Genomic DNA, 57671 nt, shown 5'->3' with positions numbered 1-57671 from the left:
AGCGTGGAGAGGGCGAGCGCGTAGCGGTCTGCGCGGGCGGAGCCCCGGTACGTCTGGACCGCCAGTCGGCACATGTCCAGGGCGAGTTCGAGCAGTTGGGGATCGCCGGTCCGGGCGTAGGCCAGCCGCAGCCCGTCCGCGGAGGTGAGGGGATCGCCGGGATCGATGGTGACGGCGGGCCGGGGGCGCGCGGGATCCGCGCCGGACGCCGAAGGCGCGGGTCCGACGGGTCCGGGCGCGGTCGGCGGACGCTTCGGCGGCTCCTGGCTCACGGGCGTCACGGGCGGTGCCCGCAGCGGCGGAGGAGCCGGATGCGCCGCGCCGTCCTGCCCGGCGGGGGAGGCGTCCCCATCGACGGCCGGCGGGCCGCCCCGCTCCGCGGCCGCCTCCAGCAGCCCGCGCGCCTCGTCCGCGCGCCCCAGAGCGAGCAGGGTTCTGACGAGGCCGCCCAGCGCGTCCGGATCGCCCCCGGTCAGATACGCCCGCTCGAACCAGACCACCGCCTCCCCGAGCTCACCGCGCTCGTGGAGCGCCCGGGCGAGCCGGTGCGCCGCGTCCGGGTCGCCGGTCCCGGCCGCCTCGCGCAGCCAGCGCTCGGCCTCGGCGGCCGGCCGCCGCTCCTGCTCGGCGAGGAGGACGCCCAGCGCCCGCATGGCGTCCGTCGAGCCGTAGCGCGCCGCGCGCTCGTACAGGGGCCGCGCCGCACGGGGGTCGCCGAGCACCCGGTGGTGTACGCCCGCGACGGTGCACAGCACCTCCGGATCGTCCGTGCGGGCGGCCCGTGTCAGCCACTGCCGCGCCCCGTCGGCGTCCCCGCGCCGGGCCAGCCGCAGACCGATGGCGGCCAGGGCGCGCGGATCGTCCGGGCCCGAGCGGCCGGGGCCGGGACGGTACGCGGGACCGCCGTCCTGGCGGCCGCCGGCGGAGCCGCCGACCGAACGCGCCCAGGAGCTGTCCCCGGCGTCCCTCCCGCCGTCCGCCCGCTCCTCGTCCCACGGATGGCGGGAAGGACAGAAAGGCTGATGTCCCGCCATGCGTGGCACCCCCCTAAGCGTGCGGTTCTCCCCAGGATGAGTGTGGCAGGGAACATGTCACACGGGGTGCGAAACGAGCCTGCGGGGACAGGGTCCTGAGCGATGCCCTGGACCTGCCGTGAAGGGTGCCCCCGGACCCGTCCCGGCTCCCGCGGACCCTCAACCGGAGAAGCCGGGGCGGGCCGGTCCCGGTGCCCCGGGCAGCGTGGCACGGCTCCCTCGCGCCCCACTCGGGGATCCGCCGAGAATCCCCGCGTCCGCCCGCTTTGCCGACGTGCCCGACCGGAGGCACACTGGCAGCGGTACGTGCCGGTAATGTCACGAGATCTTCATTCGCGGCAAGGGAGCACCGATGACCGCATCCTCCGTCAGGCCGGTGTCCGAACGTGAAGCGCGCCAGGTGGCCGAGGCCGCCCGCGAACAGGTATGGCACAAGCCGAGCTTCGCCAAGGAGCTGTTCCTCGGCCGCTTCCGACTCGATCTGATCCATCCGCACCCCTCCCCCGCCCCGGACGACGTGCGGCGCGGCGAGGCGTTCCTCGTCAAGCTCCGCGAGTTCTGCGAGACGCGGATCGACGCCGCGCGCATCGAGCGGGAGTCCCGGATCCCCGACGAGACCGTCAACGGTCTCAAGGAGATCGGCGCCCTCGGCATGAAGATCGACACCAAGTACGGGGGCATGGGCCTCACGCAGGTCTACTACAACAAGGCGCTGGCCCTGGCCGGGTCCGTCAGCCCCGCCGTCGGCGCGCTGCTCTCCGCCCACCAGTCCATCGGTGTGCCGCAGCCGCTCAAACTCTTCGGCACCCAGGAGCAGAAGGACCTGTTCCTGCCGCGCTGCGCGCGCACCGACATCTCGGCGTTCCTGCTCACCGAACCGGACGTGGGCTCCGACCCGGCCCGGCTCGCCACCACCGCGGTCCCGGACGGGGACGACTACATCCTCGACGGCGTCAAGCTGTGGACGACCAACGGTGTGGTCGCCGATCTGCTCGTGGTCATGGCCCGGGTGCCGCGGTCCGAGGGGCACAAGGGCGGGATCACGGCCTTCGTCGTCGAAACGGCGGCCGAAGGCGTCACGGTCGAGAACCGCAACGCCTTCATGGGGCTGCGCGGTCTGGAGAACGGTGTGACCCGCTTCCACCGGGTCCGTGTCCCCGCCATCAGCCGCATCGGTCCCGAGGGCGCCGGGCTCAAGATCGCGCTGACCACGCTCAACACCGGCAGGCTCTCGCTGCCCGCGATGTGCGCGGGCGCCGGGAAGTGGTGTCTGAAGATCGCCCGCGAGTGGTCCGCCGCGCGTGAGCAGTGGGGCAAGCCGATCGCCCGTCACGAGGCCGTCGGCGCCAAGATCTCCTTCATCGCCGCGACCACCTTCGCGCTGGAGGCCGTGATCGACCTGGCCTCCCAGATGGCCGACGAGGACCGCAACGACATCCGGATCGAGGCGGCGCTCGCCAAGCTGTACGGCAGCGAGATGGCCTGGCTGATGACCGATGAACTGGTCCAGATCCGCGGCGGCCGCGGCTTCGAGACCGCGGCCTCGCTCGCCGCCCGCGGCGAACGGGCCGTCCCCGTAGAGCAGATGCTCCGCGATATGCGCATCAACCGGATCTTCGAGGGTTCCACGGAGATCATGCATCTGCTCATCGCCCGCGAGGCCGTCGACGCCCATCTGTCGGTGGCGGGCGACCTCATCGACCCGGACAAGTCCCTGTCGGACAAGGGGAAGGCGGCCGCCAAGGCCGGTGGGTTCTACGCGCGCTGGCTGCCCGGTCTGGTCACCGGGCCCGGCCAACTCCCCGGCGCCTATGGCGAGTTCCACCCCGAGGGGCACCGGGACCTCTCGCCCCATCTGCGCTATGTGGAGCGTTCGGCGCGCAAGTTGGCGCGCTCCACGTTCTACGCCATGTCGCGCTGGCAGGGCCGGATGGAGACCAAGCAGGGCTTCCTCGGCCGGATCGTCGACATCGGCGCGGAGCTGTTCGCCATGAGCGCCGCCTGTGTGCGGGCCGAGATGCTGCGCAGCCGCGGCGACCACGGCGTGGAGGCGTACCAGCTGGCCGACGCCTTCTGCCGGCAGGCCCGGATCCGCGCCGAGGAGCTCTTCGGACGGCTGTGGACCAACACCGACGAGCTCGACCGCAAGGTTGTCTCCGGGGTGCTCTCCGGCTCCTACACCTGGCTGGAGGAGGGCGTCCTCGACCCCAGCGGCGACGGTCCCTGGATCGCCGACGCCACCCCCGGCCCCTCCACGAAGGACAACGTCCACCGCCCCATCCGCTGACCGACCCCGGTCCGTGATCCCAGGGCCTGACAGGGCTCGTCAAGCACTGACGGCCCCTGACAGCCCCTGGCATCGAGTCGTCCCCCCGAGCGGCCACAATGGGGGGATGACGGAATCCCTGGCTGACCCGCATCTGCGCTTCCCGGCGGCGGCCGCTGCCGCCGGGGCGCTGCGCGACCTCGTGATCCTGGGCTCCACCGGATCGATCGGCACCCAGGCCATCGACGTGGTGCTGCGCAACCCCGACCGCTTCCGGGTGACCGGCCTGTCCGCCGCCGGCGGGCGGGCCGGGCTGCTGGCCGAGCAGGCCCACCGGCTGCGGGTGGCCAGGGTCGCGGTGGCCCGGCAGGAGGCGGTGCCCGAGCTGCGCGAGGCGCTGGCCGCGCACTACGGCCCCGGTGAGCCGCTGCCGGAGATCCTGGCCGGGCCCGACGCGGCCACCGAGCTGGCCCGCTCCCAGTGCCACACCGTGCTCAACGGCATCACCGGCTCCATCGGCCTGGCGCCGACCCTGGCCGCCCTGGAGGCGGGCCGGGTCCTGGCGCTGGCCAACAAGGAGTCCCTCATCGTCGGCGGGCCGCTGGTGCGCGCCGTCGCCAAGCCCGGCCAGATCGTCCCCGTCGACTCCGAGCACTCCGCCCTCTTCCAGGCGCTGCTGGGCGGTTCCCGGCAGGAGGTGCGCAAGCTGGTCGTCACCGCCTCCGGCGGCCCCTTCCGCGGCCGGACGAAGGAGGAGCTGACCTCGGTCACACCCGATCAGGCGCTGGCCCACCCCACCTGGGACATGGGCCCGGTGATCACGATCAACTCCGCGACCCTCGTCAACAAGGGGCTGGAGGTGATCGAGGCCCATCTGCTGTACGACATTCCCTTCGAACGGATTGAGGTGGTCGTCCACCCGCAGTCGTATATCCACTCGATGGTTGAATTCACCGATGGCTCCACGCTCGCCCAGGCGAGCCCGCCCGATATGCGGATGGCCCTCGCGCTCGGCATCGGCTGGCCCGAGCGGGTGCCGGACGCCGCGCCCGGCTGCGACTGGTCCAAGGCCCACACCTGGGAGTTCTTCCCGCTGGACAACGAGGCGTTCCCCTCGATCGGCCTCGCCCGGCACGTCGGCTCCCTCGGCGGTACCGCGCCCGCCGTCTTCAACGCGGCGAACGAGGAGTGCGTGGACGCCTTCCTTGACCGGAAGCTGCCCTTCAACGGAATCGTCGATACGGTCGCGGAGGTGGTGGCGGAGCACGGCACCCCCACCGCGGGAACCCAGCTCACCGTCGCGGACGTCCTCGAGGCCGAGAGCTGGGCCCGTGCCCGCGCCCGTGAACTGGCCGCCCGAGCGGCGAAGGCGACCCCGGAGGCTCGCGCATGACGACACTGATGACGGTCCTCGGCATAGTCGTATTCGCCGTCGGCCTGCTCTTCTCGATCGCCTGGCATGAGCTCGGCCATCTCTCCACGGCCAAACTCTTCGGCATCCGGGTTCCGCAGTACATGGTCGGCTTCGGGCCGACCATCTTCTCCCGCAAGAAGGGCGACACCGAGTACGGCGTGAAGGCGGTCCCGCTCGGTGGCTACATCCGCATGATCGGGATGTTCCCGCCCGGTGACGACGGCAAGATCGCCGCGCGCTCCACCTCGCCCTGGCGGGGCATGATCGAGGACGCCCGGTCGGCCGCCTTCGAGGAGCTCCAGCCCGGGGACGAGTCCCGGCTGTTCTACACGCGCAAGCCGTGGAAGCGCGTGATCGTGATGTTCGCCGGGCCGTTCATGAACCTGGTCCTCGCCGTGGTGATCTTCCTCGGGGTGATGATGACCTTCGGCGTCAACACCCAGACCACCAGCGTGGGCACCGTCTCCCAGTGTGTGGTCGCGGCCTCCGCCTCCACCGACAGCTGCCCCAAGAGCGCCAAGGACTCCCCCGCCAAGGCCGCCGGGCTCAAGCCCCGCGACAAGATCGTCGCCTTCAACGGCCATCCGACGCCCGACTGGAGCACCCTCCAGCAGGACATCCGGAAGACCACCGGACCGGCCACGATCACCGTCGAGCGGGACGGCGTCCGCAAGACCCTGCACGCCAACCTCATAAAGAACCAGGTGGCCAAGTCCGACGGGGACGGCGGCTATGTGGAGGGCCAGTACGTCACGGCCGGCTTCCTCGGCTTCACCCCGGCCAGCGGTGTGGTCCAGCAGTCCTTCGGACAGTCCGTGGACCGCATGGGCACCATGGTCCAGGACGGCATCGACTCGCTGCTCGACCTGCCCTCCAAGGTTCCCGACCTGTGGAACGCGGCCTTCGGCGACGGTGAGCGCAAGGCGGACTCCCCGATGGGCGTGGTCGGCGCGGCCCGGGTCGGCGGCGAGGTGGCCAACCTCGACATCCCGCCCTCGCAGCGGATCGCGACGATGCTGTTCCTCGTCGCGGGCTTCAACCTCTCGCTGTTCCTGTTCAACATGCTGCCGCTGCTTCCCCTGGATGGCGGACACATCGCGGGCGCGCTGTGGGAGTCCGTACGGCGGCATGTCGCGCGGCTGGTGCGGCGGCCCGACCCCGGGCCGTTCGACGTGGCCAAGATGATGCCGGTCGCCTATGTGATCGCGGGTGTCTTCATCTGCTTCACCCTGCTGGTGCTGGTGGCCGACGTGGTGAACCCGGTGAAAATCTCCTGATGACGCATGATGTCCCGAAGTTCACCTTTGGGTGGACTTCGGGTCCGGGTGTGCTCGAGCCCGCGGCCGTGTCGTAATCTCGGACGCGGAGCCCGCTGATCTCGGGCCTGTCACACACCTTGGGGTTGCTCGCCAGATGACCGCGATTTCGCTAGGCATGCCGTCCGTACCGACCAAGCTCGCCGACCGCCGGGTCAGCCGGAAGATCCAGGTGGGGTCGGTGGCTGTGGGCGGGGACGCTCCGGTGTCGGTGCAGTCGATGACGACGACGGTGACCGCGGACATCGGGGCCACTCTTCAGCAGATCGCGGAGCTGACCGCGTCGGGCTGTCAGATCGTGCGGGTGGCGTGTCCGTCGCAGGATGACGCGGAGGCGTTGCCGGTGATCGCGCGGAAGTCGCAGATTCCGGTGATCGCCGATATTCACTTCCAGCCGAAGTACGTGTTCGCGGCGATCGATGCCGGGTGTGCGGCGGTGCGGGTGAATCCGGGGAACATCCGGCAGTTCGACGACAAGGTCAAGGAGATCGCGAAGGCGGCGTCGGATGCCGGGGTGCCGATCCGGATCGGGGTGAACGCGGGGTCGCTGGACAAGCGGTTGCTGGAGAAGTACGGCAAGGCCACGCCGGAGGCGTTGGTGGAGTCGGCGTTGTGGGAGTGTTCGCTGTTCGAGGAGCACGGTTTCCGGGACATCAAGATCTCGGTGAAGCACAACGATCCGGTGGTGATGGTCAATGCCTACCGGCAGCTCGCGGCGCGGTGCGATTACCCGCTGCACCTGGGTGTGACCGAGGCGGGTCCGGCGTTCCAGGGGACGATCAAGTCCGCGGTGGCGTTCGGTGCGCTGTTGAGTGAGGGCATCGGGGACACGATCCGGGTGTCGTTGTCGGCGCCGCCGGCGGAGGAGGTCAAGGTCGGTATCCAGATCCTGGAGTCGCTGAATCTGCGGCAGCGTCGGCTGGAGATCGTCTCGTGTCCGTCCTGCGGGCGGGCGCAGGTGGATGTGTACAAGCTGGCGGACCAGGTCACCGCTGGTCTGGACGGTCTGGAGGTGCCGCTGCGCGTCGCCGTCATGGGGTGTGTGGTGAACGGTCCGGGTGAGGCGCGTGAGGCGGATCTCGGTGTGGCCTCCGGCAATGGCAAGGGCCAGATCTTCGTCAAGGGCGAGGTCATCAAGACCGTGCCCGAATCGAAGATCGTGGAGACCCTCATCGAGGAAGCCATGAAGATCGCCGAGCAGATGGAGAAGGACGGCATCGCCTCCGGCGAGCCCCAGGTCTCCATCAGCGGCTGAGTCCCGCCGGTCCCGCCGACCGCATCCGGCCGCATCGAGAGGTGTCCGGTACGGCCGGACCCGCACGGTGGCCGTCCACGCCGTAGGTGGCCCGCCCCGACCGCGGGGTACAGTGCGGAGAATCGACTCCCTCTTGGCCCGCAGGCCCGCGTCCGGCCGGCAGGCCCGCGACCGGTGAGGCAAACCGACACGTGCTGACCACGTCCACCACCAGGGTCCTCGAGCCCGGCGAGCTGAATTCCGCCCTCGCGGTCCTCGACCGCGACCCCGTGTCCAACGCCTTCGTCGCCGCCCGCGTCCAGGTGGCCGGTCTGGACCCGTGGCGGCTCGGCGGTGAGATGTGGGGCTGGTACACCGACGGACGGCTGGAGTCGCTCTGCTACGCCGGCGCCAATCTGGTCCCCATCTGCGCCACCTCCGAGGCCGTCCGCGGCTTCGCCGAGCGTGCCCGCCGGGCCGGACGCCGCTGCTCCTCCATCGTCGGCCCCGCCGACACCACCGCCGAACTGTGGTCACTGCTCGAGCCCAGCTGGGGCCCGGCCCGCGAGGTCCGCTCCCACCAGCCGCTGATGGTCACCACCTCGATGCCCGCCGACGTCCCGCCCGACCCGCTGGTGCGCCGCGTCCGCAAGGACGAGATGGACGTCATCATGCCCGCGTGCGTGGCGATGTTCACCGAGGAGGTCGGAGTCTCACCGCTCGCCGGTGACGGCGGACTGCTCTACCAGGCACGGGTCGCCGAGCTGGTCACCGCCGGGCGCTCGTTCGCCCGCGTGGAGAACGGCCGGGTGGTCTTCAAGGCCGAGATCGGCGCGGCCACCCCGCACGTCTGCCAGATCCAGGGCGTCTGGGTCGCCCCCGAGTACCGCGGCCGCGGACTCTCCGAGACCGGTATGGCCGCCGTGCTGAACTACGCCCTGCACGAGGTCGCTCCCGTGGTGAGCCTGTACGTGAACGACTTCAACACCGCCGCCCGCGCCGCCTACCGCCGCGTCGGCTTCCAGGAGGTCGGCGCCTTCATGAGTGTGCTGTTCTGATCGACGGGCCAGTAGGGTCTGGCGCATGGTGCATCTGCCCGGGGGCCGGTCCCCGGAACCCGAAGGCGTCGCCGTCGGGCCCCTCGACCTCGCCGCGCGCGTGGACGACGCCCTCGCCGTCCAGGCCGTGGCCTTCGGGCTCACGGACGAGGAGATCGGCGTACGGCGCCATATCGTGCTGCGCCACCTCACCAGCCCCGGCGCCCGCGCACTGGGCGCCACCACCCCCGCCGGACGGCTCGTGGGCTTCGTCTACGGCATGCCCAACGACCGCACGCACTGGTGGTCCACCGTCGTCCAGCCCTATCTGCGCGCCGCCGGATACGACGACTGGCTCGACGACTCCTTCGTCATCACCGAACTGCACGTCCACCCCGCGTACCAGAACCGCGGCATCGGGCGGCGGCTGATCACCGCCATCACCGACGCCGCCTTCCAGCCCCGCTCCCTGCTGTCCGCCATCGACACCGACAGCCCGGCCCGCGGTCTCTACCGGTCCCTCGGCTACACCGACCTCGCCCGCCCGGTGCTCTTCCCGAGCGCGCCGAGCCCCTACGCGGTCATGGGGGCACCCCTTCCGCTGCGCCGCTGAGGCCACGCATTTCCCGGTTGTGCACCCCTGCGGCTAACCTCCTGCACATCCCGTCCCGCACGCAGGAGAGACCCCATGGCCCACGCCGTCAACGTCCAGCGCATGTCCACGATGATGCTGAAGACGCTGCGCGAAGACCCGGCCGACGCCGAGACCGCCAGCCACAAGCTGCTCGTCCGGGCCGGATACGTCCGCCGCGCCTCGGCAGGCATCTGGACCTGGCTGCCGGTCGGCAAGAAGGTCCTGGAGAACGTCTCGCGGATCGTCCGCGAGGAGATGGACGCCATCGGCGCCCAGGAGGTCCTGCTGCCCGCACTGCTGCCCAAGGAGCCGTACGAGGCCAGCGGCCGCTGGGAGGAGTACGGCGACCTGCTGTTCCGGCTCAAGGACCGCAAGGGCGGCGACTACCTCCTCGGCCCCACCCACGAGGAGATCTTCACCCAGACGGTCAAGGACCAGTGCACCTCCTACAAGGACCTGCCGGTCACCCTCTACCAGATCCAGACCAAGTACCGGGACGAGGCCCGTCCGCGCTCCGGTGTGCTGCGCGGCCGTGAGTTCCTGATGAAGGACTCGTACTCCTTCGACACCAGCGACGAGGGCCTGGCCGAGTCCTACCGGCTGCACCGCGAGGCGTACCGCCGGATCTTCGAGCGCCTGGGCCTGGACTACCGCATCGTCTCCGCGGTCTCCGGCGCGATGGGCGGCTCGGCGTCCGAGGAGTTCCTCGCCCCGGCGGCGGCCGGGGAGGACACCTTCGTGGACTGCCCGAACTGCGACTACGCGGCCAACACCGAGGCGTACACGGTGACCGTCCCACCGGTCGAGGGCGGTACCCTCGGCCCCGTCGAGGAACTGGACACCCCCGACACGCCCACCATCGAGACCCTCGCCGCGCACCTGGGCATCCCGGCCTCCGCGACCCTGAAGAACCTCCTGATCAAGGTCGACGGCGAGATCACCGCGGTGGGCGTCCCCGGCGACCGCGAGGTGGACCTCGGCAAGCTGGGCGAGCACCTCGCCCCCGCCGAGATCGAGCTGGTCACCGCCGAGGACTTCGAGGGCCGCCCCGACCTGGTGCGTGGCTACGTCGGCCCGCAGGGCCTGGCGGGCAAGTCCTTCCGCTACATCGCCGACCCGCGCGTCGCCCCCGGCACCTCCTGGGTCACCGGCGCCAACAAGGCCGACACCCACGCCCGCAACGTCGTCTGCGGCCGTGACTTCGACGTCGACGACTACCTGGACGTCACCGTGGTCGAGCCGGGCGACCCCTGCCCGAAGTGCGGTGCGGGCATCGAGCTGGACCGGGCCATCGAGATCGGTCACATCTTCCAGCTCGGCCGCAAGTACGCCGACGCCTTCCAGCTGGACGTGCTCGGCCAGAACGGCAAGCCGGTCCGCGTCACCATGGGCTCCTACGGCATCGGCGTCTCCCGCGCGGTGGCCGCGCTCGCCGAGCAGACCTACGACGAGTCCGGCCTGTGCTGGCCGCGCGAGGTCGCCCCGGCCGACGTCCACATCGTCGCCGCGGGCAAGGCCCTCCAGACCGAGCTGGCGCTCGACATCGCGGAGAAGCTGGGCACGGCGGGTGTGCGCGTCATGGTCGACGACCGCGCGGGCGTCTCGCCGGGCGTGAAGTTCACCGACGCGGAGCTGATCGGCGTGCCGACCATCCTGGTCGTCGGCCGCGGCGCCAAGGACGGCGTGGTGGAGCTGAAGGACCGCCGCACCGGCGAGCGCGAGGAGCTCCCGCTCGACGAGGCCGTCGCCCGCCTCACCGCCTGACCCCTCGCCCCCGCGAACGACGCCCGGCCCGCCGCCCCACGCGGCGCGGCCGGGCGCCGCCGTCCCCGGGCCCGCGGCTTGACCGGCAGCCGCCGCGGGGAGCCGCCGGTGCGGTGCGGCGATGACGGGGTCGGCGTGGCGGCCCGGACGCCTGGGCTGGGGTCGCCGGGGCGGGCGCGTGCCTGGGCGCGGCGCGTCGTCGGGGTGACCGGGGCCACGTGGTGGGGGGTGTGGTCGCCGGTGGGGCTGTCGGCGGGGGGCCGCCCGTGCCGTAGGGCGATGGCGGAGTGAGCGTCGCCGGGCAACGGCACGCTGTCGGGACCGGGAACCCCGCGGTGAGGTGGGCCGCCGGGGCGGTCGTCGCGGGGCCTGCCCGGACAGCCGCGCTTCGTCGCCGGGGTGGGAGGACGCGCAGGGCGTCACGGCCCGGCGCGGCGGGGGAGAGCGTGCGGGGCGGGGGCGGCCGCGGTCCTCACGCGCGGCGTCGGCATCCCGCATCCGGAGCGCCGTCAGCGCGCGCCGCGCGCGGGCCCACGCGCGCCGAGGCGTGTGCTCCAGCGACGGCCCGGCGGCACGCCCCCCAGGGCCCGTCTTCACAGGAATGTCCGGCCGCGAGCGGCGTCTGGTGCGGCACACCGCACGGCGGAGGAATCGCCCTCGTACTGGGCGTACTCGGGCGACTGGCGACAACGCGGCCGGGGGCACCTCCCAGCGGTAGCTGGGGGCGCCGTGCCAGGCGTCGGGAGCAGGGCGGCCCCTGTGAAGAGGGCCCTAGAGCCAGCCCGCGAACTCCAGCAGGAGTTCGGCGCGGGAGCGGTCGCCGGTGCGGGCGCGGTGCAGGCCCGTTTCGACGGCGCGGTAGAGGGTCCAGCCCCGCAGCCGGTCGCGGTCCACGTCCAGGGAGTCGGCCAGTTTGGCCACCCGGCGGCGGGCCGCCGCAGCGGGGCCGGGGCCCGCGGCCAGGTCCTCGCAGCGGTCGAGCACCAGCTGCGCCAGGTCGTAGGCGCGCTCGCCGACCAGCGGGGCGGGGCCCACCGTGAGCCAGGGCGCCCGTTCCCCGGCGAGCACCTTGCCCTGCCGGAAGTCGCCGTGCAGCAGGACCGTTTCGGGAGGTTCGGCGAGCAGCTCCGCCCGCAGTTCCACCGCCTCCTCGACCAGCGGGCGGGCTTCGGCCGCCCAGCTCCCGGTGGGGAGCAGCGGCTCCACCGCGTGGCCCTCGCCGGTGCGCTCCGCGACCGTGCCGAAGGGGTGCTCGTCCGGCGGCGGCACCCACAGCCGCCGGACCGTGCCCGCCGCCTCCAGCAGCGCCTTCGCCTCCGGCAGTGAGCGCACCGACACGGCACTGCTCAGCCGTTCGATCAGCAGCGCACCGGTGCTCGGGTCGGCGCGCAGCAGCCGGGCCGCGCCCCATCCGTCCCAGTGGGCGAGCGCTGCCCGCTCCCGTTCCGCACCGGGCCCGGGGACGGGCAGTTTCAGCGCGGCCGGGGTGCCGTCCGCCTCCCGTACCAGTGCGACCAGGCTGCCGCGGCCGCCGGGCGTCACGACTCGCTCCGGGGTCAGCTCCCAGGCGTCGAGCAGGTGCACCACGGTGTCCGGAAGAGCCTCCAGCCAGCTGCGGACCGGACCATCCGGAGCGTCGCTCAGCGCGTCCAGCAGCCGCTTCGGCGGGTGGAAGGGGGCCGTATCCCGTCCATCGGGCTGCGGTGCCGATGCCATGCCTGAGCCGTCCCCTTCATCAACGTCGTCACGATCACCGTTGTCCGCTCCACGGGCCTGTCACCGCGGCCCGTCACAGCGCGTCGGCCGGGCCGCTCGCCGCCGACGACGGGGCGGCCGGGGCGGCGGCGTGTTCGGCGAGTCCAGGGAAGGCTACGCCGCCCCCGCGCCAGCGCACCGCCCGGACCGCCGCCTCGCGCAGCGCGCCCGCCGCCTGACGGCGCAGCGAGGCGTCACCCGCCCGGACGAGGTCGGCGTAGACGGCGGCGATACGGTTCTCCAGCTCCGCGGCCAGCCGTACCGCGGCGGGCGCGTCCGGAACGGCGAACGGCAGCGCGTAGGCGGGGGCGGCGCCCGCGGGGGTGCCGCCGAGGTCGCGCACGGTGCGGACGAGCGCGTCCCGGCGCGCACGGTGCGCCGCGTACCCCTCGCGCGCCTCGGCGAGCCGGTCGTCGCCGATCCGGCCGCCGACAACGCCGTAGCCGTAGACGGCGGCGTGTTCGGCGGCGAGCGCCGCCTGGGCGGCTCTGAGCGCCGCGGCGCGGCTGCCGCCGGACGTACGGCCTGGTCGAGAGGCCATGTCAGTACCCCTTCCCGGTGGTCATGAGCCCGAGTCGCCGTGGGCCAGGAGATACACATGGGCGGCGCCGCAGGCCGCGACGGAGGCCAGTAGCCGGGCGAGTTCGGGCGGCGCGGTGAGGAGGGCGGTGGTGCGGCTGTCGGCGGTGTGCCGTTCGGCCTGGGCCAGGGCGGCGAGGGCCTGCTTCTCGTCCTTGGGCACCGCGGGCGGCCGCTCCCGCCGCGCGGACGCCGACGCCGACGACGCCGCGGACGGCGTCCCGGACCCGGTGGGGGAGGCGGACCGTTCATGCCCGCGGAACGCCGCGGCGTGCCGTGCCGTCTCCGCCCGCAGCGGCGCCAGGCGCTTCGCAAGGGCGGGGTGCGCGTCCGCGGTCGCGTCGTAGCGCGCCAGTAGCGCGGCCGAATCGCGCGCGCCGGTGGCGCGGAGCTTCGCGACGCTCGCGCCCCCGCCGGTGTCGCGCCGGGTCTCGGAGCCGTCGGAGCAGCCGCTCAGCAGCGCGGCGGCCCCGAGCGCTCCGCCGCCCAGCAGCAGAGCACGCCGTCGCGGCGTCGCCCCTGCCGACGACAGGGGTGCGGGGGAGGTGTCGGTGGGGGACAGGGGGCCTGGTGGGGGCGTGGTGATCGACACGTTCCTCTTTCCGGGCTGCGGCAGCTCCCGGCCGCCGTTGGTGATCACAGCAGGCGAGCGTACCCGCGTAGGGGCGAGAAGCCCGGCAGCGCCCACCGAATCGTCAGCCCGCCGCTGGAACAGATAGGCTTTGACCTGACACGCGACCTTCCCACAACAGCACACGCGGCCGAGGAGTCACCCGGATGAGCACCACCCAGAGCGAGAGGCTGCGCGGACTGCTGGAACCGCTCGTCAGCGCGCGAGAGCTGGATCTGGAAGAGGTCGAGGTGACGCCCGCCGGGCGGCGGCGTGTGCTCAGGATCGTCGTGGACTCCGACAACGGTGTGCAGCTGGACGCGTGTGCGGAGCTCAGCCGGGACATCTCCCGCACGCTCGACGACACGGACGCGATGGGTACCACCCCGTACGTCCTCGAGGTCACCTCCCCCGGCGCCGAGCGCCCCCTGGTCGAACCGCGCCACTACCGCCGTGCCACCGGCCGCCTCATGCGCGCCCGGCTCGCCGACGGCGGCGAGCTGGTCGCCCGGATCACGGCCGTGGACGACGAGGGGCTCGACGTGGAGGTGCCCGGCGTGAAGGGGCGCAAGCCCACCGCCAGGCGGCTGGCCTTCCAGGAGATCTCCAAGGCCCGGGTGGAGATCGAATTCAACCGCAGGCCCGCTGGTGAGGGCGACGAGAGCAAGGAGGAGGCGTAGCCGTGGACATCGACATGAGTGCCCTGCGGGGTCTGGTGCGAGAGAAGGAGATCTCCTTCGACCTGCTGGTCGAGGCGATCGAGTCGGCCCTCCTCATCGCCTATCACCGCACCGAGGGAAGCCGCCGCCGCGCCCGCGTGGAGCTGAACCGCAACACCGGCCATGTGACGGTGTGGGCCCAGGAGGACGTTGAGGACCTGGAGGAGGGCGCCGAGCCGCGCGAGTTCGACGACACCCCCTCCGGTTTCGGCCGGATCGCCGCGATGACCGCCAAGCAGGTCATCCTCCAGCGGCTGCGGGACGCCGAGGAGGAGATCACCTTCGGCGAGTACGCGGGGCGTGAGGGCGATGTGGTCGCCGGTGTGGTCCAGCAGGGCAAGGACCCGAAGAACGTGCTGGTGGACATCGGCCGGCTGGAGGCCATCCTGCCGGTGCAGGAGCAGGTGCCCGGCGAGGACTACGCCCACGGCACCCGGCTGCGGACCTATGTCGTCCGCGTCGTCAAGGGCGTGCGCGGTCCGTCGGTGACCCTTTCGCGTACCCATCCCAACCTGGTGAAGAAGCTCTTCGCGCTCGAGGTGCCGGAGATCGCGGACGGCTCGGTGGAGATCGCTGCCATCGCCCGCGAGGCCGGTCACCGGACCAAGATCGCCGTCAGGTCCACCCGTTCGGGTCTGAACGCCAAGGGCGCGTGCATCGGCCCGATGGGCGGCCGGGTGCGCAGTGTGATGGCCGAACTGCACGGCGAGAAGATCGACATCGTCGACTGGTCGGACGACCCCGCCGAGCTGGTGGCCAACGCGCTGTCCCCCGCCCGGGTGAGCAAGGTCGAGGTGGTGGATCTGGCGGCGCGCTCGGCGCGCGTCACCGTGCCGGACTACCAGCTGTCCCTGGCCATCGGGAAGGAAGGGCAGAACGCCCGGCTCGCGGCGCGGCTGACCGGGTGGCGGATCGACATCCGCCCCGACACCGAACAGCCTGGTGATCAAGGCTGATTCAAGCCGGTCTGGGCCAGAATCCGGCCGAAAACGAGTGACCGTTCGATCACTCCCCCCGAGGGGTGAGGTCGCTACAGGGAGGTAGACTTAAGCAGTGTCTGGCCGCGCGCGTGCTCGTGCCTGCCCTGAGAGAACCTGTGTGGGATGCCGGGATCGGGCGGCCAAGAAGGATCTGCTGCGCATCGTGGCGGTGGAGGGCGTCTGTGTCCCCGATCGGCACGGTACGCTGCCCGGTCGGGGTGCGTATGTGCATCCCACACCGGTCTGCCTCGACCTGGCGGTTCGCCGCCGGGCCTTTCCCCGGGCCTTCAGAGGATCGGGGGCGCTCGACACCACGGACGTGCGCCGCTGTGTCGAGCGGGGTGAGCAGGCATCACCGTAAGTAGTTGGAAGAGCGGCACGGGACACCGTGCGGTCAGGTACCTCGCGAGTCGGAAGTAGGTCGAGATTGCGATGAGCACTCGATGAGTACGCGATGAGTACGCCCATGAAGTAGCGACGGTCCGGCGTAACCCGGACCTCAAAGGAGCGAAGTGGCTAAGGTCCGGGTATACGAACTCGCCAAGGAGTTCGGAGTTGAGAGCAAGGTCGTCATGGCCAAGCTCCAAGAACTCGGTGAATTTGTACGTTCGGCGTCCTCGACCATCGAGGCGCCGGTTGTCCGCAAGTTGACTGACGCATTCCAGGGCGGCAACGGTTCCGGCCGCGCCGCCGGCAAGCCTTCGGCGCCGCGCAAGGCGACGCCCGCCAAGCCGCCGACACCGGGTCCGGGATCGGCGGCCCGTCCGGCTGCCCCCAAGCCCCCGACGCCCGGCCCCAAGCCGGCAGCCGCCGAAGGGCCCCGCAGCACGCCCGCGGCGCCCACCCCGGGCCCGCGTCCCACCACGCCCGGCGCCCGCCCGACCCCCGGCCCCAAGCCGGGTCCGGCGCAGCCCGCGGCACCCCAGCAGCCCGAGTTCACCGCCCCCCCGGCGGCGGCCGCCGGCCCCAAGCCGGCCCAGGCCAAGCCGGGCGCGCCCGCGAAGCCGGGTGCCACGCCCGGTCCGCGCCCCAGCGGCGCCCGTCCGGGCGGTCAGGGCCAGGGTGGTCAGGGCCAGGGCGGCCAGGGTGCCCGCCCCGGCGCGCCGCGCCCCGGTGGCGAGCGCGGTCCGCGTCCGGGCGGTGCCCGTCCGGCCGGTCCGCGACCGGGCAACAACCCCTTCACCTCCGGCGGTTCCACCGGTATGGCGCGCCCGCAGGCGCCCCGTCCCGGCGGCGCCCCGCGTCCCGGTGGCCAGGGTGGCCCCGGTCCGCGCCCGCAGGGCGGCCAGGGCGGTCCCGGCCGCGGTCAGGGCGGCCCCGGCGGCGCCCGGCCCACTCCGGGCCAGATGCCCCGTCCGCAGGGCGCCCAGGGCGGCGGACAGCGTTCCGCCGGCGGCCCTGGCGGCGGTCCCGGCGGTCCGCGTCCGAACCCGGGCATGATGCCGCAGCGTCCCGCCGCGGGCCCGCGTCCGGGCCCCGGTGGCGGCGGCGGTCGCGGTCCCGGTGGCGCCGGTCGTCCCGGCGGCGGCGGTCGTCCCGGTGGCGGTGGCGGCTTCGCCGGTCGTCCCGGCGGTGGCGGCGGCGGTCGTCCGGGTGGCGGTGGCGGCTTCGGCGGCCGTCCCGGTGGTCCCGGCGGTGGCGGCGGCTTCGGTGGCCGTCCCGGCTTCGGCGGTCGTCCGGGTGGTCCCGGCGGCCGTGGTGGCACGCAGGGTGCGTTCGGCCGTCCCGGCGGTCCGGCGCGCCGTGGCCGTAAGTCGAAGCGGCAGAGGCGCCAGGAGTACGAGGCCATGCAGGCCCCGTCCGTCGGCGGCGTGATGCTGCCGCGCGGCAACGGCCAGACGGTCCGGCTGTCGCGTGGTGCCTCGCTCACCGACTTCGCGGAGAAGATCAACGCCAACCCGGCGTCGCTGGTCGCCGTGATGCTCAACCTCGGCGAGATGGTCACCGCGACCCAGTCGGTCTCCGACGAGACGCTCCAGCTGCTCGCCGACGAGATGAACTACGTCGTCGAGATCGTCAGCCCGGAGGAGGAGGACCGGGAGCTTCTCGAGTCCTTCGACATCGAGTTCGGCGAGAACGAGGGCGGCGAGGACATGCTCGTCTCCCGTCCGCCGGTCGTGACCGTCATGGGTCACGTCGACCACGGTAAGACCCGGCTGCTGGACGCGATCCGCAAGACCAACGTGGTCGCGGGCGAGGCCGGTGGCATCACCCAGCACATCGGTGCCTACCAGGTCTCGACCGAGGTCAACGAGGAAGAGCGCAAGATCACCTTCATTGACACCCCGGGTCACGAGGCGTTCACCGCCATGCGTGCCCGTGGTGCCAAGTCGACCGACATCGCGATCCTCGTGGTGGCGGCCAACGACGGTGTGATGCCCCAGACGATCGAGGCGCTGAACCACGCCAAGGCGGCCGATGTGCCGATCGTGGTCGCGGTCAACAAGATCGACGTCGAGGGCGCGGACCCGACCAAGGTGCGCGGTCAGCTGACCGAGTTCGGTCTGGTGGCCGAGGAGTACGGCGGCGACACCATGTTCGTCGACATCTCCGCCAAGCAGGGGCTGCACATCGACAGCCTGCTGGAGGCCGTGGTTCTCACCGCGGACGCCTCGCTCGACCTGCGCGCCAACGCGGAGCAGGACGCGCAGGGCATCGCGATCGAGGCCCACCTCGACCGCGGCCGCGGCGCCGTGGCCACCGTGCTGGTCCAGCGCGGCACCCTGCGGGTCGGCGACACCATGGTCGCGGGCGACGCCTACGGCCGCGTCCGGGCGATGCTCGACGACAACGGCAACGCCCTGGAAGAGGCCGGTCCGGCCACCCCGGTCCTGGTGCTCGGTCTGACCAACGTGCCGGGCGCGGGCGACAACTTCCTCGTCGTCGACGAGGACCGCACCGCCCGCCAGATCGCCGAGAAGCGCGCCGCGCGCGAGCGCAACGCCGCCTTCGCCAAGCGCACCCGCCGGGTCTCCCTGGAGGACCTGGACAAGGTGCTCAAGGCCGGTCAGGTGCAGCAGCTCAACCTCATCATCAAGGGCGACGCGTCCGGTTCGGTGGAGGCCCTCGAGTCCTCCCTGCTCCAGCTCGACGTCGGCGAAGAGGTCGACCTGCGCGTCCTGCACCGCGGTGTGGGTGCGGTCACCGAGACCGACATCGACCTGGCGACCGGCTCCGACGCCATCGTCATCGGCTTCAACGTGCGCGCCGACGGGCGTGCCACGCAGATGGCCGAGCGCGAGGGCGTGGACGTCCGCTACTACTCGGTCATCTACCAGGTGATCGAGGAGATCGAGGCGGCCCTGAAGGGCATGCTGAAGCCGGAGTACGAAGAGGTCGAGCTCGGTACGGCGGAGATCCGCGAGATCTTCCGCTCGTCCAAGCTGGGCAATATCGCGGGTGTGCTCATCCGCTCCGGCGAGGTCAAGCGGAACACCAAGGCCCGTCTCATCCGCGACGGCAAGGTGGTCGCGGAGAACCTCAACATCGAGGGCCTGCGCCGCTTCAAGGACGACGTCACCGAGATTCGCGAAGGCTTCGAGGGCGGTATCAACCTCGGCAGCTACAACGACATCAAGATCGACGACGTCATCGCGACGTACGAGATGCGCGAGAAGCCGCGCGGCTGACGCGCTGCCTCTCATCCGGGGCCGGTCGGCGGGAAATTTCCGTCGATCGGCCCCGGCCCTTGCGTGTACGGTTCGAGGAGCCTGCACGAAGCCCGCACCTTCAAGGCCCCACGGGTGGCTTGACCCGGACCGCATGTATGTAGGGACGTTGTCCTTCGACCTGCTCCTTGGCGACGTACGGTCGCTGAAGGAGAAGCGCTCCGTCGTCCGGCCGATCGTCGCCGAGCTGCACCGCAAGTTCGCGGTGAGCGTGGCGGAGGTCGGCGACCAGGACCTCTATCGCAGGGCGCAGATCGCCCTCGCGGTGGTCTCCGGGGACGCGGGTCACCTCCGGGACGTTCTCGACCGCTGTGAGCGGCTGGTCGCCGGGCGGCCGGAGGTGGAGCTGCTGTCGGTGCGACGGCGGTTCCACGGCGACGATGACGAGTGACGGACGGGGAACCCGACGGTGACGACCACCGTCGATGACCGGCCCCGGCCATCAAGGACCGAAGCGAAGAAGAGAGAAGTAGACACATGACCGACACCGCGCGGGCACGCAAGCTGGCGGACCGCATCCGGGTTGTGGTCGCGGAGACCCTTCAGCGGCGGATCAAGGACCCGCGGCTCGGCTATGTGACCATCACCGACACCCGGATCACCGGAGATCTGCGGGAGGCGACCGTCTTCTACACGGTCTTCGGCGACGACGAGGAGCGGGCCGCCTCCGCCGCGGCCCTGGAGAGCGCCAAGGGCGTACTGCGCTCCGAGGTCGGCCGTCAGACCGGGGTGCGGTTCACCCCCACCCTGACGTTCGTCCCGGACGCCCTCCCGGACAACGCCCGCACCATCGACGATCTGCTGGCCAAGGCCAAGGCGGCCGACGCACAGGTCCGCGAGGCGTCCTCGGGCGCCGAGTACGCCGGTGACGCCGATCCGTACCGCAAGCCCGGCGAGGACGCGGACGAGGACGGGAACGAGAACGACGCCAAGGGCTCCTCGGACGTATGACGCGCAACGGCAGGGCCGGTTCCGGCGCGCCGGACGGCCTGGTGATCGTCGACAAACCGGCCGGCTACACCTCCCACGACGTCGTCGCCAGGATGCGCCGCTTCGCCGGGACCCGGCGGGTCGGCCACGCCGGCACGCTGGACCCCATGGCCACCGGCGTGCTGGTGATCGGCGTCGAGAAGGCCACCCGGCTGCTCGGCCACCTGGCGCTGACCGAGAAGGAGTACACGGCCACCATCCGGCTCGGCCAGACCACCGTCACCGATGACGCGGAGGGGGAGATCACCGCCGCGCACGGGGCGGCCGGGGTCGAGCCCGGCGCCGTCGAGGCCGGGATCGCCGCGCTGACCGGCGAGATCCAGCAGGTGCCGTCCAAGGTCAGCGCCATCAAGATCGACGGCAGGCGGTCCTACGCACGGGCCCGTGAGGGCGAGGACTTCGACATCCCGGCGCGGCCGGTGACCGTCTCGTCCTTCGCGCTGCACGAGCACCGCGAGGCGAAGGCGGAGGACGGCACCGCCGTCCTCGACCTGGATGTCACGGTCGTCTGCTCCTCCGGCACCTACATCCGGGCGCTCGCCCGCGACCTGGGCGCCGGACTGGGCGTCGGCGGCCATCTGACGGCGCTGCGCCGCACCCGGGTCGGTCCGTACGGGCTGGCGGCGGCCGAGACGCTGGAGCGGCTGGAGGAGTCCCTGACGGTCATGCCCATCGCGGAGGCCGCCGCGGCCGCCTTCCCGCGCTGGGACGTGGACGCGCACCAGGCCCGGCTGCTGGGCAACGGCGTACGGATCGACATGCCCCCGGTCAGGCCGGGGGACGAGGCGGGCGGGCCGGTGGCCGTCTTCGATCCGGACGGGCGCTTCCTGGCCCTGGTGGAGGAGTCGAAGGGCAAGGCCAAGAGCCTGGCGGTCTTCGTCTGAGTGATCTTCCGGGGCCTTCGCCCGGGGGACCGCTTTCGCCCGGGAAACGCGCCGTGGCCGCCGGTGGCCGCCTGTGGCCGCCGGTGAGCGCCGTCCCGCACCGCGGGGCGGCCTGTGCCGTCCTGCGGTGCGTTGCGACCCCCCGATCTCTTCCCCTCCAGGTGTCTTTCCGCTGCCGCCGGAGAATTCACCCCATCGTGCGGGCGCCCGGAAGGCATCACGGGAGTGAAAGGGGGCGCATGAAGTCTTGCGAGGCCCCTGGCGACCGTGGTGAACGCGGGGCCGGGCGCCCGGAGTGGCCACCGATGCAAAGGACGTGCCGACGGCATGGCACTCTTAGATCTGCGAAGTCGACAGACAAAAGTTCGGGCGAGGAGCGGGCAAAGTGCAGCGCTGGCGTGGCTTGGAGGACATCCCCGAGGACTGGGGACGCAGCGTCGTCACCATCGGCTCCTACGACGGGGTGCACCGAGGACACCAGCTGATCATCGGCCGCGCGGTGGCACGCGCGCGTGAGCTGGGTGTACCGGCGGTCGTGGTCACCTTCGACCCGCACCCCAGCGAGGTCGTACGCCCCGGAAGCCACCCGCCGCTGCTCGCCACCCACCAGCGGCGCGCGGAGCTGATGGCGGAGCTGGGCGTAGACGCGGTGCTGGTCCTGCCGTTCACGGCGGAGTTCTCCCGGCTCACCCCCGGTGACTTCGTGGTGAAGGTGCTGGTCGACAAGCTCCACGCCTGGGTGGTCGTGGAGGGCCCCAACTTCCGCTTCGGCCACAGGGCCGCCGGAAACGTGGCGTTCCTGCGCGAGCTGGGCGCCACCTACGACTACGAGGTCGAGGTCATCGACCTGTACGAGCGCGGCGAGGCGGGCGGCGGCGAGGCGTTCTCCTCCACGCTGGTGCGCAGGCTGGTCGCCGACGGGGACGTCACGGGCGCGATGGAGGTCCTCGGACGGCCGCACCGCGTCGAGGGCGTGGTGGTGCGCGGTGCCCAGCGCGGCCGTGAACTGGGCTTCCCCACGGCCAACCTGGAGACCCTGCCGCACACCGCGATCCCCGCCGACGGCGTCTACGCGGGCTGGCTCACCGCCGAGGGCGAGGCGATGCCCGCGGCCATCTCGGTCGGCACCAATCCGCAGTTCGACGGCACCGAGCGGACCGTCGAGGCGTATGCGATCGACCGGGTCGGACTGGATCTGTACGGACTCCATGTCCAGGTGGACTTCCTCGCCTATCTGCGGGGCCAGGAGAAGTTCGACTCGATCGAGGCGCTGCTGGAGCGCATGGCCGTCGATGTGAAGCGGGCGCGGGAACTGGTCGAGGAGTACGGCGGCCGCTGAGGCCCCCGCACAACGGCGATCGCCCCGCCGGACCGGGATCCTCCGGTCCGGCGGGGCGATGCCTTTTCGCGGTGTGCCGTGCGCCGCTACTGCTGGGGCTCCGCCGGGGGCTGCTGCTGCCAGGGCCGGCCCTGCGCCTACTGGGGCGGCTGGCCGGGCTGCGGCTGCTGCCACCCCTGCTGGGGACCGGGCCGGCCCGGCTGGGGGTAGCCCTGGGGTGGTCCGGGCTGCGGATAGCCGGGCTGGGGCTGTCCCGGCTGCGGGTAGCCCTGTGGCTGTCCCGGCTGGGGCGAGTACGGCCCCGGGTAGCCCTGTGGCTGTCCCGGCTGGGGCGAGTACGGCCCCGGGTAGGGCTGCTGCTGTCCCTGGCCCTGGCCCTGCCCCTGCTGCGGACCCGGCTGCTGTCCCTGCCCGTGAACGGGCATCGGCGGGGCCATCTGCGGCGGCGGGGCGCTGCCGCCGTCCGCCGTCCACAGGCCCTGTGCCTGCTGGGCCCGGGCGAAGTCCTCCGCGACGAGGGCCGAGAGGTTGAAGTACGCCTCACGGGTCTTCGGCCGCATCATGTCCAGGTCCACTTCGGCGCCCGCCGACAGGTGCTCGTCGAACGGCACGACGACCACACCGCGGCAGCGCGTCTCGAAGTGCGACACGATGTCGTCAACCTTGATCATCTTGCCTGTCTCCCGGACCCCCGAGATCACGGTGATGCTGCGCGAGACCAGGTCCGAGTAGCCGTGGGCGGACAGCCAGTCGAGCGTGGTGCTCGCGCTGCTCGCGCCGTCCACCGAGGGCGTGGAGATGATGATCAACTGGTCGGCGAGATCGAGCACTCCGCGCATCGCGCTGTAGAGCAGACCGGTGCCCGAGTCGGTGAGGATGATCGGGTACTGCTTGCCCAGGACGTCGATGACGCGGCGGTAGTCCTCGTCGTTGAAGGTCGTGGAGACGGCCGGGTCCACGTCGTTGGCGAGGATCTCCAGACCGGACGGGGCCTGCGAGGTGAACCGCCGGATGTCCATGTAGCTGTTGAGGTACGGGATCGCGGTGACCAGGTCGCGGATGGTCGCGCCGGTCTCACGCCGCACCCGGCGGCCCAGGGTGCCCGCGTCGGGGTTGGCGTCGATCGCGATGACCTTGTCCTGGCGCTCGGTGGACAGGGTCGCGCCGAGGGCGGTGGTCGTCGTGGTCTTGCCGACACCGCCCTTGAGGCTGATCACCGCGATGCGGTAGCAGGAGAGCACCGGCGTACGGATCAGCTCCAGCTTCCGCTGCCGCTCCGCCTCCTCCTTCTTGCCGCCGAACTTGAAGCGCGAGCCGCCGGCGTTGTTCTTCTTCGGCTTCTGCTTGCCCCGGATGAGCCGGTCCGAGGACAGCTCGACCGCCGCCGTGTAACCGAGCGGCGCGCCCGCGCCATGGGCGGCCTGACGCCGCTGGTCCGGTGTGACGACGGGCCAGCCGCCGGTCCGCGGATCGGCCGGGGAGTCCGCCCCGGCACCGGCGTTCGCGGCGGCAGCGCTGCTGTCGGGGCGCGGGTAGCCGTAGCCGTCCTGCGGGGCGGGAGCCGCGTCGGGGCGGGGGAAGCCGTAGCCGCCCTGCGCCTGGTCCTGGCCCTGACCCGGTCCCTGCGGACCCGGTGGGGCGTACGGCCCGGGCTGTGCCTGCGGGGGCTGCTGGTTCTGCGGTGCGGGCTGGGGCGCGGGGGAGGGCTGCGGGTGGTTCGGCGGTACGGCGTCCTCGGGCTCCGCCTGCGGACGCGGGAAGCCGTAGCCGCCCTGCGCGGGCGCGGGCGCCGGGGGCTGCCCCGGACCGGCGGGCCCGGGCCGCCCCTGGTGCTCCTGATTGCTGTCGTGGGGCTGGGGCTGGGGTGCCTGCGGCGGCTGCGGGCTCTGGGGGGCCTGCGGACCGGGGGCGGCAGGTGGCTGGGCGCCGGATGCGGGCGTGCCGCCCTGGCTCCGTCCCTGTGCCTGTCCCGGGAACGGGGCGGGACCGGGCAGGCCGGGACCGCCCTGGCCCCCCGGAGCGGGCTGGGCACCCGGACCCGGCTGACCGGGAACCGGCTGGGCACCGGGGCCGGGCCGGCCCGGGACCGGACCGGGGGCGCTCTCGCCGGGGCGGGGGTAGCCGTAGCCGCCCTGCGGGGACGTGGGCGCCGGGATGCCGGGCGCGGGCTGACCCTGCGTACCGGGCACCGGCGGCGCCCAGGCGGCGGCCTGCGGCGGAGGACCGCCGCCGGTGCCGGGAGCGGCTCCGGGGCCGTCCGTGCGCTGCTCAGGGACCGACGCCGGGGCGGCCCCGCTCTCGGGGGACCACGGCGCGCCCGCGTTGGGCCGCGGGGTGGACGGAGCGGTGGGCTCCGGCGCGCCCGGAGTGCCCGTACCGCCGTCCGCGCTCCGCGGCGCGGCGGGCTGGAAGTCCGGCGGCAACGGCGGCAGTCCGGACTGCGGACCGGCCGGAGGCGCCCACGGCGTGGACGGCGGCTGCTCGGGCGAGGGCACGTCCGGCGCGGGTGCGCCCTGCGGCGCCGCGCCCTCGGGGATCGCGTCCTGGGGCTCGTCGTCGTCCGCGGTGTCGCGCTCGGCCTGGCGGCGCTCCGCGAACTCCTGGCGCAGCGCGGCGGTGGAGAACCGCATGGTGCCCTCGCCGCGCACCTCGTCGCCGGTGGGGGGAGCGGTGGCGTCCCCGGCGCCGGAGCCGGAGGAGCCCGGGGCGGACCCCTCGGCATCCGTTTCCGCGTCGCTCGCCATGCTGTCGGAGCCCTCGGGGGTCTCGGGGCCCTTGAGGCTCTCGGCGTCTCCGGCGGCGCGCAGTTCGGCCATCTCCGCCCGCAGGGCGGCGGTGGAGAAGCGCAGGGTGCCTTCGCCGCGGATCTCGCCGCTGTCGCTCCCGGCGGTGTCGGCCTCCAGGCCGGCGGTGTCGCTCGGCGCGGCGGCCGGCGGCAGCGCGTAGTCGTCGTCGGCCTTCCCGGCGGTTCCCGGGGCCGGTTCCGCGGTGTTCTCGCGCTCCGGCCACGCGTCCCGCGCGGCGCTCGTCGAGCTCTCCGCGCTGAGGTCACCCGTTCCGGCGTCAGCGGTGGGCGGAACCACCGGGTCGAGGGAGACGTCGGGCGCAGGGGGCGCTGGGGGCATTCCCCCGGAACGCTCGTCACCCGTCTCGCCCGGTCCGGCCTCGTCCGCGGCCCGCGTATGCGTCTCGCCCTCGTCGGACCGGGCCGGTGCGGACTCGGCGGACGGTGCCGGGGGCGGCGGCCACGAGCCCGCGAAGCCGTTCGGATCCGGAACGTCCGGTACCGACACCGGGGTTCCGGTCGGCGGCGGCGGAGGCGGGGGCACGGCCCCCGCGCCCGCCCCCGTGTCCACTCCGGATCCGGCGGTCCCCCCGGACGTTCCGGCCGGGCCGGGGGCGGGCGGGGCCGGTGACGGCGAAGCGTTCTGCGTGTACCAGGCGGGCGGGGTGTAGTCGATGGTGAACTCGCCCGTGTGCTCGGTCTCCGCGTCGGACCGATCATCGCCGGGTGGGGTTCCGCCCGTGCGGATCTCGTCCCGATCGCTGCTCACAATGCCTCCTGGCGTGGTCGAACACCCTTGAAATTCTTGGCGAGGCCGATCCGTTGCCGATCGTTACTGTCGTCCGACCGTTCGGCTTTCCCCTTTGGTGACGCCGGGGATACCTGATCAGGTTCTCCACCGCGTACACCAAGACTAATCACCATGAGGGCCGCTATGGCAGGTCCGTCCGGGACTCACGGCTGTCCGATACCTCACCGTGCCTTACAGGGCCGTATACCCCCTCAACCCCCGGGGGGAGCCCCGGCGTCCGGTGATAGAAAGAAACCCGCTCGAATGCCGACGGACCCGCCTAAGAGGTGAGCGCTGATGCCGCGGCCGCCCCGACCGCCCCGCCGACCTCCTGCGGGGAGCTTCGGTCCGCCACCGGAACCCGAGCCCTCCCAGGGCGGCTTCGGCCCCCCGCGGCAGCCGCCCGCGGCAGACGGGCGCACTCCACCTCAGATCTGGCATACCGGGGCGCTCCCCTCGAGTTCCCCCACACCGCCCACACCGCCCACACCCCCGGCGCCCGACGTGCCGCAGCCTCCCGGGCCGCCGACGCCCGCCCCCGGCAATCCGTACGCGACCGACCCGAACCAGCCCGCGTTCGACGGCCCGTACACCACGACGCCGTACGGGCCACCGGCCGACGGCGCCGGCGGCAGCGGTGGCAACAGGAAGCGGAAGGCCATCGTCATCGGCACGGCCGTGACGGTGCTGCTCGCGGCGGGCGGCGCGGTCTTCGCCGTCCTCCGCTCCGACGACGGCGGCAAGAAGCCCTCCGCCGCGCCGAGCACCGCCCCCGCCGGGCCCCACCGGACGCATCCGACGACCGAGACCACCGGTGGCCCTGACGGCGACAGCAAGGGCCGCGACGACGAGGAGAGCGACCCCGACGACGTCCGCCGGCCCGGCGAGGCGAAGGTCCTGTACCAGACGCCCGCGCCCGAGCTCACCGAGCGCGGCGTGGACGTGCCCGGCTTCTGGGTGCGCAAGGGCCACGTCGTCAAGGCCGTTGACGACGAGGTGACCGCGTACAAGGACGACGGCAGCGAGAAGTGGTCCCTGTCGCTGCCCAAGGCGGTGTGCGCCGCGCCGGATGCGGCCACGGACGGCAAGGTCGTGGTCGCCTACGCGGGCCACCGCAAGCGCTCGTGCGGGCGGCTCGCCCTGATCGACCTCGACAAGGGCGTCAAGCTCTGGGACCGCGAGGCCCCGGAGTCCGGCCCCTTCGGCGGCGACCACTCGAACATGGGCATGGCCCAGAGCGGGGATCTGGTCGGCCTCTCCTGGTTCGGCGGCTCGGCCATGGTCAGGGTGGACAGCGGCAAGGAGGTCTCCCCGGGCAAACTGAGCCCGGCCTGCTCGGTGGACGGTTACGCGGGCGGCAAGGTCCTGCTGCGCGCGTACTCCTGCAACGACGGATCCGCCGAACTCCAGCAGCTCACCCCGGACGGAAAGATCGAGTGGACCTATGCCGTCCGCAAGGGCTTCAAGGTCAGCAAGATCTTCTCCACCAGCCCGGCCGTTGTGGCGCTCAGCAACGAGGACCGCAAGTCCGGTGGAGTACTGGCGATTTCGGAGCGGGGCGCAAAGCGATCCTCCCTCGCCCTGGGCAAGCAGTCCTATCAGCCGCGGTGCCGGATGGACCTCTTCGGCACCGACATGGGTGCCTGCCAGGGCGTCGCCGCCACCGCGGACACCCTCTACCTGCCGACCGAGCTGACACAGGGCGGCGGTTCGGGCCCGACCACCGAGATCCATGCCTTCGACCTGGACAGCGGCAAGAAGAAGTGGGCCCTGAAGGTGAGCGGCCGGATGCTGCTGCCGCTGAGCACGGACGGCAGGAACCTCATCGCCTACGAGGAGCCCACGTCCTCCGGCGGCGGGCTGGTCGTCAGCGTCGGCCCCGGCGGTGGTACGCCGCGGAAACTGCTCCAACTGCCCCGGGCGACCCGCGAGACGGAGGCCGCCCTCGTCACCGCCACCCGGATCTACCGGAACGGCACCTTCTACATCGCCTCGGACCGCATCACGGGGACCCCGGGCGCACACGAGAAGCTGCTGATGGCCTTCGGGCCCTGAGATCGCCCGTGGGCGGCGCCCTGAGGGGCCCGGGGGACGGCGGACGGGCGGACGGGCGGACATCGGCCGGTGTCCGCCCCCCCCGGCCGCATTCCTTCTCAGCGCAGGTCGAACTCGCCGTCCCGCGCGCCCAGTACGAAGGCGCGCCACTCGGCCTCCGTGTAGCGCAGCACCGTCCCGGGATCGGCGGAACTCCTCATCGCCACCGCCCCGTTCGGCAGGTAGGCGATCTCCACCCGGTCCTCGGAGGTGCTGTTGGGCGCACTGAGCCATTCGACACCGGAGATGTCGAGGGCGTACAGCTCTGCCTTCTCTTTGGCGTCAGCCATGGGTGGAGATTCCCTTCACATACCGCGGACATCCGTCCGCCCGACGGTGACAAGTCTGATCCACCCCGCGGGCGGCGGCAATCGAACACGGAGAACACACCGGGGAGAGACGCACGGTGAGCCGAGACGGATTCAGTCCATCCGGCGCGGGCCGCCCAGCAGTCCTGTCTCCACATCGGTGGGATGCAGGGCCACATACAGCCGCGAGCGGCGGTTGCACCACAGCGTGACCCCGTCCGGCAGCGTGGACAGCGACTCGACGTCCGGGCCCGGCAGTCCCATGATCTTCCCGACCTGAGCGGCCTCGTCGGGGGAGACCCGCTGCACACCGACCAGATCCGCGTTCTCCATCAGCCGCGGTGCGACCGGGCTCAGATAGGGCAGCAGCGTCAGTACCGACTGCCAGGGCGCCGCGGACACCCGGCCCCGCGGCGGCCGCATCCCCGCGTCCCGGATCACCAGCACCGGACTGCCGATCGACGCCCCCTGCGGCGGCACCCGGCCCACGTCGTGGAGGGTGATGCTCTCGTGGCCGCCGTTCGCCGCCTGGGTCAGCCCGGTCCACATCTGACGACGGCCGGTCTCGACGGTGACCCGCGCACCCGTGGCCACCGCGCGCAACCCGATGACCTGCGCCGTCCACAACCCGCCGACCAGCAGGATGTTGAACGGCGTCGGGCGGTGCAGACCGAGCACCGCGGGCTGGTCCCGGGCGCCTATGCCGATCACCACCCCGTCGTCGCCGATCGGCAGCGCCAGTGCGTCGAACTGCTCCGGGGACAGCTCGTGCGGCTGCCGCCGGGGCCCGATCAGCCCGAAGCCGCGCCGCATCCTGCGCGGGGCGGGGGCGGGGGCGGCCGGATCGCCCGCTCCGCCGGGAGCGGCGGCCGGGACGGGGGCTCCGTAGGGTGCAGAAGCTCCGTACGGGGCAGAGGCTCCGTAGGGGGCGGTCGTCGGCGTGGCCATCAGTGGGTCCCTCCCAGGGGCAGAGTGGCGAGGACACCGGGCACCTGCTCGCGGTCCAGCCGTACGAGCCCGACCCGCACCCCGCGCGCGGTGCGCAGCAATTCGCGCCGGATCTGCACCAGTTCATCGGCGCTGCGGCCGGTGATCCGCACATGCCCGCTCACCGTCGGAGCGTGCCGCCCGCCCTGGGTGCCGCCGCGGCGCAGGGTGAGGCTCAGGGTTGTGGCCAGCGCGGGCAGCGAGGTCAGCAGCGCGGCCAGCTGGGGGAGTGGTGCGGCACTCGGCCCCATCTGCGGCCAGCGGCCCACCCAGTAGGTGGTGTGCCAGCGGTCGTCGCAGCGCCAGGTGCGGGAGCTCTCCACGGTGCGCCGCGAGAGGGTGTTGGTCTGCCGGGCCTGGGCGGTCGCCATCGGATTGACGCTCGCGGCGGTGGAGATGGCCGCGGTCAGCGCCTCCTCCGTCAGCAGCGTCACCCCGAAACCGGCCCCCTGCAACCGGCTCGCGAGCTGGTCGGCCGTACGCAGCACACACCGCTGCGCACCCTCCAGACCGCCACCGCGCGCTTCCACGGCCTCCGGGCACAGCTCCGGGTCGAACTTCAGCGCCACCCAGGTCAGCCGGGTGGACGGCGCGCCGGTGTGCTCCTGCAACGGGCCGTAGTTGCGCACCGCCACCGCCTGCGCGGGCAGATGGGGCGCGGGCGCGGTCATCGCGTGCTGGACCACCTGAACCGACTCCAGCAGGATCCCGTCCACGTCCAGGGCGTCGCGCAGCAGCGCGAGCGGCAGCGGACGCTGGGCCCGCTGCGGGCGCAGCGGCGCGTCCACCGCCTCCACCTGGATGACGGCGGTCAGGAAGGTGCCGTCCCCGACCATGCCCACCGCGCGGCGCTCCCGGTCGGTGTACGTGTACGTCCGCAGGGCGGGCTCGCACTCGACGGCGGGCGTGAAGCCCGGGTCGGTGCCCTCGTCGACCGGCTGCGACGCCCGCCGCTGACGCCTGCGCAGCGCCAGGGCCGTGCTCAGCCACTCCGGAATCGGCTGCTGATGGCGGCTCACCACGGCCACCAGCACCAGCACCACGCCCACCACCGCCGCCGCGACCAGCATCAGTTCATCGATGACCCAGGCCACCAGCACGATCGCCGCGGCCACCTCCACGAGCACGAGCTGCTGGAGCCGCAGCGGGCCCAGGCTGCCGGGACGGGGCAGCGGGCGCGGGGTCACGGAACCCGGGGCCGCGCCCCGGGCCGGAGCCGGGGCGGGAGTCGGCGCACCGGGTCCGCTCGGTGTGCGTCGGCCGGACGCGCTCCTCGCGGTACGTGCGCGCGTTGCGGCAGCCATCCCCGTCAGCCCCTTACAGTCCGAAACCCGCCCCAACGGCTCGGTCGTTGGTCTTCCCCAAGAGTGTCCCCGAGCACCATGAGTCAATTGACTACCGGCATAGTAGAGGGTCGGTACGAGACCGGTCCGAGGGCAGGCCACCTGACTACCGAGGCCGAAAAGCGGGGAGAAGCGGCTAAACATGGCATCACGGCGGGATGAACTCAACGCCTATATCTTTGCGAAGAAGCGGACAGTCGCCGCGTTCTTGCAACCCACGCCGAGCGGCACCGAGGAGGGCGCTCCGCGCCCGCTGCGCGCGGTGCTCCCCGGAGTGGTCATCGGGGCCCTGATCCTGGCCGGATTCGGCGCCTGGGGCATGTTCAAACCGGTGGCTCCCAAGGGCTGGGACGACGTCGCCTCGCACGTCGTCGTCGGCAGCGACTCCACCACCCGCTACGTCGTGCTCAAGACCGACGGGAAGGTCCAGCTCCACCCCGTCCTCAACTTCGCCTCCGCCAAGCTGTTGCTCGACCCCGACAAGTCGAGCATCGTCAAGGTGAAGGAATCCGAACTCGACAACGGCCATATCCCGCGCGGCCCGACGATCGGCATTCCCTACGCCCCGGACCGGTTGCCCTCGGCCGACGAGGCGAAGAAGCAGATGGAATGGGCCGTCTGCGAACAGCCGGGCGGAAACGGGAAGACCACGCAGAAAGCGGTCTTCCTCTTCTCCGACCGCGACCCCAAGCTGAAGAAGCTGCACGGCTCGCAGGCGCTGCGCGGCGGCCAGGCCCTCTATGTGGAGGACCAGAACCATGTGCGCTATCTCGTCGACCCGAAGGGCACCAAGTACCTCATCGGCGGCCCCGACCTCAAGAAGACCTCCCCGGACATCTACAGCCTGCTGCTGCGCACCGTCTTCCACGACGGCGCGAAGCCGCAGCGGGTGACCAACGACTGGCTGCGGACCTTCCACGACGGCAAGCCCATCACCTTCCCGAAGATCCCGGGAAGGATCGGTGCCGATGCCGGCGTGCCCAGCCTCGGTGAGAAGGCCAACAAGGTCGGCATGGTTCTGGAGGCATCGACCGGCACCGGTAAGCAGAACTACGTGGTGCTCCAGGGCAAGGTGCAGCGCATCTCGGAGTTCGTCGCCAAGCTGCTGCTCAGCAGCAGGCAGCTGGTCGGCATGGATCAGAAGGGCCGCGCGGAGAAGGTGAACGCCGCCACCTTCACCTCGGACGGCGAGGAGTTCTACGGCGGCTACAAGTGGCCCGACCAGATCCCCGACCAGGCCAATTCCGTCGCCCCTGAGCTCGGTGGCGGCGCGCGCGACACGAGTTGCAGCGTCCTGCGCGGCGTCAGCGCGAAGGGCGACCCCAGGACGGCCACCTGGGCCGGCCGTGATTTCCCGGCCGCCATTCCGGACGGTGCCACCAGCGCCTATGTCACCCCCGGCTCCGGCGTTCTCTTCCGCCAGATCAAGGGCACCCAGGTCAAGAACGGTTCGGTGTTCCTGGTGACCGACACCGGACTGCGCTACGCCGTCCAGTCCAACAACGACAGCGGTTCCGGCAAGTCGAAGATCGGTGCCGATCCCGCCGACGAGTCCGCGGCCAATTCGGCTCAGCAGAACCCCGAGGAGGCCAAGCAGCGGCTCGGTTACAAGGAGGTGAACCCGGTGCCGGTGCCCGACACCTGGTCCGAGTTCCTGCCCCGTGGTCCGCGGCTGGACAAGAACAGCGCCCGGCAGCCGCAGGGGTCCTGAGGCCATGAGGAATCCCCAGCGCAAGCGGCGCGTCACCCGACCCCTGGCCCTGTCGGCCGCGGCCTCCCTCACGGCCCTGTCCGCCGCGAGCGGCCCCCTGGCGCCGTCCCCGGCCGCGGTCGTGTCCCTGGCCGGCAACGGCCAGTGCACCTATCCCGCCAAGCCCATCAAGGGCACCCCCTGGTCGCTCCAGCGGGTCATGCTCGACCAGCTGTGGCAGGACACCAGGGGCGCGGAGAAGAACGGCCGTCCGGTGAAGGTCGCGGTCATCGACACGGGCGTGGACAACACCAACGAGCAGCTGAAGGACGCCGTCGACACCAAACTCGGCGGGGAAGTCCTTGACACGCGCAAGAAGAAGAAAGACCGGATGGAGAAGGGGAAGAAGGGCAACGGCACCGACGACCCGGTCGGCCACGGCACCAAGGTCGCGGGCATCATCGCCGCCCGTCCCCACCCCGACACCGGATTCGTCGGCATCGCGCCCAAGGCGAGAATCATCCCGATTCGCCAGAACGACGAAAAGGGATCCGGCACGACCGACACCATGGCCACCGCCATCGACAGAGCGGTCAAGTCGGGCGCCCGGGTCATCAATATCTCCCAGGACACCGCCAAACCGCTCCGGGCCAACAACAATCTGCAACGTGCCGTCCGGGATGCCCTGAACGCGAATGTCGTCGTGGTCGCCTCCGCCGGAAACGACGGCGTCGACGGAAAGCTGCGGGAGACCTATCCCGCGGCCTACGACGGAGTCCTCGCGGTGGGTGCCTCCGACCGCAACAACGAGCGGGCGGCCTTCTCCCAGTCCGGCGACTTCGTCGACGTGGCGGCGCCCGGCGTCGAAATGGTCTCCACCGTCCCCAAGGGCGGCCAATGCGTCGACAACGGCACCAGCTTCTCCGCCCCCTACGTCGCGGGCGTCGCGGCCCTCATCCGGGCGAAACATCCCGACTGGAAGCAGAACGAGGTCGTCGCCCAGATCGAGCAGACCGCCGAGCGTGCCATCAACGGCCGTGACGCGCGAGTGGGTTGGGGAGTCGTCGACCCGGTCCGCGCCCTTACTGAGGACGACGAGGCCATCGACCACGTCACCCTCGACAAGGACGCCGCCGCCGACGTCGACTCCCCGGACCCCGCTCCCCTGACGGTCGGCGAGACCCCCCAGGAGCGCAAGGAACGCCTCGCCACGTACGTCCTCGGCGGTGCTGTTGTCCTCGTCGCCGTCACCGCGGGCCTGGCGACCGTGCTCAACGAGCAGCGGCGCCGCCGGGCCGCGAAATAGGTATGCGTACTCAGATCGGAGTGTGGTGTGCTCGGTAACGTGCGCCGGGACCGGTGTCTGTTACGGGACTGTCGAGTGAACTGCGCTACTTGGGAGTTGGGGTGTCCACGTCGAGTGGCTAGAGTGGCGTAGGACATCGTCGGTGTCATACGGGGTACGGGGAGGTACAGCGTGAGTCGTCCGGTTGATCCGGGGTCTGCGCCTGACACACCTTTCGGTAAGAGGCTGGTCAAGAAGGCGGAGAAGCTCGTCAAGCTCCAGGAGCGGGTCGAGAGGATACTGACCGATCTCGAGAAGACCCCAGCCTCGAAGAAGCAGATTTCGGAACAGTCCATCACCCGGGACGCGTACGGCTCGGGCAAGGAGTTCACTTCGGCCGACGACCTGGCCAACTTGTACGAGAAGGTCCACGCCGACCTGGACACACTCTGGAAGACCTTCAACGACCAGATCGAGGCGTTCGGCCTCATGGCGCTCGTCGTCGACAAGAGCTTCAACGGGCTGGACGCCGAGCAGGCCCGTCGAATGCAAGAGATCGCGGAACGGACGAGGGAGCACTACCGCGACCCCGAGGCCGTCAAGAAGGGCGATCACGGCGACGACGGTGGGAAGCACGGCAGTGAACAAGTCGACGGCGACCCGACGTGAGGGGGGAAGCGTTAGATGCCGGGCAAGTTCGAAGGCGTCAGCCACGCAGAGCTGTACAACATGATCGCCACCGCGAAGCCGTCCAAGCTGACGGAGGTGGGGACGGCGCTGGGCGACACTTACATTCCCCTCCACGAGCTCGCCGACGAGCTGGACGCCCACCTCAAGTACGCGGATGTCGATTGGGAAGGCGAAGCCGCGCAGGCCTACCGGGAGTGGGGTCAGAAGCTGGTCAAGCAGACCCGCCTGATGGCCGAGTACACCCTGCTCGTCGGAACCAACATGGGTGTGGCGGGCCAGGGCCTGTACGACGCCCAGGCCCATGTCACTCCGCCGAAGCACGCGGACACCAAGGGCCTGAGCGCCGAGGAGAAGGCGGCGGCCCACGACGACCATCAAGAAGCCCTCAAGGCGATGGACCGGCTGGACAATTACTACGAGACGGCCCATACGGACATCTCGGGGCTCGACAAGCCGAACTTTCCGCTGCTGCCGGAGCAAGCTGGTGGTGGGGTCGGTGCTGGGCAAAGCCCTTCCGGTGGCGAAAACAGCTATGCCGCCGCTGCGGGTGGAGGTGGGGGGACCGTTCCCTCGAAGTCCTTCGCCAGTGCTCCCCACTCGTCTGACGGTGGGGGCGTCACGCCGATCAGCCACCCGGGTGTCGGTAGTGATGGACAGGTCGGCTCCGGCGTCGGGGCGGCGACCGCACCTCCGGTGACGGGCACGAACATCGACTCCACGACGACCGCGCCGCCCGTGGATCCCATCGAACGACCGAGCTTGCCCACGACACCGCCCGTGGGACCCGAGCAGCGCACCACCGGCGCGGGCCCCTTCCTCCCCGTGCCCGGTCCCGTCGTGCCGGGGACTGGTCGCGGGCTTCCGCCGGGGACCACCCGCATGCCGAACGTTCCTCCGGCTCTGCGTGGAGGGCCCAAGCCTTCCCCCCTTCGGGGGCCGTTCGGAACGCCCCCGGGACCGACGGGCCGACCGCTGACCCCGCCGCGTATCGGACCCCAGGACGGCATCACCAGTCTCTCCCGTCCGCCGCGGGGTCCGGTTTCCCGGCTTCCGAAGACTCCTGTCGTCGGTGAAGAGCGCCCCCTCATGGGACGAAACCCTATGGGTGGGGGATACCATCCGCACCACACGGGCCCGACTACCCCCGGCCCCAACGGTGCCGGTCGCCGCCTTGCCTCTGAGCGCGGTGGCATGGTCGACCGCCCGAACGGGAAGGGGCCGACGAACGGTCAGCGCTTGCCGCGGACCACGGTTGTGGGCGAAGAGCGCGGAATGCCGGTGCGTGGCCCCGTCGGGACGGGTTCTCACCCGGCCACGGGGGGTCCGCACGGCCCCGGTGGCACGGGGGCCCGGCGCGTCTCTTCGGAGCCGGGAGGGGTCACCGGAAGCCCGCGCGCATCAGGCAAGGGGCGGTCCGAGTTCACTCCCGGAGGAACGGGCCTGGTGCGCAACGCCCAGACCCCGGGAACCGTTCCGTCTCGCGCCGGAGCGGCCCGCCCTGGTGACCGGCAGGACCAGAACGGAAGCAGGCCCGACTACCTTCAGGAAGATGAAGAGACCTGGACCGGAGGGCGGCGCGACACCGTCCCGCCGGTGATTGACTGACGCGTCCGCCACTGGTGCAAGGCCGAGGAGAACACTCACTTATGCCATTTCGGAACTACGGAGCGCGTCAGCGTTCCTTGTCGGCTCTTGCGCTGCTGGGAGCCGGTCTTGTGGCGATGAGCGGCCTTGCACCGGTGGCAGTCGCGGAGGACATCAGGTCTCAGCAGTGGTACCTGGAGGCCATGCAGGCCGAGCAGATGTGGAAGGTGAGCAAAGGGAAAGGCATTACCGTTGCCGTCATTGACACGGGGGTCAACGCCTCCCTCCCTGAATTGCGTGGTCAGCTGCTTAAAGGGTCAGATGCGTCCCGCCGGGGAACGGATCCGCATCAGGACCCGGATGGGCATGGGTCGAACATGGCAGGACTCATCGCTGGAACGGGGGCTGGAGGCGGCATACAGGGGCTTGCTCCTCAAGCGAAGATCCTTCCTGTAAAGGCGTCGCTGATCGACACGCGAACTGAATCCGTGGGGTCAGTGATTGGTAGGGCGATTCGGTATGCTGTCGATCATGGGGCGCGGGTTCTCAATATTTCCCTGGCTTCCTCGGGAGAGCCCGAGTTCTTCGCCAAGACCCAGGCTGCTGTGAACTATGCGCTCAAGAAGGGGAGCTTGGTCTTTGCGGGTGCAGGGAACGACGGCAGCAAAGACAACTTGAGGCTCTATCCCGCTTCGCTTTCAGGTGTCGTGGGCGTGGGCGCCATCGACAAGAACGGTAAGGCCACCAAGTTCTCGAGTGCCAATGACAGTGTGTCGTTGGTAGCAGTCGGGGAAGACATCGCCGAGCACTGCAATAAGTCCAAAGGCATCTGCAAGGGGCAAGGCACCAGCCAAGCCACCGCCCTCACCTCCGCCTCCGCCGCCCTCATCTGGGCCAAGCACCCCAAGTGGACCAACAACCAGGTCCTCCGGGTCATGATGCAGACCGCAGCCAAGCCCAAGACCGGCGAGATTCCCAGCAGTTACGTCGGATACGGCTCCGTTCGTCCCCGTAAGGTCCTTCTCGACGGCGAGGGAGACCCTGGCCCCGCCAGTACCAATCCGTTGCTCGCTCGCGAGGGCGCGACGAAACCAAATCCCTCCCCTTCTGCGTCTAAGTCTCCGGACGCTGGATCACAGACACAGTCCTCCGGTTCGGACGCGGGCAAGCAGGGAGTCCAGCAGCCCGATAAGGAGACCAAGGCGAGCGATGGCGGCAACGGTGGCAACACCACGCTGTGGATCGCTTTGGGAGCCGGTGTCGCCGTTGTGGTCGGGGGTGCGGTCGCCTTTGCCGTCATCAGGCGCCGTGATGCCCTATGACGGTGTGGGCGAAAGGCGAGGGGTTGCCAGTTGGCCTACGGTAGGTAGGAATTCAGTGGTGAGTTGAATCAGAACCCCATCCAACTCACCAACACTTCATGGGGGAAGGCGGAATATGTCGGGCACTCAGCGGATTAGTGACGCAGCATTCAAGCAGTTCGAGACCGACCTCGGTCTTGTCAGCCAAGGCCTCTCCACAAACCTGCGTACCCTGATCAACGCCGTCGCCACAGTCGAGTCGGCGTGGACGGGTCAGGCTGGCATGAAATTCAACGAGAAGCAGACCGCTCTGAACGCGGACCACGAGGCATTGCGCCAGTTGATCGTCCAGATTCACGAGGCGGTGGAGCTCACCCACCGGTCCAGTGGCGCGAACGACAGTGAGATCGCCTCCACGCTGGGCAAAATCGACGTCAATGGCGCCGACGCGGGTGGCGGCCTCGGTTCCGGTAAAGACGGTCTCGAGCCGGGCAGCAAGGTCGACAAGTACTGATCCGCCCGGGCGCGACACGGGCGCTCGGCGTGGACACAAGGCTTTGAGCATGATCAAGACTTCACCAGAAATGGGGGCATAAATGTCCGGCGACCCTATGGACATCAAGGTCACATACTCTTCACTCCAGGACACCGCCGGTGACCTTGATCGAGGCGCTGCGGCGGTGCGCCAGCAGATCGAGGACATCCTGGCTGCGGTCAAGAAGGTGACCGCCGGCTGGGAGGGCGAGGCTCACCAGATGATGCTGGCGGCCGAGAAGCAGTTCCACGCTCGGGCCAACCACATCGAGACCACGCTCAAGGATGTCGCGGCCAAGGTCCGTCATGGCAGCATGGACTACCACAGCACGGACAGGAGGAACGCGAACCTCTTCAAGGACATCACGTTCTGAGAGATGCCGCCATCCACGAAATGGGGTGGACGACCGGTCACGGTCGTCCACCCCATTCGTCTTTTGCCTGCGGCGGGCTGCTGGGTTCCATTCCTCCCTTGCCTCCCTGGCCAGGGAGGCAAGGGAGGAATCCCCATGACCAGGCGGCCTATTGGTCGGGCAGCCACCCGAGCTGCGTCAGCGGAATTCCGCGCTTGCGCGAGACGAAGTACCCACGGCCCGGCGGCATCGGCCGGGGTCGGACTCCGCCCAGGAGATCGCCTTCGCTCGGATCACCCGACAGCACCATCCCCTGGGCGCCGAGTTCCTTCACCCGCTGCATGAACGACTCGAACATCGAGCGCGAGGAACCGGCGGAATTGCGGGCGATGATGAACCGCATGCCCACATCCCGCGCGAACGGGAGATTCTCCGTCAGCACGGCCAGCGGATTGCCGCTGCTGGTGGAGACCAGCTCGTAGTCGTCGATGATCACGAAGAACTGCGGTCCGCTCCACCAGCTGCGGTCACGCAGCTGCTGCGGGGTGATGTCCGGCTTCGGCGCGCGCCGCTCCATCAGCCCGTTCAGCGCGTTGGCGTGGAGCTCCAGGGCCGAGGCGATGGGCGCGTACTCCAGCAGGTGCGAGTCCGGGATGGCCCCGAGGAGCGAGCGGCGGTAGTCGCCGACCACGATCTTGGCCTCGTCCGAGCTGTACCGCTCGGTGATCTGCTTCACGATCAGGCGCAGCAGCGCGGTCTTGCCCGATTCGCTCTCACCGAAGACGAGGAAGAACGGGTCGGTCTCGAAGTCGACGAAAACCGGCTCGAGATTGGTCTCGTCGATACCGATCGCGATGCCGTGCTGTGGCTGCTCGAACCCCTTGGGGAGTTCGTCCGCGCGCAGCCTGCGTGGCAGCAGCCGCACCCGGGGGGCCTTCGGACCGGACCAGGCGGCGTTCGCCGCGCGCACCAGCTCGGCGGTAGCGTCCGTCATCGTCTCGGGGTCGCTGCCGCCGTCGATCCGCGGCTGGGCACCCATGAAGTGGAGCTTCTCCGGGAGCTGTCCGCGGCCGGGGACGCCCACGGGCACGTTCGCGGCGACCTTGCGGTCGAACTCGGAGTCCATCGTGTCACCGAGGCGCATCTCGAGCCGGTTGAGCAGCTGGTCCTTCAGGGACGCGCGGACCTCCATGTTGCGGGAGGCGGTGACGATGACGTGGACGCCGTAGCCCAGACCGCGTCCGGCGATATCGGTGACCACGCCGTCCAGGATGTCGTACTCGGAACGGAAGTTGGCCCAGCCGTCGACGATCAGGAAGACATCGCCCCAGCCCTGGTCCGCATGGAGCCCGTTGGCCCGCTGGCGGCGGTAGGTGCCGATGGAGTCGATGTTGTTGGCGCGGAAGTACTCCTCGCGGCGGGCCAGGATGCCGGCGACCTCCGCGATCGTCCGCCGCACCTTCTCCGGGTCAAGGCGTGAGGCCACCCCGCCCACATGCGGTAGATCGGCGACGGCGCTCATACCGCCACCACCGAAGTCGAGCCCGTAGAACTGGACCTCGGCCGGGGTGTGGGTGAGCGCGAAGGACGCGATCAGGGTCCGCATCAGGGCGGACTTACCGGACTGCGGACCGCCGACCACGAGCATATGGCCCGCGGCGCCGGAGAAGTCGCGGTAGAGGATGTCACGCCGCTGCTCGAACGGCTTGTCGATGAGGCCGAGCGGAACGACCAGACCGCCGGGCCGGGCGTAGTCCGCCGACTGGAGCCCGCGCTCCGCCGAGGGCGACAGCGACGGCAGCAGTTCGTCCAGGGAGGGGGCCTTGTCCAGCGGCGGCAGCCAGACCTGGTGGGCGGGCTGCCCCTGGCCCTCCAGACGGCCCACGATGACATCGAGGACCGTCTCGGCCAGCGCGTCGTCCTCGTCCGTCCGGGCCGCCGAGGCCGGCAGGGCCGCCGGGTCCGGGGCGGCGTAGCTCACCGGCACCGGGGCGGCGGTGAAGAGCACCGGCTTGCGCTCGATGGGCAGCGTCGTACCCTCGACCTGCGGGGCGCCGGTGCGGTACGGCCCGGAGACATACGCCGCCTTGAAGCGCGTCATCTCGTCCGTGCCGAACTTCAGATAGCCCGAACCGGGGATGGACGGCAGGTGGTACGCGTCCGGGACGCCCAGGACGGTACGGGACTCCGCCGCGGAGAACGTCCGCAGACCGATCCGGTACGACAGATAGGTCTCCAGGCCGCGCAGCCGCCCCTCCTCGAGCCGCTGCGAGGCCAGCAGCAGATGCACGGCCAGCGAACGGCCGATCCGGCCGATCTGGATGAACATGTCGATGAAGTCCGGCTTGGCCGTCAGCAGTTCGCTGAACTCGTCGATCACCAGGACGAGCGAGGCCACCGGCTCCAGCGGGGCACCGGCCGCCCTCGCCTTCTCGTAGTCGTGCACATTGGCGTAGTTGCCCGCCGCGCGCAGCAGTTCCTGGCGGCGCTGGAGCTCACCGGTGATCGAGTCGCGCATACGGTCGACCAGCGTCAGGTCGTCGGCCAGGTTGGTGATGACCGCGGCCACATGCGGCAGTTCGGACATCCCGGCGAAGGTGGCGCCACCCTTGAAGTCCGCCAGGACGAAGTTCAGGGTCTCCGAAGAGTGGGTGACCGCCAGACCCAGCACCAGGGTCCGCATCAGCTCGGACTTGCCCGAACCCGTCGCACCGACGCACAGACCGTGCGGGCCCATGCCCTCCTGGGCCGCTTCCTTCAGGTCCAGCATGACCGGCGAACCGTCCTCGGCGATGCCGATCGGCACCCGCAGCCGCTCGGCCAGCGACCGCGGCCGCCAGGTCCGCGACACATCGACCGAACCGGCGTCGCCCAGGCCCAGCAGATCGGTGAAGTCGAGGTTGGCGAGCAGCGGTTCGTCGTCGTCGCCGACCCCCATGCGCAGCGGGGCGAGCTGCCGCGCCAGTGCCTCGGCGGCCTCGCGGGACAGGGTGTCCGGGACCCCCTCGTACTCCGCGACCTGTGAGAGCAGTTGCAGTTTGCCCGGCTGGACCACGATCGACAGACCGCCGCGCGGCTCCTCCAGCTCGCCCGGCACCACCTCGATGACGGTCACGCCCTGAAGGCCCTCGGCCGCCGCGAACGCCGAGTCCGGCGGCACGATGCCGCCGTCGAGGACGACCACCACATGCGGATGGTCCAGAGCGGGCGGGGTGTCCCGGCTGAACCGGGTACGGCCCTCGATGCGCGGCTTGAGCAGCTCCTCCAGCTCGGCCAGGGAATCGCCGAACAGCCGCCGGGAGCCCGCTCCGTCGACCGCGCCCGCGATCTGCACATGGGGCAGCCACTTGGTCCACTCCCACTGCTCCGCCGATCCGCGCGCGGCGACCACCGCGATGACCAGGTCCTCCGGCGAGTGGAGCGTGGCCAGCTGGGCGACCAGCGCCCGGGCCGCCCCGTGCACATGCTCCGGCACCCCGGAGACGGTGAGGTGGTAGAAGGCGCGCATCGACACCGCCATCGGCATGCCGTCCAGCGAGCCCTGGGTCGCCAGGAACTGCTGCATCGCGCCCGCCGTCAGCGGTTCGAGGTCCTCGATGGTGGCCGTGTCGGGGGCGATCAGGGGGGTGGCGAGCTGCTGTGCGCCCAGCCCGATCCGCACCTGGCCGAAGTCGTCGTCGCTCAGCCGCCGTTCCCACACCCGGCTGCCCTCGGCCACCACCGACCACAGCTGGTCGGGGGAGGGGTGCAGGTAGTACTGCGCGCTGCGCTGCAACCGGGCCGTCTTCCGCACGGTCCGGCGCGTCTGCGCCAGGTATTTGAGGTAATCGCGCCGGGTGTCGGCCATCTGGCCCTGTGAACCCCGCCGGTACCGCATGATCATCGCCACGGTCATGCCGAGCGTGGAGAACATCATCATCACGCCCATGATCTTCATCATCGGCGCGGCCCCGGGCATGAAGAAGTAGACCATCGACGAGCCCATACCGAGGGTCGGCAACAGCTGCATCAGGATGCCTTCTTGTTGCCCGCGGGGCAGTTCCGGGGGCGGTTCGAGACGGAGTTCCTCGGTCGGCACCTCGGGCGGCAGAGCCCGTGGCTGGCGCTTGACGACGACCTGGCTCACCGGATCCCTCATCCCTCCACACGGCAGGGACAGTTCTCGTCCGGCACCCCCGTGGCGACGGCCTCCCTCCGCGAGAGGCGATCCTATCGACGTATCAGCATGATGACCCGGGTAGGGTGGCCGCCGCGCGCATCATCGAGCGAGGCAGAAGACCGAACGAGGGGGCCCCGAAAGTGAGTACGTCCGCTACGACCGGTTTCTGCAGAGTCACTGTTGTCGCGCCCGACAGCCGCATCGACGTCGCGCTCCCCGAGGACGTCCCCGTCGCCGACGTCTACCCCGAGATCCTCCGGCTGACCGGCCAGACCCAGCCCGCGGGCGCGCCCACCGGGTACCACCTGGTGCGGCGCAACGGCACGGTGCTCGAGGGTTCGCGGTCGCTCGTGGCCCAACAGGTGCTGGACGGCGAGCTGCTGTCCCTGCGGCCGTTCGCCGAGTCCCTGCCGCCCGCCGTCTACGACGATGTCTCCGACGCCATCGCGTCCGCCGTCACCCGTGACCGCACCCTGTGGCGGGACGGTTTCCTGCGCGCGGCCGGCCTGTGCGGCGGTTCCTTCCTCCTGGTCCTCATGGGCTTCGTGTTCTGGTTCGCCGACCCGCTCCGGCACGACATGCACGGGCTGCCGGGCATCATCGCGGGCTCGGTGGGCCTTTTGCTGACCGCTCTCGCGGGCGTGCGGGCGCGGGTGTACGACGACCGCGCCTCCGCCGTGGCGCTCGGTCTCGGCGCCCTTCCGCATCTGATGATCGCGGGCTCCGGCATCCTGGCCCTGGACAAGGGCGAGGGCGTCGGCCGTCTTCAGTTCCTGCTCGGCTGTGCCACCGTGCTCATCGCCTCCGTCGCCCTGGTGGCCGCCATGCCGCGCGGTGACGCCCCGTTCGTCGCGGCCGTCTTCGCCTCCAGCGTCGGCACCCTGGCCACCTTCTGCGCCATCCTGACCGAGACCGGTCCCACCGAGACCGCCGCCGTCTGCTCCGTCGTGGCGATCGGCGCCATCGCCTTCCTGCCCGGTCTGTCGGCGCGCGTCGCCCGTCTGCCCATCGGCTACGCCCCGCCCCACGCGGCGGCCGACGAGGCCCTGGACCCCACCACCCCGCCCGCCGCCGAGCCGCTGGACGCCGAGCGGGTGGCCACCCAGGCCCGTCGGGGCCACGAGATGCTGCTCGGCCTCGTCGGCGGCTGCTCCGCCGTCGTCGTGGGCTCCTCGGCCGTCCTCGGATTCTCCGACAGCATGTGGGGCCAGCTGCTGGCGCTCGCCGGGGCGCTGGCGATGCTGCTGCGCGCCCGGCTCTTCCGCTACACCGCGCAGGTCGCCTCGGTCCTGGGCGCGGGTCTGGTCTCCCTCGGTCTGCTGGTGCTCGGGCTGTCCCTGAACCCGCCCGCCGACGCGGTCCTCAAGCTGCTCACCGAGAACGACCGCGGTCCGCTCGACGTACGGACGATCTGGCTGGCCGCGGCGGTGACGGCGGGAGTCGCCCTGCTCGTCGCCATCGCCCTGATCGTCCCGAGGGTGGGTGTCTCCCCCTTCTGGGGCCGTCTGTCGGATCTGGCCGAGAGCGCCTTCCTGCTCTCCCTGGTGCCGCTGTGCCTCGCGGTGCTGGACGTGTACTCCTCTGCGCGGAGCATGACCAGTGGCTGACGCGGGACTCGGCCTGCCCGGGCGAGGCAGGGAGCCCCTGTGGAACCGCTGACCACGGACGATCCGCGGCGACTCGGCCCCTACCACCTCATTGCGAGGCTGACCCAAGCGACGGGCGAGGTCACCGTGACGGCCCGGCAGTTCGTCGCGCGCAGCGCGGGCGGCGTCAGGACGGTCGTGCTCACCACACCGCTGTCGGAGTCCGCGGGCGATCCGGCCTGTCGCGGCCGCTTCCTGGCGGAGGCGGAAAAGGCCCGTCAGCTGGCCGGCAGCCGACCGTCCGGCTGGCTCGCTCCGGTCGTGGAACTCGCGGGCGACCCCGCCGAGCCACCGTGGAGTGCCTCCCCTTACCTGCCCATGCTGCCGCTGCCCGCCGCACTGGAGGCACATGGCGGTCCGTTGCCGGCCGCCACCGTGCGCGCACTGGGTGCTGCCCTGGCCGAGACGCTGGCCGGGATCCATGCCGCGGGCACACCCCACGCGGGAATCGCGCCGGACACGGTGTTCGTGGCGGGGGACGGGCCGCGTCTTGCCGGATTCGGCGCCGTGCGAGCAGCGGGGGCCGGATGGCGAGACTCGGGCGGACCTGCCGGGGGTGGCCCTCGCCGTATTGCCGCCGGAGCAGCGTGCGGGCGGGCGGCCGCGCCCCCTGGGCGATGTCTTCCCGCTGGGCGCTGTCCTGGCGTACGCCGTGACAGGGCGGCTGGGGCCCGACGTCGGCACGCTGCCGGGAGAACTGCGGGGCACTCTTGGCACCTGTCTCGCTCCTGACCCGGCGGACCGGCCGACGGCTCAGGCACTGCTGGAGGAACTGGCCCGCCGTGGGCGTCTCCCGCCGCCGGTGAACACACCGCCTCTGCCTTCGGGGCCGGATACGGCGGACATCGGCGTACCCGCGGCGGCGGCCGCGGGCGGCATGCCTCCCTCGGGCTGGAGCGCCACCGTACGGGACAGCGGCGGGGTAAGCCCGGCCGCGGCACTGCTGGGGCCGGGCTGGCTGCCGGGGCGGGTGATCGCCGCGCTGTCGGAACAGTCCTCGGCGGTGCTGGACGCGGAGGTCGAAAGCGCGCCGGAGCCCTCGCCGGAACCGGCCGACGGGCGCGCGTCGCGTCGGGACGACGAGGAGCTGTCACCGTCCATCGGGCCGTCGCGGCGCGGACTTCTCGTCGGCGCCGTCGGCGGCACCGCGGGGGTCGCGGTGGGCGCAGGTGTCACCTGGACCGCGACGGCGCCCGACGACCCACCTCCCCCGACCCCTGCCGAGCGCCTCGCCGCCGCCCACCGCTCCCACCGCCGTCTCGAAGGAGCGCCGCCCCAGCCTCGTTGGCGGCACGACGTCACGGGAGCGGCCCCCGCCTACGCACCCCTCATCTGGCGGGACCAGGCCGTCGACCGGTACGGCCCACTGGACGAGCCGACCCTGCGAGCCGTGGGAGCCGTGCTGGTGCGCACGCTCATGGACGTCCACGGCGCCGGGCTCGTGCATCGCGACCTCAAGCCGTCCAACATCGTGCTGACGTCCCGTGGCCCCCGGATCATCGACTTCGGTATCGCCCGGCCCGAGCACGGGCTGACGCTGACCACCACCGGACAGTCGCTCGCCACCCCGGGGTACGCCGCGCCCGAGCAGGTCCTCGGCCGGCGGACGGGCCCCGCGGGAGACGTGTTCTCGCTGGGCGTGGTCCTCGCCTACGCCGCGGGAGGGCGGCCGGTCTACGCGGGCGGGCATGTGGCGGCGGTGCAGTACCAGGTGGTGCACGGTGAGCCGGATCTGGACGCGGTACCGCAAGCGATACGAGCTTGGGTGCGGCCCTGCCTCGACAAGGAGCCCGGACGGCGGCCGGCCCTCGACGCCGTCGCCCGGGGACTGACGCCGCCCCGTGGAGCGGACCGGGCGTGGCGCACCGGGCCGCTGGCCGAGGACATCGCGCGCCGTGAGGCGGACGCGAGACGCCTGGCCACCCTGCCGGGCGACGAGGTGTCAGGCCCCTCTCGGCGACGGCTGATCGGCGGGCTGGCGGCGGGCGGAGCGGTGCTCGTGGCCGGGGGCGGAGCCGGTGCGTGGTGGCTGCTGAGGGATGACGACTCCCACGCGGAGACACGGCCCTGGGCGGCGAAGCCGCTCGCGCACTACGAGGAGGGGAACGCGCCGACGCCGCTGTGGGGCCCGATGGACACGGGCGTCTCGGACCCCGGCGACGAGATCACCCCGCTCCCCGTACACGACCTCGTCGTCGTCGCGGCCACGGGGCGACGGCTGCGTGCCTACGGCGTTCGCGACGGTGCCCAGCGCTGGACCTCCACCGTGGCCGGGCTGACCGGACGGCCGCTCGTCCTCTCCGACGACACCGTGCTCATCGCCGAGAGCCGGGGCGCGGTGCGTGCGCTGGGTGCCGCGGACGGGAAAGAGCGCTGGGCCGCGAGCCGAGCGGACGCGGCGACCCCGCTGGCGGTGGACGACACAGCCGTCTACCTGGCCACACGCACCGGACGGCTGCGGGCCGTCTCGCTGTCGTCGCGCTCCACGTTGTGGACGGGCCCCCTCGCCGGTGAAGCTGAGCGGCGCACGCGCGGCGGGGGTCGCGGCCAGGGGGCGCCTGCTGGTCCACGGCTCCGACGGCCGGGCCGTCGCCCTCGACACCCGGAGCGGGAAGACGGCATGGGGTCCCAGGAAACACGGATCCACCGCCGTGGCCCCGCTTGTCGATGGCGACACCGTCTACCTGGGAGGGAAGGCCCTCACCGCGCTCACGCTCGCGACCGGTGAACGGAAGTGGGCGCACCCCGGTACGGGCGATCTCGGCTGGGGCGCTCCGGCGCTGCGCGACCACATCGTGTACGCCGTGGACGGCACCGATCTGCATGCCCGCCGTGCGGACACCGGGGCCGCGGAGTGGACGGTGACCGTCGGCGCCGAGGCGCATCCGCTCGGTCCCCCGGTGGCCGAGGGCCGCAGTGTGTGGGCGGTCGTGGACTCCACCGGTCGCAGGGGAGTCGTCGCGGCCGACTCCCGTGAGGGGAGGATCGCCTGGCCGTACAGTCAGGGCAGTGATGGAGCCTGGAGGCTGGCGGGAGTCGACAACCGGGTGTTCCTCCTCCAGGCCGGGCAGCTCACCGCCATGCCGGTCCTCTGAGCGGCCTCGCTGAAGTCCGGTGCCGTTCGGGTGCGCCCCGAAGGGGCGCGGGGAACTGCGCGACCGGCCACGACGCGTCCGCAGACGCACGAGCGCACCTCGTGGCACGTCCCACGGAGCGCTCAGCCGTCCCCGGAGGGGACCGCCACCCGGCCGGGGTCCGCACCAGCACAGGTGTCCGGGCCGGACCCGCGCGGGCCCGGACCGGGGACGCTGGTACGCTGTGTGACGGCCGTTTGTGTACGCGCCCCCGGAACCTCCCCGAGGATCTGGGGACAGCGCCCAGCGGACCTCGCCTCCCGAGTCACGGAAGCTCCCCTGAGACACCGACCAGGGGCACTCGGCGGCTGAAAGACAAACTCAAGGAGTACCGCGTGTCGCTCGACGCCGCTACGAAGAAGCAGATCATGGCCGAGTTCGCCACCAAGGAGGGCGACACCGGTTCCCCCGAGGTCCAGGTCGCGCTGCTTTCGCGCCGCATCTCCGACCTGACCGAGCACCTCAAGACCCACAAGCACGACCACCACTCCCGCCGTGGTCTGCTGCTGCTGGTCGGCCAGCGCCGCCGTCTGCTGCAGTACCTGGCGAAGAAGGACATCACGCGCTTCCGTGCGCTGGTGGAGCGCCTCGGTATCCGCCGCGGCGCGGCGGGCGCCAAGTAAGACGCCGTGGAGGGAGCGGTTCCCGGGACTGGGGGCCGCTCCCTTTGCCGTACGTGTTGCCGTACGTGCCGCCCATGGCGGCCCGATACCCCCGGTGCGCGGCGTATTTTGTCCGCTACGCACCGTGCGCGCCAGACAGCACAGCCATCGTGATGATGGCCGATGCTTTGTAGTCTGGTCCCAACAACGCCATAACGAACGAGGAGGAGCGCCTCATTTCCGCCGCACCGGCGCCACAGGAGCCGGTCCTCGGTAGTGGCTCCCGGAACTGGCAATTCCGGTGGCTTCGATCGAAGACCGGCCCGGCCGCCGGACAACAGGCTCGGGGCGCTGCTCCACCACCGTCCACCGTCACACGGACGAGGGACGCAGAAGAGGAGAATTCCCTGGTGGAGAACGAGACCCACTACGCCGAAGCCGTCATCGACAACGGTTCCTTCGGCACCCGCACCATCCGTTTCGAGACGGGCCGCCTGGCCCGTCAGGCCGCCGGCTCCGCCGTGGCCTACCTGGACGACGACACCATGGTGCTGTCGGCCACCACCGCATCGAAGAACCCCAAGGACCAGCTCGACTTCTTCCCGCTGACGGTCGATGTCGAGGAGCGGATGTACGCCGCGGGGCGCATCCCCGGCTCGTTCTTCCGCCGTGAGGGCCGCCCGTCCGAGGACGCGATCCTCACCTGTCGCCTGATCGACCGCCCGCTGCGCCCGTCCTTCAAGAAGGGCCTGCGCAACGAGATCCAGGTCGTCGAGACGATCATGGCGCTCAACCCCGACCACCTCTACGACGTGGTCGCGATCAACGCCGCCTCCTGCTCCACCCAGCTCGCCGGCCTTCCCTTCTCGGGCCCGATCGGTGGCACCCGCGTCGCCCTGATCAAGGGTCAGTGGGTCGCCTTCCCGACCCACAGCGAGCTCGAGGACGCCGTCTTCGACATGGTCGTCGCCGGCCGCGTCCTGGAGGACGGCGATGTCGCGATCATGATGGTCGAGGCCGAGGCCACCCAGAAGACCATCCAGCTGGTCAAGGACGGCGCCGAGGCGCCGACCGAGGAGATCGTCGCGGCCGGCCTCGAGGCCGCCAAGCCCTTCATCAAGGTCCTGTGCAAGGCACAGTCGGACCTCGCCGCCAAGGCCGCCAAGCCCACCGGCGAGTTCCCGATCTTCCTCGACTTCCAGGACGACGTCCTGGAGGCCCTCACCACCGCCGTCCGCGACGAGCTGGCCCAGGCGCTGACCATCGCGGGCAAGCAGGAGCGCGAGGCCGAGCTGGACCGCGTCAAGGGTCTGGCCGCCGAGAAGCTGCTGCCGCAGTTCGAGGGACGCGAGAAGGAGATCTCCGCCGCGTACCGCTCGCTGACCAAGTCCCTGGTGCGCGAGCGCGTCATCAAGGAGAAGAAGCGCATCGACGGCCGTGGCGTCACGGACATCCGTACGCTCGCCGCCGAGGTCGAGGCGATCCCGCGGGTGCACGGCTCGGCGCTGTTCGAGCGGGGCGAGACCCAGATCCTGGGCGTCACCACGCTGAACATGCTCCGCATGGAGCAGCAGCTCGACACGCTCTCGCCCGAGACGCGCCGTCGCTACATGCACAACTACAACTTCCCGCCGTACTCCACCGGTGAGACCGGCCGCGTCGGCTCCCCCAAGCGCCGCGAGATCGGCCACGGCGCGCTGGCCGAGCGGGCGCTGCTGCCGGTGCTGCCGACGCGCGAGGAGTTCCCGTACGCCATCCGCCAGGTCTCCGAGGCGCTCGGCTCCAACGGCTCGACCTCCATGGGTTCGGTCTGTGCCTCCACCATGTCGCTGCTGAACGCCGGTGTGCCGCTGAAGGCCCCGGTCGCGGGCATCGCCATGGGCCTGATCTCCCAGGAGATCGACGGCGAGACCCACTACGTCACCCTCACCGACATCCTCGGTGCGGAGGACGCGTTCGGTGACATGGACTTCAAGGTCGCCGGTACCAAGCAGTTCGTCACCGCGCTCCAGCTCGACACCAAGCTGGACGGCATCCCGGCCTCGGTCCTGGCCGCGGCCCTCAAGCAGGCCCGCGACGCCCGGCTGCACATCCTCGATGTGATGATGGAGGCCATCGACACGCCGGACGAGATGTCCCCCAACGCCCCGCGGATCATCACCGTGAAGATCCCGGTGGACAAGATCGGTGAGGTCATCGGCCCCAAGGGCAAGATGATCAACCAGATCCAGGAGGACACCGGAGCCGAGATCACCATCGAGGACGACGGCACCATCTACATCGGTGCCGCCGACGGCCCGGCCGCCGAGGCCGCCCGCGCGACCATCAACGGCATCGCCAACCCGACGATGCCCGAGGTCGGCGAGCGCTACCTGGGCACGGTCGTGAAGACCACCACCTTCGGTGCCTTCGTCTCCCTGCTCCCGGGCAAGGACGGCCTGCTGCACATCTCGCAGATCCGCAAGCTGGCCGGCGGCAAGCGCGTGGAGAACGTCGAGGACGTGCTCGCGGTCGGTTCCAAGGTCCAGGTCGAGATCGCCGAGATCGACCAGCGGGGCAAGCTCTCGCTGCACCCGGTCATCGAGGGCGAGGACGACAAGGACGAGGCGGTGGACGCCGGGTCCGACAGCGGCTCCGGCGCGGGCGCCAAGTGACGTCCCACGCTCACGGTACGACGGCCCGCCCCTCTTCGGAGGGGCGGGCCGTCGCCCGTACCCAAACGCTTCTCGAAGGCGAGAACGGCATCGGGACGGTCCGCAGGACGACCCTCCCCGGGGGCCTGCGCATCGTCACCGAGACCCTCCCGTCCGTCCGCTCGGCCACCTTCGGCATCTGGGCGCACGTCGGCTCGCGCGACGAGACCCCCACCCTCAACGGCGCCACCCACTACCTGGAACATCTGCTCTTCAAGGGCACCCGGCGGCGCAGCGCCCTGGACATCTCCTCCGCCATCGACGCGGTCGGCGGCGAGATGAACGCCTTCACCGCCAAGGAGTACACCTGCTACTACGCGCGGGTGCTCGACACCGATCTGCCGCTGGCCATCGACGTCGTCTGCGACATGCTGACCGGCTCGGTGATCGACGCGGTGGACGTGGACGCCGAGCGCGGAGTGGTCCTCGAAGAGATCGCGATGACCGAGGACGACCCGGGCGACTGTGTGCACGACCTGTTCGCGCACACCATGCTCGGTGACACCCCCCTCGGCCGCCCGGTCCTGGGCACCGTCGACACCGTCAACGGCCTTGGCCGCGACCAGATCGCCCGCTTCTACAAGAAGCACTACGACCCGACCCATCTGGTCGTCGCCGCCGCGGGCAACGTGGACCACGCCACGGTCGTCCGCCAGGTGCGCCGGGCCTTCGAGAAGGCCGGCGCCCTCTCCCGGACCGACGGGGTCCCGGTTCCCCCGCGCGGCGGCGCCCGCACGATCCGCACCGCGGGCCGGGTGGAGCTGCTGAACCGCAAGACCGAGCAGGCCCACATCGTCCTCGGCATGCCCGGCATCCCGCGCACCGACGACCGGCGCTGGGCGCTCGGCGTGCTCAACGCGGCGCTCGGCGGCGGTATGAGCTCCCGGCTCTTCCAGGAGGTCCGGGAGAAGCGCGGACTCGCCTACAGCGTCTACTCCTACACCTCGGGCTTCGCCGACTGCGGTCTGTTCGGTGTCTACGCGGGCTGCCGCCCCAGCCAGGTGCACGACGTGCTGAAGATCTGCCGCGACGAGCTGGACCACGTCGCCCAGCACGGCCTCACCGACGACGAGCTGCGGCGCGCGGTCGGCCAGCTCTCCGGCTCCACGGTGCTGGGTCTGGAGGACACCGGTGCGCTGATGAACCGCATCGGCAAGAGCGAGCTGTGCTGGGGCGAGCAGATGTCGGTGGACGACATGCTCGCGCGGATGGCCGCCGTCACCCCCGACGAGGTGCGCGAAGTGGCGCGCGATGTACTGGGACGGCGTCCTTCGCTGTCCGTCATCGGCCCGCTGAAGGACAAGCAGGCGGCCCGCCTCGACGACGCCGTCGCCTAGCCGCACCGGAACCGAAGGAAGAGAAACGATGAGCAAGCTGCGCGTGGCCGTCCTCGGTGCCAAGGGACGGATCGGCTCCGAGGCCGTACGGGCCGTCGAGGCCGCCGAGGACATGGAGCTGGTCGCCGCGCTCGGCCGCGGGGACTCGATCCAGACCCTGGTCGACGCGGGCGCCGAGGTCGCGGTGGAGCTGACCGAGCCCGGCTCGGTCATGGACAACCTCGAGTTCTGCGTCCGGCACGGCATCCACGGCGTCGTCGGCACCACCGGCTGGACCGACGAACGCCTCGCGCGGCTGCGCGGCTGGCTCGACGCCTCGCCCCGCACCGGGGTGCTCATCGCGCCGAACTTCTCCATCGGCGCGGTGCTCACCATGCGGTTCGCCCGCCAGGCCGCCCGGTTCTTCGAGTCGGTCGAGGTCATCGAGCTGCACCACCCCAACAAGGTGGACGCCCCCTCCGGCACCGCCGCTCGCACCGCCCAGCTGATCGCCGAGGCGCGCCGGGAGGCGGGCTGCGCGCCCGCGCCGGACGCCACGGCCACCGGTCTCGACGGGGCGCGGGGCGCCGACGTGGACGGCGTCCCGGTGCACTCGGTGCGGCTGCGCGGACTCCTCGCCCATCAGGAGGTCCTGCTCGGCGGCGAGGGCGAGACGCTCACCGTCCGCCATGACTCCACCCACCACAGCAGCTTCATGCCGGGCATCCTGCTCGGCGCGCGGCGCGTGGTGACCACCCCCGGCCTGACGTTCGGCCTGGAACACTTCCTCGATCTGGACTGAGGGCCACCGGTGCGCGCAAAGATCACGTATTTCGTTCTCGCGGCCGTCCTGGTCGTGTATTTCGTCCTGGTCGGCAGCCGCGGGGTGCTGCTGATCCGGGAGGGCACCCCGGTCACCATCGCCTTCGGTCTGGCCGTGCTGGTGCTGCCGTTCATCGGCGGCTGGTTCCTGTGGCAGACCACGCAGTTCGCGCGGAACGCCAACCGGCTGGCGCGCGAGCTGGAGGCCGAGGGCGGCCTTCCGGTGGACGAACTGGAGCGCACCCCCGGCGGGCGGATCGACCGGGACTCCGCGGACGCGGTGTTCGCCAAGCGGCGGGCCGAGACCGAGGAGTCCCCGGACGACTGGCGCTCCTGGTTCCGGCTCGCGGTGGCCTACCACGACGCCCGGGACATCGCACGCGCCCGCAAGGCGATGCAGCGTGCCATCGCGCTGCACGACGGCAGGCCGGTGCGGGCCCGCTGACATCAGGCCCGTCCGGATCAGCGGCGGTAGGCGGCCGCCCAGCCCTCGAGGGCGTCGGCGGCCATGTCGAACCCCTCCGGGCGGGCCAGGAAGTCGGCGCTGTGGCTGGAGATCAGGACGCGTGTCTCCCCACCCCCCGCCGGTTCGGCGATCACGGCCTGGCCCTGCACGGTGCGCGGCAGGCCCAGCCACCGGACCGGCTGCTGGGCGGTACGTATCGCCGCGATGTGCGGCCAGGCCACCGTGGTGGACGCGAAGACGCCGACCTGACGCAGCCCGTGGGCGCTGACCTGCACACCGGAGTGCACCACCCGTACGGCGAACATGATCACCAGGGCGGCCACGGCGACACAGAATCCGGCGGCGGGCAGCGATCCCGCCATCGCGATGATCATCGCGGAGAACAGAACGTACGAGGCGAGCAGGAGCAGCAGCGCGGCTCCGCCGACCCTCCAGGGGCCCGGACGGTACGGACGGCGCCACCGGTCCAGGTCCTCGTACGCGGGATCGTCCGGTGCGCCGCCCGTTTCCTCGTCCAGGGCGTGGTCGGCAGTCAGGAAGGGCAGGGGCACGGAAGTCCTCACTCACACACACGTCCGGAAGGGCCTGTGCTGGGTGAGGCTATCTCAGCGGCTCAACGGCCGTCCGACGCCTCCGACTGCTGGGTCCGACTGGTGGGATGGGACTGGCTGTCCAGAGCGGGCATGCCGAACATCAGCGAGCCGATGAAACCGGCGACGATCGTCAGTCCGATCAGGGTGCGGCCGGCTATCTGGGACGGCGTCGCCCGGGGGCGGGCGGGTGGGGTGACATTGCTGCGGAAACGGTCGGCTTCGGCGACGAAGGCGAACGGCACGGGCTCTCGCCGGCGGGACATGTGCGGGCTCTCCTTGGAACCTCGAGCGCGGGTACTTCTGTCCGATAAGACGCGTGAACGACGTCCGGGGTGCCCGGTTTCGACAACATCACTCAAGATTTTTCCGCCCGGTCCGCACCGGTCCGCGCGCACGGGACTGTCGGCGGTGGCCCGTAGGCTTGGCACGCCCCGAGCGACGCAATACGGAAGGACCCGTCGGTGACCGAGACCCCCACCGAGACCGAGAAGCCCCAGTACCGCAGCGACGTGACCGTCGAGCTGGTCAAGCACAGCGCAGCCGACTCCGACGTCCTGTGGGCCGCGCGGGTGTCCACCGCGGGTGAGCAGTCCCTCGAGGAGCTGACCAAGGAGCCGGAGCGGTCCAAGGGGCTGATCAACTTCCTGATGCGGGACCGTCACGGCAGCCCCTTCGAGCACAACTCGATGACGTTCTTCATCAGCGCCCCGATCTTCGTCTTCCGCGAGTTCATGCGGCACCGCGTGGGCTGGTCGTACAACGAGGAGTCCGGCCGCTACCGGGAGCTCCAGCCGGTGTTCTACGTCCCGGGGGAGGCCCGCAAGCTGGTACAGCAGGGCCGCCCGGGGAAGTACGAGTTCGTCGAGGGCACCCAGGCGCAGCACGAGCTGACCGGCCGGGTGATGGAGGACGCGTACCGCCACGCGTACGAGGCGTACCAGGAGATGCTGGCCGCCGGTGTCGCCCGGGAGGTGGCCCGCTCGGTGCTCCCGGTCGGCCTGTTCTCCTCGATGTACGCCACCTGCAACGCCCGCTCGCTGATGCACTTCCTGGGGCTGCGCACCCAGCACGAGCAGGCCGCCGTGCCGACCTTCCCGCAGCGCGAGATCGAGATGGTCGGGGAGCGGATGGAGGAGCACTGGGCCCGGCTGATGCCGCTGACCCACGCGGCCTTCAACGCCAACGGCCGGGTGGCCCCCTAGTCGCCCGGCACCGGGCAGTCGCCCGTCACCGGAGCGAAGTGTCCGTATTGCGGCGTTTCGAGAAGTTCATCTAGGCTGAACAAACGGGCCCGGCACTGCTTGAACCCCCGAGCAGGCAGTGCCGGGTCCCATCTCTTCGCTCCGTCCACCGCCCCGAGGGAGGACCGCGGGGCGCGCTACGAGTAGCGTGGGGCCCATGGCACCGACTTCCACATCGCAGACCCCTTTCGGGCGGGTGCTGACCGCCATGGTCACGCCATTCACTTCGGACGGCGCGCTCGACCTCGACGGCGCCCAGCGCCTCGCCGTCCATCTGGTGGACGCCGGCAATGACGGCCTGATCGTCAACGGCACCACCGGCGAGTCCCCCACCACCAGCGATGTGGAGAAAGCCCAGCTCGTACGAGCCGTGGTGGAGGCGGTCGGCGACCGCGCCCATGTCGTGGCCGGTGCCAGCACCAACGACACCGCGCACAGCGTCGAGCTCGCCCGCGCGGCCGAGCAGGCGGGGGCCCACGGACTGCTGGCGGTCACGCCGTACTACAGCAAGCCTCCGCAGGAGGGCCTCCTCCGCCACTTCACCGCCATCGCCGACGCCACCGGCCTGCCGGTCATGCTCTATGACATTCCCGGCCGCAGCGGCGTCCCGATCGGCACCGAGACCATGGTCCGGCTCGCCGAGCACCCGCGCATCGTCGCCAACAAGGACGCCAAGGGCGACCTCGGCCGCGCCAGCTGGGCCATCGCCCGCTCGCGCCTGGCCTGGTACTCCGGCGACGACATGCTGAACCTCCCGCTGCTGTCGGTCGGCGCGGTCGGCTTCGTCTCCGTCGTCGGCCACCTCGTCAGTCCCGAGCTGCGCGCGATGCTCGAAGCCCATCTCGCGGGCGACGTCGCGAAGGCAACCGAGATCCACCAGCAGCTGCTCCCGGTCTTCACCGGGATGTTCCGCACCCAGGGCGTCATCACGACGAAGGCCGCGCTGGCACTCCTGGGGCTGCCCGCGGGGCCGCTGCGGCTGCCGCTCGTCGACCTCACCCCCGAGGAAACGGAACAGCTCACGCGCGATCTTGCCGCCGGCGGGGTACAGCTTTAGTCAAAGATGCGACAGTCGCACCTTCATACTTCACAACTGCATACAGACACATCAGCAAGTGCACGAATGTCACGCGCGCCATGTGCCCCCGGGGGGGCACGTGGCGTGTGTGGTGAGGAGAGTCTTTTGAGTCATCCGCATCCTGAGCTCGGCCCGCCGCCGAAGCTACCCGAGGGCGGTCTGCGGGTCACCCCGCTCGGCGGCCTCGGCGAGATCGGCCGCAATATGACGGTCTTCGAGTACGGCGGCCGGCTGCTGATCGTCGACTGCGGAGTGCTCTTCCCCGAGGAGGAGCAGCCCGGAGTCGACCTGATCCTGCCGGACTTCACCTCCATCCGGGACCGCCTCGACGACATCGACGGCATCGTGCTCACCCACGGCCACGAGGACCACATCGGCGGTGTCCCCTTCCTGCTCCGCGAGAAGCCGGACATCCCGCTGATCGGCTCCAAGCTGACCCTCGCCCTGATCGAGGCCAAGCTCCAGGAGCACCGGATCCGTCCGTACACCCTCGAGGTCGAGGAGGGGCACCACGAGCGCATCGGCCCCTTCGAGTGCGAGTTCATCGCCGTCAACCACTCCATCCCGGACGCCCTCGCGGTCGCCATCCGCACCCCGGCCGGTCTGGCCGTGCACACCGGCGACTTCAAGATGGACCAGCTTCCGCTGGACGGCCGGCTGACCGACCTGCCCGCCTTCGCCAAGCTGGGAGAGGAAGGCATCGACCTGCTGCTGGTGGACTCCACCAACTCCGAGGTCCCCGGATTCGTCCCGCCCGAGCGCGATATCTCGAACGTGCTGCGCCAGGTGTTCGCCAACGCCCAGAAGCGCATCATCGTCGCCAGCTTCGCCAGCCATGTGCACCGCATCCAGCAGATCCTCGACGCGGCCCATGAGTACGGACGCCGGGTCGCCTTCGTCGGCCGCTCGATGGTCCGCAACATGGGCATCGCGCGCGACCTCGGCTATCTGCGGGTCCCGGCGGGTCTTGTCGTCGATGTGAAGGCCCTCGACGACCTTCCGGACGACGAGGTGGTGCTCGTCTGCACGGGTTCCCAGGGCGAGCCGATGGCCGCGCTGTCCCGGATGGCCAACCGCGATCACCAGATCCGGATCGTCCAGGGCGACACGGTGATCCTCGCGTCGTCGCTCATCCCGGGCAACGAGAACGCGGTCTACCGGGTCATCAACGGTCTGACCCGCTGGGGCGCCAACGTCGTCCACAAGGGCAACGCCAAGGTCCATGTCTCCGGCCATGCCTCGGCCGGGGAACTGCTGTACTTCTACAACATCTGCAAGCCCCGGAACCTGATGCCGGTGCACGGCGAGTGGCGCCATCTGCGGGCCAACGCCGAACTGGGCGCACTGACCGGCGTCCCGAAGAACCGCTGTGTCATCGCTGAGGACGGTGTGGTGGTCGACCTCGTCGACGGCATCGCCAAGATCACCGGCAAGGTCCAGGCCGGGTACGTCTATGTGGACGGTCTCTCGGTCGGCGATGTCACCGAGACCTCGCTGAAGGACCGCCGCATCCTCGGCGAGGAGGGCATCATCTCGGTCTTCGTGGTCGTCGACAGCACGACCGGCAAGATCGTGGGCGGTCCGCATATCCAGGCGCGGGGCTCCGGCATCGAGGACGCCAAGTTCTCGGCCGTCATCCCGAAGATCGAAGACTCCCTGGCCAAGAGCGCCTCCGACGGCGTCGCGGACATCCACCAGCTCCAGCAGCTCATCCGCCGCGCGGTGGGCAAGTGGGTCTCCGACAGCTACCGCCGTCGCCCCATGATCCTCCCCGTCGTGGTCGAGGTCTGACACACCCTCAGCGCCCGCAGGGCGCTGAACAGCGGGCGGGGCTCCTCGATTTGCATCGAGGAGCCCCGCTCCAGTACGTTTACGGCTCCGCCAGCGGGGGAACCCGGAGCGCCCAAGGCCCTCCGGAGGAGCCCGAGGCGGGGGTGGAAAATCGGCTCAGAGA

General features: G+C 71.2%; 45 protein-coding genes (1 of these 45 running past the window's edge). 34 read left to right on the top strand and 11 right to left on the bottom strand.

The genetic code is table 11. The annotated features are described in order from the left end of the window. A protein-coding gene (locus tag HUT19_RS43940; RefSeq protein WP_176180349.1) for a CHAT domain-containing protein crosses the window boundary here: on the bottom strand, window positions 1-1034 show its 5' portion. It extends 3355 nt beyond the left edge of the window; only the first 1034 of its 4389 coding nucleotides appear in the window; it begins with the start codon at window positions 1032-1034; its stop codon lies beyond the left edge, outside the window. A 352-nt stretch (window positions 1035-1386) separates the two neighbouring features. Between HUT19_RS43940 and HUT19_RS11320 the strand changes: the two genes are divergently transcribed. From HUT19_RS11320 to HUT19_RS11290, 7 genes are all read left to right on the top strand, one after another. Continuing rightward, on the top strand, window positions 1387-3321 hold the full coding sequence (locus HUT19_RS11320) for an acyl-CoA dehydrogenase family protein (RefSeq protein ID WP_176180348.1): 1935 nt from the start codon (window positions 1387-1389) through the stop codon (window positions 3319-3321). Between the two features lie 106 nt (window positions 3322-3427). Then, window positions 3428-4693, top strand: coding sequence for a 1-deoxy-D-xylulose-5-phosphate reductoisomerase (gene dxr, locus HUT19_RS11315; RefSeq protein ID WP_176180347.1), 1266 nt, complete (start codon window positions 3428-3430; stop codon window positions 4691-4693). After that, window positions 4690-5991, top strand: a complete 1302-nt coding sequence (locus HUT19_RS11310) for an RIP metalloprotease (protein WP_176180346.1) — start codon at window positions 4690-4692, stop codon at window positions 5989-5991. Before dxr ends, HUT19_RS11310 begins: the two co-directional genes overlap by 4 nt. A 136-nt stretch (window positions 5992-6127) precedes the next feature. Continuing rightward, a complete protein-coding gene (gene ispG, locus HUT19_RS11305; protein WP_176180345.1) occupies window positions 6128-7285 on the top strand; it encodes a flavodoxin-dependent (E)-4-hydroxy-3-methylbut-2-enyl-diphosphate synthase in 1158 nt (385 codons plus the stop codon). A 191-nt stretch (window positions 7286-7476) separates the two neighbouring features. Continuing rightward, window positions 7477-8322, top strand: coding sequence for a GNAT family N-acetyltransferase (locus HUT19_RS11300; RefSeq protein ID WP_176180344.1), 846 nt, complete (start codon window positions 7477-7479; stop codon window positions 8320-8322). 25 nt (window positions 8323-8347) lie between these two features. Further along, on the top strand, window positions 8348-8914 hold the full coding sequence (locus HUT19_RS11295) for a GNAT family N-acetyltransferase (RefSeq protein WP_176180343.1): 567 nt from the start codon (window positions 8348-8350) through the stop codon (window positions 8912-8914). 75 nt (window positions 8915-8989) lie between these two features. Continuing rightward, window positions 8990-10699 carry a proline--tRNA ligase gene (locus HUT19_RS11290; protein ID WP_176180342.1) on the top strand — a complete coding sequence of 570 codons (1710 nt, stop codon included), beginning with the start codon at window positions 8990-8992 and terminating at the stop codon, window positions 10697-10699. A gap of 771 nt (window positions 10700-11470) precedes the next feature. On the opposite strand, the gene HUT19_RS11285 is transcribed toward HUT19_RS11290, so the two are convergent. The 3 genes from HUT19_RS11285 to HUT19_RS11275 form a co-directional block, all read right to left on the bottom strand. Then, on the bottom strand, window positions 11471-12415 hold the full coding sequence (locus HUT19_RS11285) for an aminoglycoside phosphotransferase family protein (protein ID WP_176180341.1): 945 nt from the start codon (window positions 12413-12415) through the stop codon (window positions 11471-11473). A 73-nt stretch (window positions 12416-12488) separates the two neighbouring features. Further along, entirely contained in the window at window positions 12489-12995 is a 507-nt protein-coding gene (locus HUT19_RS11280) for a ferritin-like domain-containing protein (protein WP_176180340.1), read from the bottom strand. 21 nt (window positions 12996-13016) lie between these two features. After that, window positions 13017-13673 carry a hypothetical protein gene (locus HUT19_RS11275; protein WP_254885534.1) on the bottom strand — a complete coding sequence of 219 codons (657 nt, stop codon included), beginning with the start codon at window positions 13671-13673 and terminating at the stop codon, window positions 13017-13019. 137 nt (window positions 13674-13810) lie between these two features. Here HUT19_RS11275 and rimP point away from each other — a divergent pair, with 137 nt between their 5' ends. From rimP to HUT19_RS11235, 8 genes are all read left to right on the top strand, one after another. Further along, window positions 13811-14323: a ribosome maturation factor RimP gene (gene rimP / locus HUT19_RS11270; protein WP_176180339.1), complete on the top strand. Its 513-nt coding sequence runs from the start codon at window positions 13811-13813 to the stop codon at window positions 14321-14323. Between the two features lie 2 nt (window positions 14324-14325). Beyond that, window positions 14326-15318 (top strand): transcription termination factor NusA, encoded by a 993-nt coding sequence (gene nusA, locus HUT19_RS11265; protein WP_176180338.1) that lies wholly within the window; start codon window positions 14326-14328, stop codon window positions 15316-15318. A 97-nt stretch (window positions 15319-15415) separates the two neighbouring features. Then, window positions 15416-15703, top strand: a complete 288-nt coding sequence (locus tag HUT19_RS11260; protein WP_176180337.1) for a YlxR family protein — start codon at window positions 15416-15418, stop codon at window positions 15701-15703. 151 nt (window positions 15704-15854) lie between these two features. Further along, the gene (infB, locus tag HUT19_RS11255) at window positions 15855-18971 is read left to right on the top strand and encodes a translation initiation factor IF-2 (RefSeq protein WP_176180336.1); all 3117 of its coding nucleotides are present in this window, start codon (window positions 15855-15857) and stop codon (window positions 18969-18971) included. Window positions 18972-19104: 133 nt separating this feature from the next. Beyond that, a complete protein-coding gene (locus tag HUT19_RS11250) occupies window positions 19105-19401 on the top strand; it encodes a DUF503 domain-containing protein (RefSeq protein ID WP_176180335.1) in 297 nt (98 codons plus the stop codon). Window positions 19402-19487: 86 nt separating this feature from the next. Further along, window positions 19488-19961 (top strand): 30S ribosome-binding factor RbfA, encoded by a 474-nt coding sequence (rbfA, locus tag HUT19_RS11245; protein WP_176180334.1) that lies wholly within the window; start codon window positions 19488-19490, stop codon window positions 19959-19961. Beyond that, complete coding sequence (truB, locus tag HUT19_RS11240; RefSeq protein WP_176180333.1) at window positions 19958-20884, top strand: tRNA pseudouridine(55) synthase TruB; 927 nt, start codon at window positions 19958-19960, stop codon at window positions 20882-20884. The genes rbfA and truB overlap by 4 nt, the downstream gene beginning before the upstream one ends. A gap of 385 nt (window positions 20885-21269) precedes the next feature. Next, window positions 21270-22223 carry a bifunctional riboflavin kinase/FAD synthetase gene (locus tag HUT19_RS11235; protein ID WP_176180332.1) on the top strand — a complete coding sequence of 318 codons (954 nt, stop codon included), beginning with the start codon at window positions 21270-21272 and terminating at the stop codon, window positions 22221-22223. 137 nt (window positions 22224-22360) lie between these two features. On the opposite strand, the gene HUT19_RS11230 is transcribed toward HUT19_RS11235, so the two are convergent. Further along, window positions 22361-25777 (bottom strand): SCO5717 family growth-regulating ATPase, encoded by a 3417-nt coding sequence (locus HUT19_RS11230; RefSeq protein WP_176180331.1) that lies wholly within the window; start codon window positions 25775-25777, stop codon window positions 22361-22363. A gap of 525 nt (window positions 25778-26302) precedes the next feature. On the opposite strand from HUT19_RS11230, the gene HUT19_RS11225 reads away from it, so the two are divergent. Then, window positions 26303-27853, top strand: coding sequence for a PQQ-binding-like beta-propeller repeat protein (locus HUT19_RS11225; RefSeq protein WP_254885533.1), 1551 nt, complete (start codon window positions 26303-26305; stop codon window positions 27851-27853). A gap of 98 nt (window positions 27854-27951) precedes the next feature. On the opposite strand, the gene HUT19_RS11220 is transcribed toward HUT19_RS11225, so the two are convergent. The 3 genes from HUT19_RS11220 to eccE all read right to left on the bottom strand — a co-directional run bounded on the left by HUT19_RS11220 (window position 27952) and on the right by eccE (window position 30491). Beyond that, complete coding sequence (locus HUT19_RS11220) at window positions 27952-28182, bottom strand: DUF397 domain-containing protein (RefSeq protein WP_176180329.1); 231 nt, start codon at window positions 28180-28182, stop codon at window positions 27952-27954. A gap of 132 nt (window positions 28183-28314) precedes the next feature. Beyond that, window positions 28315-29148, bottom strand: coding sequence for a hypothetical protein (locus HUT19_RS11215; RefSeq protein ID WP_176180328.1), 834 nt, complete (start codon window positions 29146-29148; stop codon window positions 28315-28317). Continuing rightward, window positions 29148-30491: a type VII secretion protein EccE gene (gene eccE, locus HUT19_RS11210; RefSeq protein WP_176180327.1), complete on the bottom strand. Its 1344-nt coding sequence runs from the start codon at window positions 30489-30491 to the stop codon at window positions 29148-29150. The genes HUT19_RS11215 and eccE overlap by 1 nt, the downstream gene beginning before the upstream one ends. 181 nt (window positions 30492-30672) lie before the next feature. On the opposite strand from eccE, the gene eccB reads away from it, so the two are divergent. From eccB to HUT19_RS11175, 7 genes are all read left to right on the top strand, one after another. Beyond that, window positions 30673-32241, top strand: a complete 1569-nt coding sequence (eccB, locus tag HUT19_RS11205) for a type VII secretion protein EccB (protein WP_176180326.1) — start codon at window positions 30673-30675, stop codon at window positions 32239-32241. 4 nt (window positions 32242-32245) lie between these two features. Next, the gene (mycP, locus tag HUT19_RS11200) at window positions 32246-33526 is read left to right on the top strand and encodes a type VII secretion-associated serine protease mycosin (RefSeq protein WP_176180325.1); all 1281 of its coding nucleotides are present in this window, start codon (window positions 32246-32248) and stop codon (window positions 33524-33526) included. Between the two features lie 171 nt (window positions 33527-33697). After that, window positions 33698-34174 carry a hypothetical protein gene (locus HUT19_RS11195; protein WP_176180324.1) on the top strand — a complete coding sequence of 159 codons (477 nt, stop codon included), beginning with the start codon at window positions 33698-33700 and terminating at the stop codon, window positions 34172-34174. A gap of 15 nt (window positions 34175-34189) precedes the next feature. Beyond that, entirely contained in the window at window positions 34190-35800 is a 1611-nt protein-coding gene (locus tag HUT19_RS11190) for a hypothetical protein (protein ID WP_176180323.1), read from the top strand. Window positions 35801-35982: 182 nt separating this feature from the next. Further along, window positions 35983-37101, top strand: coding sequence for a type VII secretion-associated serine protease mycosin (gene mycP, locus HUT19_RS11185; protein ID WP_368661687.1), 1119 nt, complete (start codon window positions 35983-35985; stop codon window positions 37099-37101). Between the two features lie 115 nt (window positions 37102-37216). Beyond that, the gene (locus HUT19_RS11180) at window positions 37217-37594 is read left to right on the top strand and encodes a WXG100 family type VII secretion target (RefSeq protein WP_176180321.1); all 378 of its coding nucleotides are present in this window, start codon (window positions 37217-37219) and stop codon (window positions 37592-37594) included. A 97-nt stretch (window positions 37595-37691) separates the two neighbouring features. Beyond that, window positions 37692-37988: a WXG100 family type VII secretion target gene (locus HUT19_RS11175; protein WP_254885532.1), complete on the top strand. Its 297-nt coding sequence runs from the start codon at window positions 37692-37694 to the stop codon at window positions 37986-37988. A 148-nt stretch (window positions 37989-38136) separates the two neighbouring features. Here the strand turns inward: HUT19_RS11175 and eccCa are convergent, their stop codons facing one another. After that, window positions 38137-42093, bottom strand: a complete 3957-nt coding sequence (gene eccCa, locus HUT19_RS11170) for a type VII secretion protein EccCa (protein ID WP_176180319.1) — start codon at window positions 42091-42093, stop codon at window positions 38137-38139. 173 nt (window positions 42094-42266) lie between these two features. Here eccCa and eccD point away from each other — a divergent pair, with 173 nt between their 5' ends. From eccD to HUT19_RS11130, 8 genes are all read left to right on the top strand, one after another. Next, window positions 42267-43733: a type VII secretion integral membrane protein EccD gene (eccD, locus tag HUT19_RS11165; RefSeq protein WP_176180318.1), complete on the top strand. Its 1467-nt coding sequence runs from the start codon at window positions 42267-42269 to the stop codon at window positions 43731-43733. Window positions 43734-44328: 595 nt separating this feature from the next. Continuing rightward, window positions 44329-46500 (top strand): protein kinase, encoded by a 2172-nt coding sequence (locus HUT19_RS42940; protein WP_368661686.1) that lies wholly within the window; start codon window positions 44329-44331, stop codon window positions 46498-46500. After that, window positions 46424-46867 (top strand): PQQ-binding-like beta-propeller repeat protein, encoded by a 444-nt coding sequence (locus tag HUT19_RS42935; protein ID WP_368661685.1) that lies wholly within the window; start codon window positions 46424-46426, stop codon window positions 46865-46867. Before HUT19_RS42940 ends, HUT19_RS42935 begins: the two co-directional genes overlap by 77 nt. Window positions 46868-47241: 374 nt before the next feature. Continuing rightward, a complete protein-coding gene (rpsO, locus tag HUT19_RS11150; protein ID WP_030414166.1) occupies window positions 47242-47529 on the top strand; it encodes a 30S ribosomal protein S15 in 288 nt (95 codons plus the stop codon). A gap of 389 nt (window positions 47530-47918) precedes the next feature. Further along, window positions 47919-50162, top strand: a complete 2244-nt coding sequence (locus tag HUT19_RS11145; protein WP_176180317.1) for a polyribonucleotide nucleotidyltransferase — start codon at window positions 47919-47921, stop codon at window positions 50160-50162. Beyond that, window positions 50159-51538 (top strand): pitrilysin family protein, encoded by a 1380-nt coding sequence (locus tag HUT19_RS11140; protein ID WP_176180316.1) that lies wholly within the window; start codon window positions 50159-50161, stop codon window positions 51536-51538. The genes HUT19_RS11145 and HUT19_RS11140 overlap by 4 nt, the downstream gene beginning before the upstream one ends. 28 nt (window positions 51539-51566) lie before the next feature. Continuing rightward, window positions 51567-52319, top strand: coding sequence for a 4-hydroxy-tetrahydrodipicolinate reductase (gene dapB, locus HUT19_RS11135; protein WP_176180315.1), 753 nt, complete (start codon window positions 51567-51569; stop codon window positions 52317-52319). A gap of 9 nt (window positions 52320-52328) precedes the next feature. Beyond that, a complete protein-coding gene (locus HUT19_RS11130) occupies window positions 52329-52784 on the top strand; it encodes a tetratricopeptide repeat protein (RefSeq protein WP_176180314.1) in 456 nt (151 codons plus the stop codon). Between the two features lie 17 nt (window positions 52785-52801). On the opposite strand, the gene HUT19_RS11125 is transcribed toward HUT19_RS11130, so the two are convergent. Further along, complete coding sequence (locus HUT19_RS11125; protein WP_176180313.1) at window positions 52802-53356, bottom strand: hypothetical protein; 555 nt, start codon at window positions 53354-53356, stop codon at window positions 52802-52804. A 62-nt stretch (window positions 53357-53418) separates the two neighbouring features. Continuing rightward, entirely contained in the window at window positions 53419-53661 is a 243-nt protein-coding gene (locus HUT19_RS11120) for a hypothetical protein (RefSeq protein ID WP_176180312.1), read from the bottom strand. Window positions 53662-53859: 198 nt separating this feature from the next. On the opposite strand from HUT19_RS11120, the gene thyX reads away from it, so the two are divergent. The 3 genes from thyX to HUT19_RS11105 all read left to right on the top strand — a co-directional run bounded on the left by thyX (window position 53860) and on the right by HUT19_RS11105 (window position 57508). Beyond that, window positions 53860-54600: an FAD-dependent thymidylate synthase gene (thyX, locus tag HUT19_RS11115; protein ID WP_176180311.1), complete on the top strand. Its 741-nt coding sequence runs from the start codon at window positions 53860-53862 to the stop codon at window positions 54598-54600. 196 nt (window positions 54601-54796) lie between these two features. Next, entirely contained in the window at window positions 54797-55696 is a 900-nt protein-coding gene (gene dapA / locus HUT19_RS11110) for a 4-hydroxy-tetrahydrodipicolinate synthase (RefSeq protein ID WP_176180310.1), read from the top strand. Between the two features lie 126 nt (window positions 55697-55822). Continuing rightward, window positions 55823-57508, top strand: a complete 1686-nt coding sequence (locus HUT19_RS11105; RefSeq protein ID WP_176180309.1) for a ribonuclease J — start codon at window positions 55823-55825, stop codon at window positions 57506-57508. Window positions 57509-57671 lie beyond the last annotated feature (163 nt).

Source organism: Streptomyces sp. NA02950 (assembly GCF_013364155.1).
Classification (GTDB): Bacteria; Actinomycetota; Actinomycetes; order Streptomycetales; family Streptomycetaceae; genus Streptomyces.
This window is presented reverse-complemented; position numbering and strand designations above follow the sequence as displayed.

Coding starts and splice junctions, on each gene's coding strand:
- HUT19_RS11320 (WP_176180348.1), top strand. CDS start 1,387: ATGACCGCATCCTCCGTCAGGCCGGTGTCCGAACGTGAAGCGCGCCAG.
- dxr (WP_176180347.1), top strand. CDS start 3,428: ATGACGGAATCCCTGGCTGACCCGCATCTGCGCTTCCCGGCGGCGGCC.
- HUT19_RS11310 (WP_176180346.1), top strand. CDS start 4,690: ATGACGACACTGATGACGGTCCTCGGCATAGTCGTATTCGCCGTCGGC.
- ispG (WP_176180345.1), top strand. CDS start 6,128: ATGACCGCGATTTCGCTAGGCATGCCGTCCGTACCGACCAAGCTCGCC.
- HUT19_RS11295 (WP_176180343.1), top strand. CDS start 8,348: ATGGTGCATCTGCCCGGGGGCCGGTCCCCGGAACCCGAAGGCGTCGCC.
- HUT19_RS11290 (WP_176180342.1), top strand. CDS start 8,990: ATGGCCCACGCCGTCAACGTCCAGCGCATGTCCACGATGATGCTGAAG.
- HUT19_RS11285 (WP_176180341.1), bottom strand. CDS start 12,415: ATGGCATCGGCACCGCAGCCCGATGGACGGGATACGGCCCCCTTCCAC.
- HUT19_RS11280 (WP_176180340.1), bottom strand. CDS start 12,995: ATGGCCTCTCGACCAGGCCGTACGTCCGGCGGCAGCCGCGCCGCGGCG.
- rimP (WP_176180339.1), top strand. CDS start 13,811: ATGAGCACCACCCAGAGCGAGAGGCTGCGCGGACTGCTGGAACCGCTC.
- HUT19_RS11250 (WP_176180335.1), top strand. CDS start 19,105: ATGTATGTAGGGACGTTGTCCTTCGACCTGCTCCTTGGCGACGTACGG.
- rbfA (WP_176180334.1), top strand. CDS start 19,488: ATGACCGACACCGCGCGGGCACGCAAGCTGGCGGACCGCATCCGGGTT.
- truB (WP_176180333.1), top strand. CDS start 19,958: ATGACGCGCAACGGCAGGGCCGGTTCCGGCGCGCCGGACGGCCTGGTG.
- HUT19_RS11220 (WP_176180329.1), bottom strand. CDS start 28,182: ATGGCTGACGCCAAAGAGAAGGCAGAGCTGTACGCCCTCGACATCTCC.
- HUT19_RS11215 (WP_176180328.1), bottom strand. CDS start 29,148: ATGGCCACGCCGACGACCGCCCCCTACGGAGCCTCTGCCCCGTACGGA.
- eccE (WP_176180327.1), bottom strand. CDS start 30,491: ATGGCTGCCGCAACGCGCGCACGTACCGCGAGGAGCGCGTCCGGCCGA.
- eccB (WP_176180326.1), top strand. CDS start 30,673: ATGGCATCACGGCGGGATGAACTCAACGCCTATATCTTTGCGAAGAAG.
- mycP (WP_176180325.1), top strand. CDS start 32,246: ATGAGGAATCCCCAGCGCAAGCGGCGCGTCACCCGACCCCTGGCCCTG.
- HUT19_RS11190 (WP_176180323.1), top strand. CDS start 34,190: ATGCCGGGCAAGTTCGAAGGCGTCAGCCACGCAGAGCTGTACAACATG.
- mycP (WP_368661687.1), top strand. CDS start 35,983: ATGCAGGCCGAGCAGATGTGGAAGGTGAGCAAAGGGAAAGGCATTACC.
- HUT19_RS11180 (WP_176180321.1), top strand. CDS start 37,217: ATGTCGGGCACTCAGCGGATTAGTGACGCAGCATTCAAGCAGTTCGAG.
- HUT19_RS11175 (WP_254885532.1), top strand. CDS start 37,692: ATGGACATCAAGGTCACATACTCTTCACTCCAGGACACCGCCGGTGAC.
- dapB (WP_176180315.1), top strand. CDS start 51,567: ATGAGCAAGCTGCGCGTGGCCGTCCTCGGTGCCAAGGGACGGATCGGC.
- HUT19_RS11120 (WP_176180312.1), bottom strand. CDS start 53,661: ATGTCCCGCCGGCGAGAGCCCGTGCCGTTCGCCTTCGTCGCCGAAGCC.
- dapA (WP_176180310.1), top strand. CDS start 54,797: ATGGCACCGACTTCCACATCGCAGACCCCTTTCGGGCGGGTGCTGACC.